Below are 52,266 nucleotides of genomic sequence, written 5' to 3' on the forward strand. Positions count from 1 at the left end.
CCACCCGGCCCCGCTGCGCGGCGTCCTCAGGCGCCGACGTCAGCAGGACGGACGGCACCAGCGGCCAGTCCGGCGGGCGCCGGCTGGAAGAGAACAGGCGTCTCAGCGCCAGCCCGGCGACGGCATCCATCTTCTGTCCGGCCGGCGTGGCGGCGCCGCCGAAAGGCCACCAGCCGCGGCGCGCCGATCTTGCCGGCAGCACGCCCACCACGGGCGCGTCGATGGCCGATTGCATCTGCGCGCTGGAAAGCACCGTCGGCGATGAATATTCCGCGATCAGCGCCAGGCCGATGCCCAGCCCCAGACCGCCGAAGAACGCGCCGAATACCAGCAGCAACAGCGGCGGCCAGCTCTTCTTCAGCGCCGGCATGGCGTCGGAAATGATGCGCGCATTGGTGCTGTCGACATTGACCTGCTCGCGCGTTTCCTGCGCCCGTTGCAGATAGGTTGCGTAGACGGAGCGCACCGCCTCGAGATCGCGCTGCAATTCGCGCAGCTTGACCGAGGCCTGGTCGGTATCGAGCGACTTGCTCTTCATGCCCGCGACCTTGGCCTCCAGCGCCTGCTGGTTGGCCAGCGCCCGCTCATAGTCGGTTTCGGCGGCGGCGACGATGCGGCCGAGTTCGCGCGCGATGAGCTGGCGCGTGTCGCGTAGCTGCTGCTGGGCCGCCATCATCGAGGGATGGCGCGGCCCGAGTTCCGTGCCGAGCTGCGAAACCTGGTCGACAAGCGTCGCCTCCTGCGCCCGCAGGCTCGAAATCACCGCCGAGCGCATCGCCTCCGAGGTCGCGTCCGGTGCGCCGCCGGACCGGCGCAACTGGTCGACCTGCGCCTTCAGCGTCGCGGTGCGGCTTTGCGCCGCCGCGAGCTGCGTGTTGATCTCGGTCAGTTCCTGGTCGCTGACCAGATTGCCCGCGGCCATCACCATGTTGTTGGCGGACTTGTAGGCCTCGACCGCATTCTCGGCCCGCTGGACGCGCTTGCGCTGCTCTTCCAGCCGCGCGGTGATGGAGTCGGAAGCATCCGTGGCCATCTTGGCGCGCGCGCTCGCCTGGTCGGCCAGGTACGCCTGCGCGATGGCATTGGCGAGCTTCGCCGCCTTGTCGGCGCTCTTGGCGGTGACGATGACGTCGAGGACCAGCACCTTGTCGGCCCGCTTGACCGCCAGCCGGCGGCGCAGCGCATCGAGCGTCTTGCCCGTCTTGTCGGTCTCGGCCGACCCCGAACCCAGCACGCCGCCGAGCAAATGGCTCAACAATCCGCCCTGCCCGTTGAATTCGGGATCCTCGGTCAGGTTGGTTGCCGCGATCGCCCTGAGCAGCACGCCGCTCGACTGGACGACGGCAACCTGGCTTTCCACCATGGTGATGCCGCCATCGGGCGGAACCCGGCTCGGATTGACGTCGTTGGTGACCACCTGCAGGTCTTGCGGATCGACGATGATTTCCGCCACCGAGCTGTAGAGCGCCGGCGTGAACAGTCCGTAGAGCAGCGCCCCAAGGGTCAGCAGCGCGGCGGTGGCGAGGATCAGGAAGCGGCGGCGCACCAATATGCGCTTCAGGTCACCCAGCTCGACGCTCGAGGATGGATAGGACGCGGCCGGTGGTGGCTCCGGCGCATATTGCATCACCTCCGGAGCGTGTTGTTGCGGCAACGAGAGCAGGGATGATTGCAAAGGTCGCTCCGACAACACTCCGTGTGCCCCAAAAGATTAAATTGCGGCTTCAGCCTAGCTATTACTCCAACTGTTAAAACACTGTTAATTATGTTGGGAGCTCTTCTGATTTCTGGCACGGAGTTTGCGTAGCAAAGACACGGGCCGTGTTGACAGGGCGCAAGCGAGCGGGAAACGAATGGAAATGGAGCGCCACCTGTCTCCAGTCCGACCGTTGCCCATCTCTCGTGCCCGAAAATCGAACACCGGCCAGTTTACCGACCATCAGAACTCTAGGGGTGCGACATGCAGGTGAGCCTGCGCCTGGACAGCGACTGCCTCCGTGCTTTTCACCTGCTGCTGCTGCAGCGCCTGGCGGCGCTCGCCAATGTCGAGGTCAGCGTCGACGCACGCCCGCGCGGAAGCGGCGTCCCAGGCAGCATAGCCGCGCTGTTCCAGCTCGAAACGGTCATCCATGGCTTGCCCGCCGACGGGTTGGCCAAGCGCCTGCCGCTGTCGGCGCTGGCACCATACCGCACCCAGCCTCGCGCCGCGCCGGACCTCGTGCTCGACCTGTGCGGCGACACGCGGCAGGAGGCAACGCGCGTCTGGCGTGTGACCTATGACGGCGTCGCCGGCGAAGCCGCCCTTTTGGCGTCGATCCTCAATGGCCGGACGCCGCTGGCCCGCATCGAGGAGAACGGCGCCGTCGTCGCCGAAGGGCGGCTCGGAACCGAATATGGCGGCATCGCGCTTGCCACCTTCCAGGACATGCTGGCGCGCACCGCGAGCCTGATCCTGGCGGCGGTGACGGGGGCTGCACGCGGCGCCCTGCCCGTCCTGCCCGAGCCGGCGGACGACAGGCCCGCGCCGTCGCTGCCCTCGGCCGGCAAGCTCGGCGTCAGGGCGGGCAAGGCGCTGGCGCGGCGCATCGTCCAGAAGATCTACCATCTCTGCTACAACGCCCCGCACTGGAAGGTCGGCTGGCGCGAGACGGACGGACGGGACCTGTTCGATCTGCGCGCCCATCCGGCATCGGGCTGGCAAGAGCTGCCCGACGACGGCAGCCGCTTCTACGCCGATCCGTTCCCGATCCTTTACCAGGGACAGGTAACCCTGTTCGTCGAGGATTATATCCACCGTCTGGGCCGCGCCATCATCTCGGCGGTGCCGTTCGGCCCGTCGGGGCCGATCGGCCGCCCGGAGCCGGTGCTCGACCTGCCCTACCACCTGTCCTACCCCTTCGTCTTCGAGCGTGACGGCGAGGTCTGGATGGTGCCCGAAAGCTGCGCCAACCGCACGGTCGATCTCTACCGCGCCACCGCCTTCCCCGGTGGATGGGTGAAGGAGGCGACCCTGCTGTCCGATATCGTCGCCAGCGACGCCACCCTGGTCGAGCATGGCGGCATGTGGTGGCTGTTCGCCACCGTCCGGGACGGTGAAGGCACCGCGAGGGACGGTGGCGGCGCGTTCTCCGATGAACTGCATCTGTGGTCGGCGCCGGACTTTCGCGGTCCCTGGACGCCGCATCCCAAAAATCCGGTGCTGATCGACATCGCCTCGGCGCGGCCGGCCGGACGCATGGTGGAACGCGATGGCCAGTTGCTGCGCCCGGTGCAGGACTGCCGCAGGAGCTACGGCGGCGCCCTTGGCATCGCACGCGTCACTCACCTTGATTTGAACGGCATGGACCAGCTTGTCGAGACCATCTTAACTCCTGGCGCGCTATGGAGTGGACGCAAGCTGCACACGCTCAACGAGGCGGGCGGCCTGGAATTCATCGATGGCTCGGCGATCGCGCCGCGCTGGAAACAGAAGAGGCGGCCGTAGTTAACCTAAACGTTTGTTGCTACCAGCCACCCGCGCTGGTTGCTTGAGGTTGATCAGGGTCCGGAAGATATATTCCACCACAGATTGTGGAGACAGAAGATGACGAGCATGAAGGGCAGCGAGATGACCACCGTCGAGGCTGTCCCGGCCGAAGTCGACGTGGCGATCGTTGGCGCCGGAATGGCGGGCACGACCCTGGCAATGGTTCTGGGAAAGTCCGGGCGCAAGGTAGCGCTGATCGACCCGCACCGCGTCCATCACGACGAGTTCAGGGCCGAGAAGATCGGCATGGATCAGATGCGGCTCTTCGCGAGGCTCGATCTCGAAGAGACGGTCATGCGCCACGTCACCTCGGTGACCGACGTCCACGTCTTTCGCCTGGGCCAGTTGTTCGCCCGCGAGCAGAAGTGGGAATACACATTTTCCTACGGCTCGATGATCAACGGCCTGCGCGACGCGCTGCCGCGCGAAGTGCCGATCACGATCGGCAAGGTCGCCGAGGTCTCGACCGGGCCGGACCGGCAGCGCCTGGTGCTGGCCGACGGCAGGGTCATCAATTCCCGCCTGCTGGTGGTGGCCACCGGTTACAGCGAAGCGGTGCGGCGCGCCATCGGCGTCGAGCGCGTCGAGCTGTCGAAGGCGCATTCGCTCTCGATGGGCTTCGACCTCGCCATTCCGCGGGACGAATGCGCCTTCCCGGCCGTCACCTGCTACGGCAAGCGGGCGGCGGACCGCGTTGCCTATCTCACCGTTTTTCCGCTCGGCGACAAGATGCGGGCCAACATGTTCGTCTATCACACCGTGGCCGACCAATGGACGAGGGATTTCCGGTCCGATCCGCAGAAGATGCTTTGTGAGTTGATGCCCGAAATATCGGCGCAATGCGGCAACTTCGCTGTCGCGAGTCCCGTCGAGGTCCGGCAGGTCAATCTGACCACGACGCAGGGCCATCGCCGCGATGGGGTCGTCTTCATTGGCGACGCGTTCTGTACGACATGCCCGACACCCGGCGTCGGCATCGGGCGGGTCATGGTCGACGTCGAGCGCCTCTCCTCGGTCCACATCCCCGCCTGGCTCGAAACACCAGGCATGGCGGCCGACAAGATCGCCACCTTCTATGACGACCCGGTCAAGGTGGCCTCCGACGAGGCCGGCATGCGTGTGAGCGTCTACGCCAAGCAGATCACCACCGAAACCGGACTGGAATGGCGCGCGCGGCGCCTGCGCAACAACACGGCACGCCGGCTGATGATCATTGGCCGCAAGGTGCGCCATTTGGGATTGCGGCGCGAGCCGGGGCTGGCCTGAGGGGCTTCCCACCCTTCATCGCCATCGAAGGCACTTCCCTGGTGCTATCCGGGGGACAGCGCCTCTTCCGTCCTCCCTCCCCGCGAGAGGAGGAAGCAGAAGGAAAGCGCCGGAGCGCTTCTCCAGCACAACGACATAGCGCTGAAAAAAGCAGATCCAACGCCGTTCAGTCGGAACCAGCGGCGCGCCGACAGGTTATGCCCGCAGGAGATCCTGTCATGGTCAAGAATATCGACCGCGCGTTGCAGGATGCTATTCTGGCGATGCGCATTCTTCGCAAATCCATCATTGATCATGGGCACATGGAAGCCATGGCCGAATTCGACGGCTTGATGAGCGTGACCATATCCGAGGCCGAGCGCGAACTGACCCGCTGGCAGGCCGGTCATCGCGCCAAGCGGTCAGGCCAGGCAAAATCCTGACGCGATCGCGCGCGGCTGGCATCCGCTGGAACCTTGCCGCACACGGTTGGTTTCAGGGAATGTGACATGCCGGCGGAGAACGAAGTGGCCCGATTGGTCGACAAGCAAAAGCTTGAGAGAGCGGATCGCGAGTCGCGGATTATCCTCGACGCCGAGCGGCAGGCCCGCGACGCAAAGACCGCCCGCCTTCGCAAGCAGCGGCTGTCCGCCGAGCCAAGCGAGGAGCAACAGAAGCCCGCACCGCCAAAGCGGCGCAGGTGACGGCGTGTTCTCGCCGCAAAAGCAAAAGGCGCGATCGACCGATCGCGCCTTTGTTTCGGCAGGCGAATGCCTTCAGGCTCGCCCGGCGGCTTCAGTCATTGCGGCGGCGGCAAATTTGAAGATCCAGCGAGCGCGGTGACGGCCGAAAGCCGTTCGCGCTTTTGCCAGGTTGGCTTCTCATATTTCTTCATTTGCTATTGCCCCTTTGTTGAATAGCGCAGAGAAGACCGGCTTCGCCGCGAATGTCAATTGCGTCAGGACGGCTGTCGCGATTTTGAGCGAAACGTTCCTGCACCGAGTAAATCGGTCTGCCGTGCTTTTAAATCCGCTGGTCCGGGATAGATTTAGGACCGAGAAAGCGCCACAAGCCGCTTCGGGAGGATCTTGCCATGTCAGACACCGCCTTGCCGCTGGTCATCAGCGCGCCCGAGCCGCGCACGCTCGAGCTGATCTTCACGCCGCCGCAGCTGGCGCGGCTCAGGGCGCATTACCGCATCGTCGAGACGACGCCGGACGGCGCGGCGCGACTGCCGGCCGGGGTGCTGGCCGAGGCCCGCTACATCGTCGGCCAACCGCCGATCTCGCCGCAGACGCTTGAAGCGATGCGGGCGCTGCGCTGTGTCTTCAACGTCGAGAGCAATCTCCTCGACAACATGCCCTATGAAACGCTGTTCGCACGCGGCATCCATGTCGTCACGACGGGCCTGGTTTTCGCCGAGCCGGTGGCGGAGCTGGGCCTGGCCATGGCGCTCAACCTTGCCCGCGGCATCGTCGACGCCGACCTCGCTTTCCGCCAGGGGCAGGAGCTGTGGGGCGGCGACGGCAACCGGACCGCGCGGCTGCTTTCGGGCGCCGATGTCGGCATCATCGGCTTCGGCGACCTCGGCCGCGCGCTCAACCGCCTGCTGTCGGGCTTCCGCACCCGCACCAAGGTGTTCGACCCCTGGCTGCCGCCATCGATCCTGAGGGAAAATGGCGTCGAGCCGGCTGCGCTGGACGAGGTGCTGTCGCAAAGCGACTTCGTCTTCGTCGTTGCCTCGGTGACCTCCGAAAACCAGGGATTTCTCGGCGCCGATGCTTTCGCCAGGATGCGCAAGGGCGCCGCCTTCATCCTGCTCAGCCGTGCCGGCGTCGTCGATTTCCCCGCCTTGATGGCTGCGGTGAAGAGCGGCCACATCCTTGCCGCCAGCGACGTCTTTCCCGAAGAGCCGCTGGCGGGCGACCATCCGGTGCGCACGCTCCCTGGCTTCCTGCGCTCCGCCCACCGCGCCGGCGCCCTCGACACCGCCTTCAAGCGCATGGGCGACATGGTGCTGGAAGACATGGACCTGATCGACCGCGGCCTGCCGCCGCTGCGCTCCAAACGCGCCGAGCGCGAGACGGTGTCGAGGATGCGCTCGAAGCCGTCCGACAGGAACTAGTCCCGGCCTATCCCCATGCCGGGACCGGCAGCCAGGCACGAGACAATCGCCGGGATTGTCGGCTTTCGCGTCTGTTATGCGTGATTTTGGCATCAGCAAGAGCTAAAACATCGACGATGCATGCTCCCTGGAGGTGAAACGTTTTGACTTCGCCCTTCCTTTTGCGTCAGATCCGACGGGCAAGCCTAGGCAAAGGGAACGAAAATGAAGAAAAGCTATGCCAAGCCGACACTTCTGAAGCGCCAGAAACTGTCCACGGTCACGGCGGTTTCCTGTCTTTCGCCGTGCAAGGCCGCTTGAATCGAGGGGATAGGGCCATGAAGAAAACCTACGCCAAGCCGACGCTCTTGAAGCGCGAGAAACTGTCGGCGGTTACCGCGGGTATCTGCACCTCGATTTGTATCTGAATCGAAGGCCTGAAACCTGAGGGATATGCGAGGTCTCGCGTCCTGGCGCGAGACGACTTCGACGATCCGCAAGGCGAGAGCCGTTTCCCCTGAGTTGCCAGGCTGAGTTGCCGGGCCTCCTGTTGTGATGGAACGATCGCGCCGCCGGCAGGTTTTGCAAATGGCCGGGCGGTAAGAAGCCCGGCGTACTCCAGAAGGCCCGTCACGAGTCGCGTCGGTGGCGGGCCTTTCCATGTCGGCCCGCAAGCAGCGATTTTTGCAGCGACATTGGCCGAAGGTCCCCTTTCGCGCCCGAGCGATGTTGTGCGAGATTGGCGCAATATCAGCAATTGCTTGAATAATGGTCCGGACGTCTTCGGGGGGACGGTGTCGTGCCAATTCGCAGGAATCTTGCCGCGAATCTCAAACGGCTTGTCAGCGGCCACGCGTCGGTGAGCGCCGTCTGCCGCGGATTGAACATGAACCGCTCGCAGTTCGAGCGCTACCTGCAAGGCAAGAGCTTGCCCAACAGGGCCACGGCGAGGCGGATCTGCGACTATTTCCGCATCGACGAGGATGAATTGTACCGCGCGCCGGAAGCCGAGGCGCAGCGACATGTCCTTCTGGCGCCCATACATGAAACGCTTTACGCCAACATGGTGCGCGGCCCCTGCCCCGCCATCGCCGGCGGCACCTATTTCACCTACTTCGCGGTTCCCGAGCGCCCGGATGTGTTGATGCGGTCGGTCACCTTCGTGCGGCGCGAGGCGGAGTTGGTGACGTTCCGGCGCGTGACCCGGTGGGCCGAGGGCAATCGCCAAGGCGGCGCGCGCGCGCTCGGCTGGCACTATGGCGTGGCGATCTCACGCCTGAACTGGATCTATTTCACCGCCATCAACCGCCGCCAGACCGGCGAGCCGTCGATCATGGCCGTGCAATGGGCGCCCTTCTCCGAACCGGTCCTGGTCGGCCGGGCCTTCGTCCTGACGGGAGCGGGGCCGGCCTGTCTGCCCGTCATCATGCGCCAGGAAGTTGGCAAGATCAGCCTGCGGCAGGCGATGCGGATGTCCGGCGTCGTCAGCCTCGACGACCCGCGCCTCGACCCGCTTGTGGCCAGCCTCGCGCGCGAAGGCTAGAGTGGTCACGGCCAATGATGATTTGGCCGGGGCCTACGAGAGACTCGCGATGCTCAACACGGCAGACTATGGCGGCAAGGAAGCCGATATCGTCCACGCGCTGGAGGAAGACATCATCTTCGGCCGGCTGGCGCCCGGCACGCGCCTGGTCGAGGACGTGCTGCTCGCCCGTTTCCCGGTCTCGCGCCACACCATCCGCCAGGCCCTCTACCAGCTGGAAAGGCTCGGCGTCGCCACGCGCGAGCGCAACAAGGGCGCCATGGTGCGCCGGCTCGCGCCCGAGGAAGTGCGCCAGATCTACGAGGTACGTGAGATGCTGCAGCGCCAGGCCGCGCTGATGATCCGCCTGCCGGCGAGCGACGCGCTGATCGCGGAATTGACCGAGATCCACCACGTCTACAGCGGCCATGTCGACGCCGGCTACCTCAGGGGCATCCACGAGGCCAATGACCGTTTCCATCTCACCATGTTCTCGGCCTGCGGCAATGCCTATCTGGTGTCGTCGATCGAGCACTATATGCGCCTCAGCCTGCCGGTGCGGGCGAATTCCCTGGCCGACCGGGACAAGCTCGACATCTCGCGCCAGCACCATCTGATGATGATCGAGGCGCTGAAACGCAGCGACAATTGGGTCTTGGCGCAGCTCTGCGTCGACCACCTGCAGCCGAGCAAGGCGTTCTACCTCCAGGAGATCGAGACCGGGCCGGCGCTCTAGCGAACCGGGCATCGCAGCGAATTGGGTCGTGCGGCTCCCGGCCGTCCTACCGGACCTTCACGACCACCTTGCCCTTGGCACGTCCCGTTTCGACATAGGCCAAGGCCTCGTTGGTCTGTTCGAACGCAAAGGTCCGGTCCATGACCGGGTGTATGATGCCGGCTTCGATGAGCGACGTGATCCGGCTCAGCTGGTCGCCCTGCGCCCACATGAACAGGAAGGAATAGTCGACACCGGCGCGTTTGGCCCTGCGGCGTATGCCGAGGCTGAGCAACCACACCACCAGCTTCAGCGCGACGCTCAGGCCTTGCTTCCTGGCGAACCCCGGATCCGGCGGACCGGAGATGGAAATCAGCTTCCCGCCCGGCTTCAACACGCGCAGCGATTTCTCGAGCGTCTTGGCATCCTGGCTGTTCACGACCACGTCATAGCCCTCCAGGACCTTCTCGAAATCGTCCTTCCGGTAGTCGACGACGACATCGGCGCCGAGCCTTTTCACCAGGTCCGTGCTCGCCGCGCCCGCCGTTGTCGCAACCGTCGCGCCGAGGTGCTTCGCCAGTTGGATGGCAAACGTGCCAACCCCGCCGGAGCCAGCCTGGATGAAGACCTTCTGGCCTTTCCTCAGCCCTGCCCTTTCGACCAGCACCTGCCAGGCGGTCAGGCCGACCAGCGGAATGGAGGCGGCCTCCTCCATGCTGAGGTTTTTCGGCTTCAGGGCCGCGTCGGCCTCCTCCACGGCGATGAATTCGGCGAATGTCCCGATCCGGCCATCGCGCGGCCGAGCATATACTTCGTCGCCGGCTTTGAACTTGCGGACCTTCGATCCGGCCCGCACGACGATGCCGGCCACGTCGTGGCCCAGGATGAAGGGCGGCCGATAAGGCACTATAAGTTTGAACTCCCCGTCCCGGAGCTTGGAATCCAGAAGGTTCACGCCGGCGGCGTGGACCTCGACCAGCACATCATTGTCCCGCAGTTCGGGTTCCGGCATGTCGGCGAGCCGCAGCGCGCCCTTCTTCTGATATTTGTCGACGACAAAGGCTTTCATCGTACTGGCTCTCTCGCGATTGCGGTCTTGCCGGAATGCGTTTTCATTTTGATGCTCCAGAACCCGTCGGGGCTAGCTTTCTTCCGTCGATTGAATTATGTTCGTAATATCAGATTATGCTCATAATGCAATAGAGCATGGAAAGGAAAGACATGCGTTACGAAAAGGGCCGCAAGGACGCATCGCGCGGCCGGATCATGGAGGTCGCCACGCAACGGTTCCGGAGCGACGGCATCGCCGCCTCCGGACTGGCAAGCATCATGAGCGACGCCGGACTGACCAACGGCGCCTTCTATCCCCACTTTCCCTCCAAGGCGGCACTTGTTCGGGAATGCGTGGCGGCGGCGCTGGAGGGCCAGTCAGGCCAGATCGCCGGGGTGTTGGCCTCCGGCGGCCTGGAGACGGCCATAGATGCCTATCTGTCGGCGCAGCACCGCGATAATCCGGGCATGGGCTGCGCTTCCGCCGCCCTGTTGCCGGAAATCGCGCGGGAGCAGCCGGAAACGCGACAGCTCTACACCGAACGCCTGATGACTTTGGTGCGGCAGGTGTCGGCCGCTCTCCCGCCGCATGCAAGCGATCCGGAGGCTGTGGCATTCGGCATCTTCGCGACGCTCATCGGCGCGCTTCAACTGGCCCGCGCGGTGGAGGGCGCGGAGTTGTCGGATCGCATCCTGGCGGCCGGGGCGGATGCGGCCCGTTCGCTGGCGCAGCCGCGCGGAGGCGACGCCGCGCCGTAGAGGATTGGACGGCAGACCTCCCGCTGGGCCAGGGCTGCCGGGCCGGAGCCGGCCGAGGCCAATGCAACCATGGCTGCAAAAACAGGCATGGAACGCTGAAACTTTCCGGCCGCCGTCCTCGTTGCTGCGCGATCGCCTCGCGGGCGATGACAAGACCCTCCACTCAATGCCCCGCCGGCTCGCCGGCGGGTTTTTTTTTGCGCCGCCGAACGGCCATGTCCGGGGCCTCCGGAACCATCCACCAATCGCGAAGTTTGTCCAAGCGACGGCAGGCCTGGCCAACTCCAGAGGCACGCCGCGATGGCGGCGGGAGAAATTTGGCCGATTCAAGCAAATTTCCGGAGCTGCGCTGGATTACCTTGGAATTTCGCAAGGCGTTCAAGATGCTCCTGAATATATTTTTACCAGTTTGGGGAATTTTTGCCTGAAAATCCGGAACTTCCAGGCAAAGTTTTTCGTTGAAAGCTTGATCGTTGCTTCGACGGTCACAAAGCAACAGGAAGGACCCAATCATGAACATCAAGATGATCTGTCTTGGCGTAATGGCGCTTTCAATGGCCACCGGTTCGGCTCTCGCAGGATCCAACAAGGGAACGTCCGCTCTCGATGATCCTGCCAAGATGAAGCCGTTCTACACGGATTCCGGCATGAAGACGATGGTTGGCAAGGACGCCTTCGTCACAGCCTGGAAGGCGCTGACGCCCGAAGACCAGATGGCTATGAAGACCGCCTGCGCCGACGAGGTCAAGAACGCCAGCCCGACCAACACGCATCCGGAATTCTGCAGCAGCGTGAAATTGAACGGCGGCAGCTGACAACGTGCCGCGGCCCTGGAGACAGCCCCGCTCGCGGGGCTGTTTTTTGTGAATGCCGCCGCTTTGCCTTGCCGCCCCTGCGCGCCCTCGCCGGGCTCGCCCCACCGAATGATGCTAACGTCGTCGAAGGCGAGCCGTTGCGATCGGTTCCGCCTGCGTTCAGTCTTACGCCGCGAGTTTGTTCCCGTCGATCGACACGACGCCTTTCCTTGTTCTGGCCATGTTGCACTGCGAAAGATTTGTTGCATTGCGATAGCGGCCCGTCCGGCCGAGATTGGCAAGAGCTGGACCTTGGGGGGCTGGGCTGCACCAAGGAGGCCTCGTGGCGGCATCGTTTCGGCCTGATATACAGGGCTTGCGCGCGCTGGCGGTCGGCGGCGTCGTCGCCTATCATTTCGGCCTCACGGCGCTGCCCGGCGGCTTCGCCGGCGTCGACATCTTCTTCGTCATTTCCGGCTGGCTGATTTCAACGCATCTGATGCAGGAGATCACCGAGACCGGCCGGCTCGACCTGTGGCGCTTTTATGCCAGGCGCGCCCGGCGCCTGCTGCCGGCCGCCATCTTCGTCATCCTGGCCACGCTCGCCGCCGGCGCCTTCATCCTGGCGCCGCAGGAACAGGCGCTCTATTCGCGCGGCGCCATGTATGCGGCGGCCTACACCATCAATCTGTGGCTGCTGCGCTGGTCGTTCGACTATTTCGCCGCCGATGCCTTGAGCAACCCCTTCATCCACTTCTGGTCGCTGTCGGTGGAGGAGCAGTTCTACCTTGTCTGGCCGGCACTGCTAGTCTTCGCCGCCTGGCTGCATCCGGGCCGGCGCATGGTGGTGGCCGTGATCGGCATCGTCGGCGTCGCCTCCTTCACCGCCTGCCTATGGCTCACCAGCCTCTCGCCGGCCTGGGCCTTCTACTTCTCGCCGCTGCGCGCCTGGGAATTCGCCGCCGGCGGCCTGGCGACGTTCGCCTCACCCGCTTTGTGGCGGCATCAGTCCTGGCTGCGGGCGGCACAGGGGTGGCTCGGCCTGGCACTGATCGCCGTCGCCTATCTCGCCTTGAGCGAAGACCTGCCCTTCCCCGGCTGGTACGCGCTGCTGCCGGTGGCCGGCACCGTGCTGGTGCTCCTGAGCGGTGCCGGCGAGCAGGGCGACGCTCCGGGCATCACCCGCTGGCAGGCCCTGGCGCCCGCCGCCATGCTCTCGCTGGCGCCCCTGCAATGGGTCGGCACACTCTCCTATTCGCTCTATCTCTGGCACTGGCCCATCATCGTCTATGCCGGCATGCTGGAGCCGGACCTCGGCGTGGCGCAGCGCCTCGGCTGCGCCGTGCTGGCGCTGGCGCTGTCGGCGGCTACCTACCGGCTGATCGAGAACCCGGCGCGGCGCGGCGACTGGCTGGCGGCCGCCGCACGCGCCTTTCGGTTCAACGCCGGCGCGGGCGCAAAACCGCTTCGGCTTTTTCCAGGGCTTGCCCTCGCCCCGGCCCTTGTGCTGACCGCCGCCGGCGTGGCGGCGGCCTACGCCAACGCGCATCTGGCGACGCGCAACATCGACCCCACCCAGCGCGGCATCGAGGAGGCGGCCGAACAGCCTTCCATCGCGCGCGCCGTCGACAAGAACTGCCTGCTCGACTTCCACACGGTGAAACCGAAACCTTGCACCTTCGGCTCGGCCGACGCCGCCCACACCATCGTGCTGTTCGGCGATTCGCATGCCGACCACTGGTCGACGCCGCTGGTCGCGGCGGCAAAACGCAACGACACCAAAGTCGTCACCTACCTCAAATCCTCGTGCCGCGCCTCGCGGCTGTCGACCTTCAACGCCGTGCTCAAGCGCGACTACACCGAATGCGACGCCTGGCGCGAACAGGCGATCTCAGACATCATCCGCCGCAAGCCGCGCCTGGTGGTGATCTCGGAATTCTCGATCGGCAATCTGACGCGCGACATGTCCGCCGCCAGCCGCCAGGCCGAGACCGCGCGCTGGCAGGCTGGCCTGCGCTCCACGCTGCAGGCCTTCAGCAAGGCTGGTGTCGAAACCGCCGTCATCCGCGACACGCCGATCGGCGGCAGCTTCGCGGACGCCTGCGTTGCCCGCGCGCTGTGGTGGCGCGAGGCGCCGTCGCTGTGCGACACGCCGAGGGCGCAGGCCGCCAATGACGGCGTCGCGGCGCAAGAGCGCGCCGTGGTGAAAAGCGTGCCCGGCACGCTCTATGTCGACCTGACCGACCGCTTCTGCGGCCCGACCGAATGCCACGTGTTCATCGGCGGCAAGCTCGCCTTCCGCGACCGCCATCATCTGGCGACGGCGTTTGCCGAGACGCTGGAAGGACCGCTGGAAAAGGCCCTGTTTTGATGGACTTGGCTCCCTTCTCCCCGTTCACGGGGAGGAGGTGCCGGCAGGCGCGGCGTTTGTCCTTTGCTCATTCAACCGGCCCGTGCCAAATCAGCCAGCCCCCACCAAATCAGCCACATATCGCTCCAGCGTCACCTTCCCGCGCTCCGGCCTGGTCGGCGGATCATAGGTGTCGTCGACCGTTACCTCCGTCATGCGCGCATAGGATTGCGCGGCTTCAGGCGAAAACCCCATGTCCTCGAACGCGTCCACCCAACGCTCGCGTGGCGCCGAGACCACGCTGACCTGCCTGCCGAGCGCCTCGCCAAAGGCCGCGGCGACATCCCTGGCCGTGTAACGCGACGGTCCTTCGACATGATGCAGGCCGTTCTTATCCGGCGGCTCCATCAACAAGCGCGCCGCCGCTTCGCCGAGGTCGCGTGGCGCCACCATCGGCAGTTCGAAATCCGCCGGGAGAAGCGTGTTGACCACGCCGTCACGCCTGGCGGTCTCCAGCGAGGCATCCCAGTTGCTCATGTAATAGGCGGCGCGGATAATGCTGGCCGCGATGGGCTGACGATGCAGCTTTTCTTCCAGCCCATGCAGGATGGTCAGGTCGCCGGTGCGTTCGCCGGCCCGTGCGCCATAGGTCGATTCCGCCACGACCTTCTCCAGCCCCGAACCGTCCAGCGCCGCGGCGATCGCAGCCACCGTCCTGCGCTCCTGGGCATCCGTGTCGGTCGAAGGATCGGCAGGCGGATTGAGCAGGAATGCCCTTGTGCCGCGCCTGAACACGCCACGCAGCGCCTCGACATCAAGCACGTCGGCCACTGCCACCTCGGCGCCGTGCGCGGCCAAAGCCGCCGCCTTGGCCTCGTCGCGCGTCACCACCGTGACCGGTTCGCCCAGCCGCAGGAGCGTCGCTGCCGTCGCCGAGCCGACACGCCCGGTACCGCCAAGAATGATATTCATGGTCCAATCTCCCTTCCTGGTTGCATATAGGGGAAATGGATAGTGGCGGCCGAGGTTCAAAATGTGCCTCACCATGCTGACAGGTGCGGCCAAGCTCCGCGAGAGGTGCTTCCGCCGCCACGACATAGGGTGCGAACCCATCGATCCACCGATTTATGGGAACAGGGTCGCGTCCCCGGCGTTTATTTAGACACACCTTACAGAGGAGGTTGTCATGAAAAAACTCTTGCTTGCATCGGTGATAGCAGTCGCTTCGGCGGGGGCGGTAATCGCTCCCGCCAATGCCTCCAGCATCACGCTCGGCATCGGGAACGGCTATGATGACGATTACTACGTTCCCAGACATCGCTACTATCGCGACTACTCCGACTATGGCCCGTATTACGGCCGCAACCACTACCGTTACAGCATGTATAACGACGGCTATCGGCCGCGTTACTACGGCATGTACCATCATCGTTGCCAAACCGAGTTGGTGAAGCATTGGCGGCATCACCACCGCGTGATTGAGCGAGTGCGCGTCTGCCGCTATTGACCGTTCAAACTGATCCGGCCGGCATCTGACCGGCCGGATAAACATTGCGAATTTGCCGGTACGCATCGCTGGCCGGGCGGTGCTAGCGCCCCATCATCATTCCATAGTGCACGGCCAGCAGATCCAGCCCCACCTTCAAGAGCTTCGTCACCACATCGCGTCCGTCGCCATCCTGCTCGGCCACGGTCTTCACTGGCTGCTCCAGGCACACGACCTTTTGCACGATTGCCGCGACGTCCCAATGGCCGAGCGCCCGCGTCGCGGCGGCGTGCGCGCGGCCGGCGTTGAGCACGCTGTCGGCGATGCCGCCACCAGTGCGGCCGCCGTCGACGCGCTCCGTCCAGCGCATCGGCTTGATGTCGGCCCGCTGGCTGCACCGGAAATGCTCGCGGTAGCGCAGGCCGGCCTCGCGCTGCTGGCGCGACAGCGAGGTGATGCCGAGAAGCGGATCGACATTGCGCACCCGCACGATGCCGCCGGTGGACGTGTGGCCGTCATTCGACACCTCGTAGACGCGACGCGCCTCCGCCGTGCCTGACGTCAGCCGCTTGCGACCGAAGGCATCGTCCCTCAGCGCGAAATCATGACCGACCTCGCGGCGGATGCGCACCTGCTCGGCCTCGCCCTTCGGCAGCTTCGGCGCCTGCGGTTTGGCGGCTTTGGTTTTCTTGGGCATGCGGTGGCTCCTTTTTGGGGGTCGGGGTGTGTTTTCCAAGAGAGGTCGCGATCCTTCGCGCCCCCCTCTGCCCTGCCGGGCATCTCCCTCTTGGGGGGAGATTGGCTGCGTCGTCGGTACCGCTTTTCCTGCTACGCCGGAGATCGGCGAAAGCAGTAGCGACATCCGATCTCCCCCCAAGAGGGAGATGGCCGGCAGGCCAGAGGGGGGCGCTGTCCCTCGGACCTGTCGGATATGATCATCCCGTCAACTGTTTTGCCGGCGCTTGCCCACCCCGCCGCGCCAGCAGCTCCCGCATCACCTTGCGCTCGCGCACTTCGATGCAGAGCTGCGCGCTCGAAGGACAGAACTGCGCGTTTCCGCTCCTCACCTCGCCGCGCACGAAGCGCTGGATGGCGGCCTGCAGATCGGCCAGCTCGGCATCCCTGACGGCGCCGAGATAGCCGCGCAGCTGCATCTCGACATCAGTCAGGGCGGATTGCGGGAAGCAGGAGAACAGTGCCGCCAGCGCCTTCGTCGCCTGCTGCAGTTCGGCCGTGGTCATATCCGCGGATCTCCTCGATGATGGCGTTGGCGGCGTCGCTGTGGGTTTTCGGCCTGATCCAGCCCTGCGGTTTTTTGCGCTGGCCCGGGCCGCGCGATCCCGAAGCCGCCTCACGGCCCCCGATCGAAATCCCCGGTCCTTCGCGCGCCCCGCGCGCTGAAAAAGCGGAAGCTTTTTCCATCTGGTTTCTGGACTCTGGAGAATGCCGCGCCAAAACATCGGCATTTGCCCTGGCATGCGCCTTTGTTTTCAAGGCGGTGGCGGCTCCGCCGCGCGCGCCGGCGGCCGCCCTCGCCTCGCTCTTCAGCCGCGCCTTGCGCAGCTCCTTCGTCAGCCTCCCGTGGCCGATCTCGCCACCCTCGCGCTCGAAGAAGGCCAGCAGCTCGGCGCTGATCGCCCGCCATCGTTTCAAAGACAGGCGCGCCACGCGCGCCAGCCTGGCGTCATCGTCGGGCAAGCTCCCGCCGGCATTCCACATTGCCATGAGAAGCAGCATGTAGGCGCCGATCTGCTCGGTCGAGAGTTGCAGCGTGTCGCCGACGAAATCGGAGACGTAGAGCTGCATGAAAGGCCGTTCGCTCATGCCGCGCTCCGTGCCGTGCTTCCAGTCGCGCTAATGGAACCAGCCCCCGGTCCGGACGTTATGACGCGTCCAAACCAAGGAGAGGACTGCCGATGACAGCCTTCATGCCGGTGACCCTGCGTTTCTGCGACAACAAGACCATGCTGGTCGGCTCGGTGGCCGACGCGGCGACCGCGCTTCGTCACCAATGGCCCGACAAGACCGCGCCGGACTATCTCGAGGCGGCACGGCTTGTCAGGCTCGCTGTCGAGGGCACTTGCTGTCCGCGCCCCGCCTTCGAAGCCTTCCGCGAGGCGGCCAGGCAACAGGGCATATTGGTGGCCAAGCCAAGAAGCCGCGCGCATGAGTGGCTCGACGCCGCTGCGAGCCCCTGAGACGGCGATGCAACCGCCTGCCAGCCTTGTGCGTTTATGAGCGTCGGCTTGAAAGCCGCGCCTGGACCGAAGGTGAACGCCGTGGGTACGATGAAAACCGGAGTGCCGCTCAAAGTGTCCCTGGACGGACATGTCGAGGAGATCGAGACCGTCAGCGACGCCGCCGATTTCCTGCAGCGCTGGCCGATTGAGCGGCGGGGCCATGTCTATCGCAGCGCGCTCAACGCCTGCAGCGCGGCCATCGCGGCGCAGATCTCGCAATCCGACGCGATCAAAGTGTTCACCGGCTTTGCCCGCGTTACCGGCATACTGGTTGCCGGAGGCGGCCCAGGGATGGTGCTGGAGCCGCGCACCGTACAGAGCCGCAAGCCCAAACAGGGCCGCCAAGTGCCGAAATAGCGGTGCCGCGCGATAGTTGTTCAAGGCAATTCTCCCAATATTTCGCGGAGCGTCCTTCTCCCCATGAACGGGGAGCATGCCCTGTAGGGCAATGACGGGCAGAGCCAGCGCTTCCACAGTTTGGCGTCCGCTGAAGCTCCAAATTGCGTTATGTCGCCGCTGCCCTCATCCGCCTGCTCGCACCTCCTCCCCGTGACCGGGAGAAGGGATCAACCCTTCAGCCGGCCTCGCAAACACGACGCTGGAAGCGTGCCTGATGGTAGGTGCAGTAGCTTTTCATCGCCCTGGTGCGCATGCCGCAGCACAGCATCTCCTGGCGAGGCCGTCCGCCGGGCGCATCATTTCGAGGATCGTCCTCCAGCGTCAGGTCGAGCGGCGCGCGGCAGCGGTTGAACAGGCAGTCGATGAAGCGCATGGCCACGCCATGCGGCTGCCGGCCGATGGCACCGCGTGGCGGCGCGGGTACCTTGAAACGGTAGGTTTGCCCATCGGCGATCAGCACGCCCGCCTCGCGCTGGAAAAGCCTCGGCCGGACGGGCGAAGGAGCCCGCTTCGGCCGCATGGCGGGTTTGGCCGGCTGCGGGGTGGCACCGGCACGGCTGGTTTCCGCCTTGGCGGCGCGGCTCGCCGCCTTGGCCATCGCCGTGCGCGCCGCCAGGCCCTTGCCATTAGCAAAGCCGATCGCGCCAAGCATGGCGTTGCGGTGGACGATGCCGATAATGGCGTTGCGCGATACGCGCGCGCCGCGCTGTACGCTGAACGCCGCCGCAATCCTCGAGGCCGAAAGCCCGTCCCTCAGCCAGCCGGCAATCGCCTGCAATTCGCTGTCGCTATAGCTTGCCATGTCGGTCTCCATTGCGCGGCCAGCGGCCGCCGCGAACGGCGCCGTCAGGCAAGCGTCGGGTTTGCCCACAGCCGCGATGGGACTGCCGGCCGTGGTCCGGCCTGTCGGCCGCAGGGATTGCTTGTGGAAGGGCTGCTTTCAGCCCAGCCGGTCGACGGGCGCGTCAAGGCGCCCAAGCCGCGCCCGCGCAGTGTCCCTGTCGGGGGCGGAAACCGCCCTGCCCGTCGTCGGCTCGTCGGCGATGACGGTGCGGTCCTGCGTGCGGATCAGGAAACACCCGGCGGCCGCGTCGAATGGGGGGCCGGAGCCGCGGGGAGCGGCGGCTCCGGCCGTTCCGGCCGCCGCTGAAGGGCGGACCGGACGCGAGGCCGATGCGTCAAGGCAATCGGCTTCGCGCTTCGCCCCGGCCGGGGAGGAGGACAGCCGGGACGGAAGGGAAAGGGCGGCGCCCGGCAAGGCCGGGCCGGAGGCGTTGTCGACTCTGAGGGGGTTGAGCTTTTGCATGAGGTGATATAAGCATAACTCAAAAATTGATGCAAGCCAATCTTTCATGGACGAAAGCAGGACTTGTCGGTCACATGAGGCCATGGTGAAAACGCAACTGTCGATCAGGGTCGGAGCCGCGATCCGCCAGGCACGCAAGCAGCGCGGCCTGGTCATGCGCCACATCGCCGAGCACAACGACACCGATGTCGCCGCCGTCGGCAACTGGGAAACCGGGCGCAACCTGCCCAAGACCGAGAACCTGTTGAAGACCGCCGCCTTCCTGCGTGTCGACCCCGTGGCGCTGGGCCAAGGGCAGGTCGTCTTCCTCGACGATGCCGGCCCGGTGGCGGACGCCGAGATCGTCACCGATGCCGGCCCCCTGCCGGCCGGAGCGATGGATATTCCGGTGCTGGGCGCCGCCGTCGGCGGCGATGACGGCGACTTCACCTTCAACGGCGAACCGGCAGGATACGTCCAGCGTCCGCCGGGAGTCCGCAACCTGCCGAAAGTGTTCGCGCTGCACGTGCTCTCGGATTCCATGGTGCCGCGTTATGAACCCGGCGACATGATCTATTGCGGCGGCCGCGACGCGGTGCCGGGCGACCATGTCGTGATCGAGACCTTTCCGGAAGAGAACGAGAAGAACGGCAAGGCCTTCATCAAGAAACTGGTCCGGCGCACGGCGGGCGAGCTGGTGGTCGAGCAGTACAATCCGCCCAAGACGCTGACCTTCAACCGCTACGCCATCAAACAGGTCTGGCGTGTCATCCCGCTGAAAGAACTGCTGGGGTATTAGGGGCGCACCTTCCTTCTCCCTTGTGGGAGAAGGAAGACCCCCCTCAAGCCCGCCTCGCCCCTTCCAGCTGCACGTCGCGGTCGCGCAGCATCCGCGCTTCCGAGCGCATGCGCTGGCGCTCGTCGATGAACGCTGCCTGGATCGAGATCGCCGTGCCCGGCAGTCCGTCGGCACGGCAGGCCGAGCAGACGATGCGCCCCGACAACGCGGCCAGCGGCGTGTTCCCGTTGACCCCGAAGCGCTTCAACTGATCGGGCCGCCACCAGCTGTTGCGGCCGCAATCGGCGCACTCGACCGACAGCGAGGCGACCTGCGCGATCACTGCTTCCCTGCCCGGCAACGCCATCATCCCCTGTCCTTTTGTTTCTGATTTGTTCCTATCTTCCCGTGTTTTGAAGCGGGAGTCGAGTCGCAGTTTCCAAACTCCTCCAAAAGTCTTTCTTCTATGCCTGTTTGAGTTATGCTTATATACACCTTGCATATGTGAGTCGGCGTGGAATGACCCGCGCCTGGATGCGGGAGCAAGAATGGATGCCGCCGATTTCGCCCGCGCCTGCGGTTACACCGGCGACAGTCCCGCTTTGCTCGAAGCCTTCGAGGCGATCCGCCGCAACGGCATCGCGCAAGCCCGTCTCGATCATTTCAGGCGCAAGGCCGTCATCGACGAAATGAAGCAGTCGGAGCCTCTGTTCCTGGCCGCGATCGGCCCGGCGCTGTCGGCGCATGAAGCCATCGAGGATGCCGGCCGTTTCATCGCCGGCTGGCGCAACATGCCGCGCTGGCGCCAGGAACGGCGCCTGCCCGATCTCGCCAGGGCGAAAGAGCAGCGTCTCGTCGCGCGCTTCTTCCGTCGCTACGGCCATCATCTCTGGGCGCTCGAAGCAGCCTGAGGCTCGGCACGGTTGGACCAGCCATTTGCGGGTTCCAATCCCTGCCTTTTCTTCCTAGATTGCGGGTGGGTGGCTGTTCGTTCGACGTGCATGGTTTGGAATGTTCAAGACCGCCCGCTCAAAAATTCAGACCTGGATAACGGCCGGCGCGGGAACCATCGCCGCCTTGTTTGTCGCCGGCGTGATGGGGGCGTTTGGCGCCCTGCCCGCCCATGGTCCACCACAATTGCCGCCAGACGCCGTCATCGACGCCGGACGCTGGCGCCTGCAGCCGGTGCGTGCCTATGTCAGCCATGCCGGGGTCCATGGCGTGCCGCTGAAGCCAGGCCAGAAGGCGCTGGTGCTGGAAGTCGACATGACCAACCGCACCGCGCAATCCGACAAGGGCTATTTCAACGTCTTCACGCCGGACGGCATTGTCCTGCCCGACTCCTCGCCGATGATCGTGTTGACACGCGATTCCACGATGACGCCGGAACTGCATCCTGGGATGACCGAGCGCATGGCCTATGTCTGGCCGCTTGCCGGCGACGCCGCCGTGCCGGCAAATCTCGCCTTCGGCGTCACCGCCGAGATCTTCAAGCCGCGCGACAATCTCCATGGCACGCCCGGCTGGTACAATCCCTACCGGCTCGGCACCGTCACCTTGCCGGTCACCGACCTGTCGGCGACTGGGCAGGCGGCGATCGGGCAGCCGGGGAGCGGCTCATGAGGTTACGCGTGCTTGGCAATCTGGCGGTCCTTTGCGCGACCGTGGCGCTGAGCTACGGCATGCAGGTGACGAAGCCGCATTATGCCGACCTCACCGCACCGGTTCCCATCGATGGCGCCATGCACGACACGGTGCGCGCGCGCAGCTTCGCTGTCAGGCTCGACAAGGTGATCTTCGCGCGCCAGCTCAAGGCCAGCCAGTTCGGCCAGGAAAAGCTTTTGACGACCAGCGGCCTGTGGGTGGTGGCGACGACAAACCTCACCGCGACCGGCGCTTCCACGGCGGTGGCCGACGGCACCTGGCAAGGCCCGACCGGGTTGCGCTATCACCAGACGGAGCGGCTGGGCTACCGCCAGGACATGCCGCCGCACGGCGTCGATCCGGGCCTGGACAAACGCGGCCTGTTCGTCTTCGAGGTGCCATCGGACCAGATCCGCGGCGCCAGGCTGCTGATCGCCGCGCGCCAGTTCGGCCCGCTCGACGCGCAGGCCCGCATCAGCCTCGATGCGCTGCCGACCGGCGCTGACGGCCAGCCGTCCGACATCCTGCCGGAATTCGACCTCGATGCCGCGGCGGGCCAGACACCGCAGGGCCAGACACCGCAGGGCAAGACATGAGCGCCGTTTCGACAGACACGGAACCGGCCACGAATCCACAGGCCGAGCGAAAATGGCGCCGGCGCGGCCTTGTCGCGCTCGCCGCCCTGCTGCCGCTGACGCTGGCCGAGACCAGTTATGACAGCGTGCGCGAATGGCTGCATGGCGAGGACCTCATCGCCAGGGATGTCGAGTTCGGCCAGTCCGTGCCGTTCGGCGGCAGCGGCTGGAAGCTGGCCGATTTGCGCGGCGGCAAGGCCGGCCGCCTGCCCGACCACGCCTTCGCCGTCATCGCCACCTTCACCGTGACCATCGGCGACCCGGACCTGCGTAAACAATGGCTGGGCTGCAAGCTGATGCTGACCGACGCCGCCGGCCGTCGCTGGCTGCCCGATTTCATCTCCGGCGTCAGCCTGCCGGAGGGCGCGATGAACTGCGCCCAGGCGATCTTCTCCGGCGCCAGAAAAGGCGACGTCATCACCGTCGGCGACACTTTCATCGTGCCCGAGGACGCGGTGAAAACCATCCGCCCGGCCGTCGGCCTGGGCAGCGAGCGGCCGTGGTACCTGCGTTTTCAAAGGCCGCCGAAATAGCTACTTTCTCCCGTCACTATACGGGGAGAGGAACGCACGCCTACGCCGCGGCTTCACTAACTCCATTCCCCGCCCCCTTCGACAGCGAGAACGCCGTCTCCAGCACGGCGGCGAGAAAACAGATCCTGATCGGCTCGATCAGGATGCCCGTCGAGGAATCCTGGAAGGGACTGCCGAACAGCAGCGTCACGCCGTGCGAAAAGATCTGCCAGACGTCGAGCTCGTGCGGGCCGATCAGCCTTGTCGCGCCAAGCCACAGCCAGGCAGCGCCCCAATCGAGCAGGCGGTAGCCGACGATCAGCGTGCACAGCAGCACCAGGCTGGAACTCACCGTCAGCCGCACGCCATTGGCGATCGGCAGGTAGCGCGAACGGTAGCCGGCGATGAAATGCTCGACGAAGTCGCGCAGGAATTTCGGCAGTCCGGCATAGCGCTGGCCGAACCGTTCGACGCGGCCGTTGACCCGCATCAGCGCCGCGTCGTCGCGCACCTCATAGCCGTAGATCAGCGCCGCCATGACCAGCCAGATCAGTGGCAAAAGCATGTAGAAGAACAGATTGACCGCCACCGTCGAGGCCGCGATCGAGGTGATCTCGACCGGCACCACTGGTGCGGCGCTCGCCGCCGTCACCACTGGTGCGGCGCTCGCCGCCGTCACCACTGGTGCGGCCGTCGAGACCGGAACCGGGCTCGCCAGCCCATCGATGGACGCCTGCAGCACGGACCAGAAATTGCGGCTCATCAGCCATTGCAGCGCACTGTCCTTCCAGCGGCTGATGACGTAGAGGCCGACGAAGATCCAGTTGGTCTCGCAGATCACCACGACGATCTGCCAGAACGACGTTGCTGTCGTCTTCGTCTGCATGAACTTGGCCAGCCGGCGGATCAGCCAGGAAACGGCGACCGAAATCAGCAGCCAGCGCGAATCGAGCACGTCGAGCACATTGCCGCTCTGGCCGAAACCGGCCTGGTCGAGCGAGGCGCGCGAATACTGCCGCACGATGTCGCCAAGAAATCCCCAGGCGGCGTAGTAGGCGAAGAACGGCAGCAGCGCGATGGTGATCATGCGCACCAGCCGCGTGCCGCGCCGGTCGGCATCGCTCGCCTCGTTGCCAGCGACTTTGCTCTCGGCGGCCTTGTCCGCGCCGCGCTGCGCGGCCAGCACATTAGGCAGGCCCGGCCGCAGCACATGGAACATCGCCACCGTCACCACCAGTTGCGCCAGCGCCACCAGGGTGAGCATGGCAAGCCCGGCGAAATGGTTGGCGAGCGCCACCTTGGCCGCCACTTGCATGAGGAGATCGCCGGTCAGCACCCCGGCCAGCACCAGCGCCACGAGCTGCGGCCAGAAGCGCCGCAGCAGCGAAAAACTCAAGCTGATCGGCCTGATGATGTCGGCAACCATGAGCATCCCTCATGACGCCACCCGCCCAAGCCTTTCTAGCAAGGCGCCGATGTTTTGCAACCGGGCCGGGAACTGGCCGCGCATCCGCTGCACGCGGCCATGGTGCCGCGCACCCCTACCGTCTCACCCGCGACTTCAGCCAGCGATCGAACGCCACCGCCAGGATCAGGATCAGCCCGATGACGATGCTTTGCGTGTAGGACGACACGTTGTTGAACTGCAGCCCGTTCTGCAGCACGCCGATCAGGGCAGCCCCCACCACCGTGCCGCCGACCGAGCCGATGCCGCCGAACAGCGAGGTGCCGCCGATGACGACGGCCGAGATCACCGTCAGCTCGTAGCCGATGCCGGCGACCGCTTCGGAAGAATTCAGCCTGGCCGACAGCACGAAGGCGGCGAGCCCGGCGAAGAAGCCGACGATGACATAGACCGAGACCAGGATGCGGTCGACGCGCAGGCCCGACAGCCGTGCCGCTTCGGCATTGCCGCCGACGGCGTAGACGGCACGGCCATAGCGGGTGTAGCGCAGCACGATGTGGCACAATATGGCGGCGATGGCGAAGATCAGCGCCGGCACCGGCACCGGGCCGATCAGCCCTGTGCCGAACCAGCGCATGGAGGCATCGAAGCCAGAGATCGGGCCGCCATTGGAGATGGTCAGCGTCAGCCCGCGAAACACCGTCAGCCCGCCCAGCGTGACGACGAAGGGCGGTACTTTCAGCCTCGTGATGGCGAACCCCTGCACGCCGCCGGCGAGAGCGCCGACCACGACGGCGGCCAGCAGCGCCGCGAACCAGCCATAGCCCTGCGTGCCTGATGTCGACAGCGACAGCGTATTGGCGGTGCCGCCCTTGGCGACCACGGCCGCCACCATGCCGCAGAAGGCGAGCAGCGAGCCGACCGAAAGATCGATGCCGGCGGTGAGGATGACGAAGGTCATGCCGAGCGCGATCAGCCCGGTGATCGAGATCTGGCGCGTGATGTTGAACAGGTTGATCGGGTCGATGAAGCTCGGCTTCAGCACGGTGAAGACGACGACGAGGGCGGCCAGGAACAGCAGCGGCCCGAAGCTCATCAAAAGCCGCGCGATCGTCACGCCGCCGCGCTGGTTCTGTTCCTCGGCGATGCTCATCGTGCCTGTCCCCCCGCGTCCTGTGCCGGCGTATCCTGCCTGTCGAGCGCCATCAATTCCATCAGTCTTTCCTCGTTTGCCTCGACGCCTGGCATCTGCCCGGTGATGCGGCCCTTGCGCATGGTGACGATGCGGTCCGACACCGCCAGCACCTCGGGCAGTTCGGACGAGATCATCATCACCGCGATGCCGCGCGCCGCCAGTTGCACCAGGATCTGGTGGACCTCCGCCTTGGCGCCGACATCGACGCCGCGCGTCGGCTCGTCGACGATCAGCACCTTCGGGTCGCGCGCCAGCCAGCGCGCCAGGATCACCTTCTGCTGGTTGCCGCCCGACAGGCCCTCGATCGCCTGCTCGGCCGAAGCCATGCGGATCGACAGCATTTTGCGGAAACCCGACAGCGCGTCGCGCTCGCGCCGCTCGGCCATGAAGCCGAAGCCGTTGCTGAAGCGCCCAAGCGAGGCGACGGAGAAATTCGGCAGGATGCCGAGCGCGGCGAAGATCGCCTGGTGTTTGCGGTCCTCCGGCACCAGGCCGATGCCGAGCTTGATGGCGTCGGCCGGCGATGCGGGTGCTATTTCCTTGCCGTCGAGCGTGATCGTGCCCGCCGCGATGCGGTCGGCGCCGAAAATGGCGCGGGCGAGCTCCGTGCGGCCCGAGCCGACGAGCCCGGCAACGCCGAGGATCTCGCCGGCCTTGAGGTCGATGTCGACGCCGTCGAGCACGATGGCATGCGGCGCCTCGGGGTCGCGCACGGTGCGCAAGCCCCGCACGGACAGCACCACATCGCCGGCCACCGCGCGTTGGGCGGGCCGCGCGTAAAGTTCGGAAGCGGCGCGGCCGACCATCTTCTCGATGATGGCGGGCAGCTTGATCGGCCCGCCCTGACGGTCGAGATGCCCCGCCAGCCTGCCGTCGCGCAGCACCGTCATGCGGTCGCAGATGGCGGATGCCTCCTCCAGCCGGTGGGTGACGAACATGATCGCGACCTTGTCCTTGCGCAGCCGGTCCATGATCGACAGCAGCCGCTGCACCTCGGTCTCGGTCAGCGCCGAGGTCGGTTCGTCCATGATGATCAGCCGGCTTTTCAGCGACAGTGCGCGGGCGATCTCGACCAGTTGCTGTTCGGCCACCGACAGCGCCGACACCGGCGTCATCGGGTCGATGGAAAGACCGACGCGGGCAATGATGGCGCGGGACTCCTGTTCCATCCTGCGCCAGCTCACCAGGCCAAGCGGCCCGGTCGGCGCGCGGCCGATGAAGATGTTCTCCGCCACGGTCAGCGTCGGGATCAGGCTGAGCTCCTGGTAGATGGTGACGATGCCCAGCCGCTTGGCGTCCTGCGGGCTCGCCGGCTGATAGTCGGCGCCGTCGAAGGTGATGCGGCCGCTGGACGGCGGCATGACGCCGGACAGGATTTTCAACAGTGTCGATTTTCCGGCCCCGTTCTCCCCGAGCAAGCCCAGGATTTCGCCGGGATGGACATCGAGCGAAACCTCGCTCAGCGCGGTGACGCCGGCGAAATGCTTGGTGACGCCTTCGATGGCAAGCAGGACGGGGGATGCGGCTTCAGCTGGCAAGGATGGCTCCCGGATTGCGGCAGGCAGCGGGGCACGCCCCCCTCTGTCCTACCGGACATCTCCCCCACGAGGGGGGAGATTGGATGTCGTGAAGGCTTTCGCCAATCTCAAACGTTGCAAGAGAGGCGCGGTCGAAAGAAGCTGCTGATCTCCCCCCTCGTGGGGGAGATGGCCGGCAGGCCAGAGGGGGGCGTGCCCCACCGGCCTGACCAATCCAGCCTACTTCGTCTCGTTCAGCCGCTCCGCCTTATCCAAATTGTCCTTGCCGATGACGATGGGCGTCAAAAGCACCAGCTTCTCCTTCGGCTCGGTCTTGTCCTTGGCGTAGGCGACCGCGATCTGCACGGCGGTGCGCGACTGCTTGCCGGGGAACTGTTCGACCGTGCCGGCGAGCTTGCCATCGCGCACGGCGACCAGCGCTTCGGGCAGCGCGTCGAAGCCGTAGATCTTGACGTCGCTGAAGTTGCGCGCGGCGCACGCTTCGAGCGCGCCCAGCGCCATGTCGTCATTGGCGCAGATGATGGCGTCCGGCTTGCCGTTGGCGGCAAGGCCGGCTTCCGTCACCGTCAGCGCCTCGGCGCGGGCGAAGTTGGCGGTCTGCTCATAGATGATCTGGTACTTGTCCTTCAGCGGATCGAGCACATTGTGCACGCCCTTGTTGCGGTCGATCGCGGGACCCGCGCCCGGCTGGCCCTGCAGGTGGAACAGCTTGGCGCCATTGGGGAATGCCGCCACCACGGCGCTCGCTTCCGCCTCGCCGCCCTTCACATTGTCGGCGCCGACATGGGCAAGGATGCCCTGGACACCGTCGACGCGGCGGTCGATCGTCACCACGGGAACGCCGGCCTTGACCGCTTCCTCGATGGCTGGCGCCAGCGCGTTGACGTCGAGCGGCGAGATGACGATGGCGTTGACCTTCTGCACCAGGGCTGCCTCGATGTCGGCGGTCTGCTTGGTGGCCGAGTTCTGGCCGTCGCTCTCGGTCAGGTTGACGCCTTGCGCCTGCGCTTCGGCCTTGATCTCGTTCAGCATGTGCACGAAGAACGGAAAGCCGAGACTGGGCACCGAGCCGAGAATGGTGAGTTTGTCCTCGGCGAAAGCCGAGCGTGCGGCCAGCATCATGGCGCCCGCGGCCACGGACGTCATCAGGAATTCGCGTCTGTTCATGGGTTCCTCCTCCACAGAAGCGCACTGTCCCTAAAAACCGGGACCGGTTTCAGGAAGGATCATGCGCCGGTTAAAGTGTTGGAGCATCCTCCTTGCGCCAAGAACGCATGCCGCTCCAGCTGACCGCCGCCAAAACTCCTCCGATCGGCGTCAACAAGAGGATGCTAACCCAGGGTCAACCGTTTGTGCAACATCGATATAACAGAGCCGGACAGCGACTTGTCGGAATTGTCTGAATTTTGGATTCTTGGGGCCTGAAGGCCCTTCTATGTCAGGAACGTCAAAGTGCGGCTCCAAAGCTGCGCGGCGGCCGTTCCATTATAGTCGGGCAGTGCCGGGTCGGAAAAATAGTGTCCCGAGTTTGGATAGCGGAAGACCTGCACATCCGCTCTCGCTGCCTCCGCGCTTTCCTGCCAGGCGCGGACATCCGGCTCGGGGAAAAGTGGATCGGTGTCCGCGACATGTAGTTGAACCGGCAGGCCCGGGCGCGTGTTCGCAGGCACGGTCGCCAAACCGTGCAACAGAAGGACACCCGCGGCCAGCGGACGCGACGCCCAGAATTCCGCCACCACGCCGGCGCCCATCGAGATGCCGGCCAGCACCGCATCGCCCGGCGTCGAGGCCAAAGCCTCCCGTGCCTTTAGGCAGATGGCATCCCAACCGATCCGTGCCTTGATCGCGAAACCTTCATCGAGATCGTCCGTCGCCGCACCCTGATAAAGGTCTGGCAGCGTGACGGCATGGCCGCTGGCGCGGAAGCGCTCGGCAAGATCACGTTCGATCTGGCGCAGGCCAAGAACCGAGTGAAACAGGATCATGTTCGCCATGCTCTGGTCCGGGTCGCTGAAATCCCGTCATGCTACCTGCCGGGGCTTGGAGCCTCAAGGCACGCCACGTCGGCTTCCATTTTTCCGACCCGGCATTACCTTTGGACTGGCCAAAGCCGACAAAGGGAGACACCCATATGAAGCCGCACATCATCTGCCATATGCTTGCCTCGCTCGACGGCGGCCTTCATCCGAGCCGCTATACCGAAAGCCCCGACGGCAGCCGGGCCGAATGGTCGGGCCTCTATGAACAGATCCACAACGACCTCGAAGGCGACGCCTGGATCGTCGGCCGCGTCACCATGGCCGAGATGAGCAAGGCCGGCGCGCACCCGCCTGCGCATGCTGGCAAGGTCGAGCGGCCGCATCATTTCGCGCGGCGCGACGCGGGCAGCTATGCCTTGGCGCTCGATGCCTCCGGCAAGCTGCATTTTGCCAAGCCCGACATCGGCGGCGATCATGTCGTCGTGCTGCTCGGGCGTGATGTCGAGGACAGCCACCTGGCCGAACTGGCAGCCGACGGCGTGTCCTATATCGTTTCGGAAACGGCCGACATCGATCTCGCCGCGATGCTCGACGTGCTCGGGCGCGAACTCGGCATCCGTCGGCTGCTGCTCGAAGGCGGCGCCGGCATCAACGGCTCCTTCTTCGCTGCGGGGCTGGTCGATGAGTTGAGCCTGCTGGTCGCCCCCGCGCTCGATGCGCGGGCGGCGAACCAGGGCGTTGTCGAGTTCGGCGAGGCCGGCCTGGCGGGCAAGATGCGGCTGTCTCTCAAAAGCTGCCAAACCCTGGCGCATGGCCTCGTCCAACTACGCTACGCCGTCAGCCCTGGCTGATCTCGTGCTTGCGTTTTGGACTGCATGCCTCCATCGTTTCGTCATCCACGGGCGGAGCAAGGAGCGTAGCGACGCAGCGCAGACCCGAGGATCCATGCCGGGACTCCTGAGCCCCGCCACAGTGAAGAATTCTGCTCCGCTGCGCTCTTCGGCCCAGGTCACGGAATGGATCCCAGGGTCTCCGCGACGGAGCTTCGCTCCTGCTGCGCCCTGGGATGACGAAGTTTAGAAGCCTCGGCCAATTCCGAACGTTGCTACCACCCATCAGTATCGCATGGCGTCGAGATCGGCGATCAGCGTCGGGCCGGTCGGATGCCAGCCGAGCCGCGCCTGGGTCAGCGCGCTGGAGGCCGGCAGGTCCATGGGGGCGAACATCGCCATCCAGCCGAAATGCTCCGCCGCCTTTTCCGGCGCGATCGAAACGACCGGCAGGTTCAGGCCCCGGCCAAGCGCCTCGGCGATCGCGCGCACCTCGACGCCTTCCTCGCCGACGGCGTGATAGCGCGCGCCGGGTTGGCGCTTTTCCACCGCCAGCCGGTAGAGGCGCGCGGCATCGAGCACATGGCCCGCCGAAAAGCGATTGCGGCCTTCGCCGACATAGGCCGAAACGCCCTTCTGGCGCGCGATCTCGATGAGCGGCGAGATGAGGCCTTGCTTCCTCGTGTCATGCACCTGCGGCAGGCGCAGTACCGAAAGATTGATGCCGGCCTCCAACAAGGCATTGCCGGCGAGTTCCGAGGCGATGCGGGGATTCGCGTGACCGGCGTTGAAGACATCCTCGACCGCCAGTTGGCCATGGCCGGGGCTGCCCATGCCGACGCCTGACGTGATCACCAGCGGCCGGTCGGAGCCGGCGAGCGCCTCGCCAAGCGCGGCGATGACATGGCTGTCCTTTTCGCAGTTCTCGACAAACCGCGAGAAATCATGGTCGAACGCGGTGTGGATCACCGCTTCCGCCTTGGCCGCGCCGTCGCGCAAGCCTTTCGGATCCTCGAGGGTCCCCCTATACACCTCGGCGCCGGCGGCTGCCAACGCCTGCGCGCCCGCCTCGGAACGGGTGACGCCGACCACCTGATGGCCGGCCTGAAGAAGTTCGGGAACGAGCGCCGAACCGATGAAGCCGGTCGCGCCGGTGAGAAAGATACGCATGCAAAATCTCCTGGGTTGCCTGCGTAATATCGCTGCTCTATTATTCCATTAAAGTAGTGATCTTATCATGGTATAATGGCTAACAGGATGCCCAACGCCTCCAACGGCTCGCTCGCTGCGTTCCTGAAAGACCGGCGCACCCGGCTCGACCCCTCGTCGTTCGGCTTCTCCGGACGCAGGCGCACGCCTGGGCTGCGCCGCGAAGAGGTCGCCCAGCGCGCCAACATCAGCCCGACCTGGTACACATGGCTGGAACAGGGCCGCGGCGGCGCACCCTCGGCCGACGTGCTGAACCGCATCGCCAAGGGCCTGCTGCTGACCGAGGCCGAGCGCGAACATCTTTTCATGCTGGGGCTGGGGCGCCCGCCCGAGGTCCGCTACCTCCGCGCCGACGGCGTCAGCCCCAGGCTGCAGCGCCTGATCGACACGCTCGAGGCAAGCCCTGCCCTGATCAAGACGGCGACCTGGGATGTCGTCGCCTGGAACAGCGCCGCGCAAGTCGTAATGACCGACTACAGCACCTTGCCCCACGGCCAGCGCAATATCCTGCGCTTCATGTTCCTGAGCCCCGCCATCCGCGCCAAACAGCACGATTGGGAGAACCTTGCCCGTTTCGTCGTCGGCGCGTTCCGGGCCGACGCGGCGCGCGCCGGCGCGGTGTCCGAGGTCGCCCAACTGGTGGAGGAATTGTGCGGCGCCAGCCCCGAATTCGCCGCCCTGTGGCGGGAGAACGACGTGCTCGCCCATGGCGACGGGACCAAGCGCCTGAAGCATCCCGATCTCGGCGACATCGAGCTCGAATATTCGGCCTTCGCGGTCGATGGCCGGCCGGACCTCAGCCTGACCGTCTACAACCCGGTGGACAGCAAGGTCGCCGACCGAATCCGCGACCTCGCCCGGCGCCGCAAAGAGCGAGACGCGACGGACCCGTCGATGAAGCCCACCACGCCTTAGAGCAATTCCAGGAAAAGTGTGAAACGGTTTTCCGTTCGGGATTGCGTAAAAACAAAGAGTTAGAGCCGTTCGGCGATTCCGTGAAATGCGGAACGGCTCTAGGGGCGTTCGCACATCGCCTTCAGGATCCGCAAGGTCGGCCCCCAGTAAAGATTGGCATGCGGACGGATCGACGGTTCGGCGAAGCCGCTCAGCGTCAAGGTCAGCAGCGTTCCCTGATCCGCCGGCGCGAGCGCGAAGCCGACCACCGTGTGGTTCTCGGGTACGTCAGCCAGGCGCGAGGCCGACAGCGTGCTCCAATAGCTGTAGGCGAAGCTCTTGTCCGGCTCGAAGGCCCGGACGGCGCCGTGGCTCTCGAACGGCATGCCATGCAGCACGCCGCGGATCACGATCGCGCCGCCGGCTTGAGCCTCGAGGCTGACATCCAGTTCTTCGTCGGACATCCATTGCGCGATCAGTGCCGGCGTCGTCAGCACCCGCCAGACCTTGGCCGGGTCGGCATCGATGGCGATGGCCTTGAAGATCGGCGTGGTGTCGAGGGAACCGGTCACGAATGCAGCGACATTGCGCCAGCGACGCGACCGGAACCACGCCGGGCAACATTATGGACCGGTCTTGCCGAACTTGCCCCGGCAGAATTGCACGCAAGGCCTGTTCGACGACCGATTTCCATCACAGGATACTTGTCGCCAGCCGGTCGAGGCGCGAATCCTCACGGTAGAGGACGCGGACGAGCACCGCAGCGGCAATGCCGGTCAAGGCACCGCCAAGCACATCCGTGACGTAATGGGTGCCCACAAACAGCCTCGACCAGCAGATCAGCACCGCCACGGCTCCGAAAATCATCGCGCGTCCGGGAAGCGCCTGCAGGGCGAATGCGGCAACGATGGCGAAAGCCGCCGTCGCGTGATCCGAGGGGAACGACCAGTCGGCGCTGGCGGGAATGATGAGATGGGTCACACCGGCGTCGTAGGGACGCACGCGATGCACGAAAAGCAGGCTGATCTGGTTGGCGCCAAGTCCGATCAGGAAAGACAACCCCGCCGCGATCGCGGCATGGCGGACGTGGGTCCGGTCCGTCCTGCTCCACCATTGCAGGACCACGCAGGCGATCAGGAGCGGGACACCGAATTTCGTCACCGAGATCATGATCAGATCCAGCGCCGGGCTTATTCCCGCCGCCGAATTGATCCAATGTGTAGTCGTCACGTCCATCAATTCACCTTACCGTCGAGCCGCCACACCAAATGGCAGGAGAGCCATGAACGAGCAGCGTGTCCACCAGATTTTCGAAGTCAGCCTGCTGCTTAAGGGCGCACATGCGCTCATCGAATGCGTCGGCGGCCTGCTGCTCGCCTTTGTCAGCACCAGCACCATCGTGTCGCTGGTGAACAGGCTGACGCAGGAAGAACTGGTCGAGGACCCGCATGATTTCATCGCCGGCCATCTGATGGACGCGGCGAACCATTTCTCCGTCGGCACGCAGCATTTCTACGCATTTTACCTTCTCAGCCATGGCCTCATCAAGATTGCCCTGGTGGCGGGGCTGCTGAGGGGGAAGCTGTGGGCCTATCCGGCCTCGCTGGTCGCCTTGCTGCTGTTTATCGTCTACCAGCTCTACCGCTTCAGCTATACCCGCTCCGCGGGGCTGATCGTGCTCACCATATTCGACCTCGTCGTCATCTGGCTGATCTGGCACGAATACCGCCTCGTTCTGCGCCACAAGGTGGCAAGCCGTTAGAGGGGCGTCGTCTGCCACGGCCCCTATTCCGGCGTGCCATGCGCCGAATGCCGGCAGGTGATCTGGGAGTTCTGCTGCGATGATCCCGAGGTCAGGATCATCGGCTCGACGCTCGACGGCGGGATCGAACTGATGACCATCGGCGAGATTTATCCAAGCCCTTATGGGCCGGGCACCAAGGGTATCGACCCGCGCAAGTTCTGATTGCGCGGGCAACCCGCTTTGCAGCCGGCCCGCCACCAGCCCGGCGGCGGGCCGGGCGTTGTTACTGGATGATCTTGATGATCTTGTGGGTGCCCGGATCCACGATCACCGTCTGGTTGTCGATCACGGTGTAGCGATATTTGACATTGGGGACTTCGTGAAGCTCGACCGTGTCGGGCAGAGCCGTGCCGAGGCTGAGTTCGACGCCGGGAACCTTCACCGAAGCCAGCGGCTGCTTCTTCACATATTCCTTGATCACCGTTTCCTGCTCGGGCTGGATGATGACGTCTTCGGCGGCGGCTGCGCCGACACCCGCGAGCAACAGAACCGCGGCCACGGCGGCAAGAGTCTTGTTCATGAATTCCTCCATTTGAAATCGGCACAGCACAGGATTGTCGCCGCGCTGAGGATCGAACTTCAGGCACGGATGAACGTTCCCCGGTCGGGCTTCGGTCGGGCCAACCTCGGACTTAGGTCCCATTCAAGAACGCAATGGTCCTGCCGCCGCTCCCGCCGGGAACGGTCGCCTTTCGCACTCGTTGTCGCTCCGTGATGGCAGGCAGCTGACTGATATCAGTAAGCAGCCCCATGTTTTTAGCGAATTGGCGCAGCTACGTCCCTTCCTGCGCCAATAGGGTTCGCTCACTGCGTCCAGTTGGTGAGCGAACCCTGAATTCCCCGGCATCGGGCCGAGACGGGAGGAGGTTGTGATGTTCGGCGACAAGGAAACCCGTCTTATCGAGATGGTGCTGCTGATGGCGGTCCCGTTATCGGCGTTGATCCCCGCATTGCTCGTCACCTTCACGTCGAGCTGGTAGCAGCCCGCTTCGAGAGGGACAGCCCCGCCTGCTTTGGCGGAGAGCTCGGCATCCGCTGGTGCCCGTTGCCGATTGTCGATGCGTGATTTGGAGGAGAGGGAAATGCAACTTGGTGACATCATCGCCAACACCTTGGCCATCCTCTTGCTGGTTTGTTTTCTCGCCAGCACCTTCTTCCTTTTCGGAAAGCCATTATGGCCGGAGCAGCACGCTCGCATGGTCATCATTGTGCCGGTTGACACGATGACGACAGCGTCGACCGGCCGCGGTGGCGCCCCTGTCCTCCCAGGCACTTTCGACACCAGCATTGCCCGTCCGAGGCCGTCCTGACGGGCATCATGGGCATGCGCGCCAGCGAATGCAGCCGCGCCCGAACAGCCCGGAACCAAACCAATCGGCAAGGGTTTCCCAGTGGAAGGGACCGCAACCACGGAAGCGGAGTAATGGAACTTCTGACCTTGGAACTGGCCCGGGCGAGGCAGCGCCTCAACCGAGCGGAACTTGCCCTGGAACGTGCAAACGCGATGCTGGACGAGGACTGTGGCGTCGGTATCAATCTGAGGCTTTGCGACAGGATACGATCCGCGCAACAACGCGTCGGCGAGGCGAAAGCTCGGCTTGTGAAGCTCGATCCCGCAAGCATGGATTCAGGCCACAGCGGTTGAAGCAGCTGAGAGAGAGACGCCCGCCGAATCCTCATTCAGGCAATCGCCAGTTCACCCTCGGATTCTACCCGGCAGCCCGGCCCTAGGCCCAGGAAGACTCAAGTCTTGCGCCGCGAACCGGTCGCGCGTTGGTCGCTGAGGTGAGGACGCCATCCATGCACTCGGTCCCGCCCCGCGGCCTTGGCGCCGTAGAGCGCCTCGTCCGCACGATTCAAAAGATCGGCGATCTCCATGGCGCCGCCGCCGGCATCGAAGGTGCCGACACCGATGCTGACGGTAACGATGCCTTTTTCGCTGCCGGCATGCCCAAGAGCGAGGTCGCGCACCTTGCTCCTGAGGTTTTCGGCGATGACGAAGGCGCCCCGCGCATCGGTCTCGGGCAGGATGAGCGCGAACTCCTCGCCGCCATAGCGGGCGGCGGCGTCCGCCGGCCGGCGGGCTGCCGCCTCGATGCAGCGGCTGACGACGCGCAGGCATTCATCGCCCGCCGGATGGCCGTAATAGTCGTTGAACCGCTTGAACCAATCGACGTCGATGATGAGCAGGCTGAGCGGCATTGCGTTGCGGCTGGCGCGGGCGAATTCGCGCGCCAGCGCTTCGTCGAAGGCGCGCCGCGTCAACAGTTCGGTCAGGCCGTCACGGTGCGCCAGAAGGTTCAGCTTCTCATTGGCGGCCATCAGTTCGGCCTCGACCTGCTTGGCCTCGGTGATGTCGGAAAACACGCTGAGGCTGCCGCCATCGCCGGTCGGCCGGGTGCGCACATCGAGCCAGCGCCCGTCGGCAAGCTGGACCTGGCGGTGACTGACGAGCTTCTGCGCGGCCATGATGCCGGCGATCCAGTCTTCGACCGCGTCCGGCGGCGTGGTCCCTTCGCCGCGCTCCGCCGAGGCGCGCAGGATGTCGCGGTAATCGGCACCCGGCACCCTCATGTCCGCCGTCTTCGGAAACATGGCGCGGTACCGGGCGTTGCACAGCACCAGCCTGCCGTCCGGATCGAACATCACCAGGCCGTCGGCCATGTGCGTCAGGGCGTCTCCGAGCCTTGCCTGGCTTTCCGCCAGCTCGTTCTCAAGCTGCTTGCGAACGGTGATATCGCGATTGTGCGTGATCAGGCCGATGATGGCTCCGCTCCGATCCCGAAAGGGCGCCTTCAAGGTCGCCAGCCAGCCATCGGTGCCGTCCTCGTGGTGAAGGCGCTGTTCGATGGTCGACGAAGCGCCCGAGGCCAGCACGGCAAGCTCGTCCTCGCGGAAGCCCTGCGCCGTCCCACGCGGAAAGAAGTCGAAATCCGTTTTGCCGATCAGTGCCTTGGCGTCGGTCGCATGCATCAGTTCCGCCGTCGCCGGATTGGCCGCGATGAACCGCCCGTCGAGATCCTTGACGTTGAGGCAATCGGGCAGCGTCTCCACCACGGCCTTGTAGATGCGCCGGGACTGCAGCGCTTCGAGGCGACGCCGCTCCTGGTAGAGCGTCAGCCCCGACAGCACCACCGAGACGAAGATGAGCAGGGAGGACGGCAGCGCCACCTTCGGCAGCACCATCTGCAGGACATCCCGCGGCAGCACGCTGAGGCCAAGCAGTGACGCCGCCGCGGCGGCCGCGCCAAGGATCATGATGTCGATCATGGTGGCGCGGCGGCCCTTCAGGGCAAGGTTGCCGGCAACGCCAACCAGCATGGCGGCCGCGATGCCCACGGCGCCGGCGAAGGCGCCGATGCCGCCCTCGAAAGTCCGGAAGGCACCGGCCATGACCCCGGCGACGATGCCGGCGACAGGGCCGCCGAAGAAGCCGGCAACGGCAATCATCGTCGCCCTGAGATCGGCGAACACGCCCGGCTGCAACTGCATGGGTGTCAGCATCAGGACGATGGCGCCGGCGCCCATCAGCAGGCCGAAGGCCGCTGCCTTCGCGGCGGCCGGCCAGCGATCCAGCCACACATGGGTGTGGATCCAGACTGAAACGAACATCGCGACGACCGCGAGATTGGCCAGCAATTCGGACCAGGGCGAACCCATTGCGCGCCTTTCCTTTCACCGGGCTTTCGCCGTATCGCCTCCTCGATAGGCCCTCAATGACAACAAAGTGTTACATCGGGGATTTGCCCTTTGGTCGAAAGCAAGCGCGGCGACACGCCGAAAAGGCCGGCGCAAACCTGCAGCGATTTCGGTACGGGATCAGTCCCACCGCATCCCAGCGACAAAGTCGATGAACGCGCGCAGCGGCGCCGGCGTCAGGCGGCGGCCGGGATAGTAGAGGTACGGGCCTGAAAATTCCTGCCACCAGGGCTCCAGCACCGGCTCCAGCCTGCCATCGTCGAAATAGGGATGCAGCCAGTCCTCGAACAGACTGACAATGCCGCCGCCGGCGACGGCCACCTCGAGCGCGAGCGCCATTGCGGTGCCGGTGCTGACCAGCAGCGGGCCGGTCGGCTCGACGCTCACCTCCTCGCCGTCGCGTTCGAACTCCCAGGGCGGCGTGAAGCCGCTGGCGAAGCGTCCGCGCAGGCAGGCGTGGTCGAGCAGGTCGCGCGGGTGCTCGGGCCGGCCGCGCCGGTCGAGATAGGCCGTCGCGGCGGCGGTGGCGAAGCGCTGGCGGCGCGGGCCGATCGGCACGGCGATCATGTCCTGCTCCAGCCGCTCGTCATAGCGGATGCCGGCATCGCAGCCGCTCGCCAGTATGTCGACGAAACTGTCCTCGGCGGTCACTTCCAGGCGAATGTCGGGATAGGCCGCGAGGAAGGGCGGCAACAGGCGCGGCAGCACCAGTTTCGCCGCGACGACAGGCACGTTGAGCCGCAACGTGCCGGCCGGCCGGCCGCGAAAACCGTTGACCACGTCGAGCGCTGCCTCTACCTCGCCGAGCGCCGGACCGAGCCGTTCGAGCAGGCGCGCGCCGGCCTCGGTCGGCGCCACGCTGCGCGTGGTGCGGTTGAGAAGCCGCACGCCGAGTTCGCTCTCCAGCCGCCGCACCGTCTCCGAGAGGCTGGAAGCGCTGACGCCGCCCACCCGGGCCGCCTCGCGAAAGCCGCCGGCGCGCGCCACCGCCATGAATGCCTGGAGGTCGCCGAGATTCGCCGCCATTGTTCGCCTTTCCGCACAGGCCGTGCCGATTGCACCATATTTATCGTGCAGGCGCGCCTTGTCTATATCTGGCTGATCCAATGGAGACGACACCATGACCGACATCAGCAAGGCCGGAAGCTTCAAGCTCGGCGACCGCACCGTGAAGCGCCTCGGCTACGGCGCCATGCAACTGGCTGGACCGGGCGTCTTCGGCCCGCCGAAGGACCGCGAGGCAGCCCTTGCCGTGCTGCGCGAGGCGATTGCCAGCAGCGTCGACCACATCGACACATCGGATTTCTACGGTCCGCACGTCACCAACCAGATCATCCGCGAGGCGCTGCACCCCTACCCCGCCAACCTCACCATCGTCACCAAGATCAGTGCCCGGCGCGGCGCGGATGCATCGTGGATCCCCGCAATGTCGCCTCAGGAGTTGACGCAGGCCGTGCACGACAATCTGCGTAATCTCGGACTGGATGTGATCGAGGTCGTGAACCTGCGCTCCATGCATGGCATCCACGGACCCGCCGAAGGGTCGCTCGAGCCGCAGCTCGACACGCTCGCCGACCTGCAGCGCCAGGGGCTTGTGCGCCATATCGGCCTGAGCAACGTCACCCGCAAACAGATCGCGCAGGGGCGCCGCATGGTCGACATCGTCTGCGTGCAGAACCAATACAACATCGCGCACCGCCAGGATGATGCGCTGATCGACGAGCTTGCCGCCGACGGCATCGCTTATGTGCCGTTCTTCCCGCTCGGCGGTTTCACGCCGCTGCAGTCGAGCACGCTTGCCGACGTCGCGCAAAAGCTCGGCGCGACTCCCATGCAGGTGGCGCTCGCCTGGCTGTTGCAGCGCGCGCCCAACATCCTGCTCATCCCCGGCACCTCGTCGGTCGGGCATCTCAGGGAGAACCTGGCAGCGGCCGAACTTAGGCTGCCGGCGGATGCGATCCAGATCCTGAACGGCATCGCGGCCGAAAAGGCAGCCGCCTGAGCTTCCAAAGCCACGCTTGCCGGGGTGGAAACGTTCTCCCCGGCGAGCGCGCCATCTCTCGCGGTTTCCGAAAGCTCGTTGACGAGGTAAGGCAAGCCGTTTATAGAACCAATTAGTTCTAGAACTGATTGGTTCCAAAAATGGCTGCTGAATTTTCCCTCGACCAAACATTCGCCGCGCTCGCCGATCCGACGCGGCGCGCGATCCTTGCCCGGCTGCTCGATGGCGAGGCCTCGGTCGCCGAGCTCGCGCAACCCTTCGCGCTCACCGTGCGGGCCGTCTCCAAACATGTCGGCGTGCTGGAGCAGGCCGGCCTCGTCACCCGCAGCCGGGCGGCGCAGAAACATCTGAGCCGCATCGAGCTCAAGCCGCTGCGCGACATCGACCGCTGGCTCGACGACTACCGAAAACTCTGGGAAGGCCGCTTCGACCGCATGGAGGATCTGCTGCGGCGCGACGCGGACAAGGCGCCATGAGCGAGAGCGTCCAAGATACCGCCGAGCGCAGCTTCGCCATCGAACGGGTGTTCCAGGCTCCGGTGGCACGCGTCTTTCGGCTGTGGACCGACCCCAGGCTGGTGGCGCAATGGTGGGGCATCAAGGATTGTACCATTCCTCACTGCGTGCTCGACGTGCGCGTCGGTGGCCGCTGGCGCATCGATATGCTGACCGCCAGCGGCACGCTCTACCGCAACCAGGGCAGCTATCTCGAAGTCGTCGAGAACGTCAGGCTGAGCTATTGCGACGAACCGGATCCGGAAATCCGCGAATGGGCCGGCAATCCGCCGGGCCGGAGCCGCCATACCGTGAGCTTTATGCCCGACGGCATGCGGACCCATGTCCATTTCGAGGTGACGCTGGCGAGCGCCGCCGACCGCGAGCGCCTGCTGGCGCTGGGCATGCGCGGCGGCTGGATGCAGAGCTTCGACCGGCTGGAGCAGCTGATAGACCGGGAAGCCAACCATGCCGGCTGAGAACGCGAAACCGTCCATTGAAGCCGTACTGTCGCGGGATGGGACGCCGATCGCCTGCGAGCGCCGCGGCCACGGCCACCCGCTCATTCTCGTTGACGGCGCGCTGTGCTCGCGCGCGATGGGACCGAGCGGTCCGCTGGCCAAGGCGCTCGCGGACAACTTCACCGTGTTCCGCTACGACCGTCGTGGCCGTGGCGGCAGCGGCGACACCGCGCCCTACGCGGTCGAGCGCGAGGTCGACGACATCGAGGCCGTGCTGCGGGCCGCCGGCGGCGAGGCCTATGTCTGGGGCATGTCGTCCGGCGCCATGCTGGCGCTGATGGCGGCAACCCGCCTGCCCGGCATCAAGAAGCTCGCGCTCTACGAAGCGCCGCTGATCGTCGACGACAGCCGCACCACCACGCAGGCCGATTGGGCGACGATCGAGACTGCCGTCGCCGAAGGCCGGCGCGGCGACGCCATAACCGCCTTCCTCAAATCGGTGGGCATGCCCCGCCTGCTCATCGTCTTCATGAAGCTCATGCCGATCTGGCGACGGCTCAAGGCGGTGGCGCATACCTTGCCGCATGATGGCGCCATCGTCGGCGGCGATCAGCTTGGCAGGCCGCTCGATCCCAGCCGCTGGGCTTCGCTGCGCGTGCCGGTATTGGTGAGCGACGGCGGCAAGAGCCCGCCATGGATGCGGCATGGCAACAAGGCCCTGGCCAAGGCATTGCCCAATGCAAGCTATCAGACGCTGCCCGGCCAGAACCACATGCTGAAGCCGGCCGCGCACGCCCCGGTGCTGACGGCGTTCTTCAACAGCCTGGATTAGGTACGGACGTCAACCCATGCGAATAAAAGGAAATCGACCATGCGGCTTCGCCATATCCTCATCAAGGTCGACGACCAGGACAAGGCGCTGGCCTTCTACACCTCGGTCATGGGTTTTGTGAAAAAGCATGATCACGACAGCGGTCCAATCCGCTGGCTGACGGTGGTGGCACCCGACGATGGCGGCACGGAACTGGTGCTCGAACCCAACAGCGCCCCGCCGGCGCGCGCCGCGCAGCAAGCGCTTTACGACGCCCGTTCCCGGCGGCGCTCATCACCGTCGGCGACATCCACGCCGAGTTCGACCGGCTCACCGCGCGCGGCGTGAAATTTCTCGGGCCTCCGGAACGCACAGGCCCGGTGACATCGGCCTTCTTCGACGACACCTGCGGCAATTCATCGTGATGGCCGAGCCATCCGCCTGAAGCGCTTGTTGCTGGGACAGGAAACAGACCGGCCGCGCCCGGCTTGCGGTGCCCGCCTCGCCCGTGGCATCTGTCCGCTGGAACGGATCACCGGCAACAGCATGGCAGCACGACCACCTCCGCCCGGCCGGCCGCCAGCCGGCAAGCCCCGCAGCGCCGGGTCTCCCGGCGTCAGCCTGAACCGCGCGATGTCAAAACTCGGCCTGTGCTCGCGCACGCAGGCCGAAGTGCTGATCGCGGCGGGTCGCGTGCGCGTAGGCGGCAAGGTCGTGCGTGACGCGGCGTTGCGCGTCGACATGAACCGCGACCGCATCGTCGTCGATGGCGATGCGGTCGTCGCCGAGCGCAAGGTCTATCTGATGCTGAACAAGCCGCGCGGGCTGGTCACCACCCGCGACGACCCGCAACAGCGCGACACCGTCTATGCCTGTCTCGAAGGGCTCGATTTGCCGTATGTCTCGCCGGTCGGCCGTCTCGACAAGGCCAGCGAAGGCCTGCTGCTGATGACCAACGACACCCGCTTCGCCAACCGGCTGATGGATCCGGCCTCGCATCTGCCCAAGACCTATCACGTGCAGGTCGCCACGGTGCCGGATGAAACGCTGCTGGACAGGTTGCGCGCCGGCGTCACCCTCGACGGCGAGACCCTGGCGGCAAACGCGATCGAACTTTTGCGCAGCGGCGGCCGCACCGCCTGGCTGGAGATCGTGCTCGACGAAGGCAAGAACCGCCACATCCGCCGCCTGCTCGCCGCCCACGGCATCGAGGTCAAGCGCCTCATCCGCATCGCCATCGGCAGCCTGCCGCTCGGCAACCTCGCCAAGGGCACGGCGCGGCATCTGACGGCGGAGGAACTGGCGTTGCTGGCTGAGTAAGCGACGCGTCGCCACCAGCCGAAAAACGAATCTGCTATTCGACGTTGATCCTGATGACCGTCCTTGACGCATATCCATAGAAGGTATGAAGGGACAAAGTCACCTCGTCTCGCCCTTTGAAACCGGGGGCCGACCGATACATGACCTTGATCCCGTCGACCTTGCGCGAATCGCATTTCGCACGCGCATCTTTCTTGGCGTAGTGCGCATAGGTCTTCCCGTTCATAATCATCAGCTTTCCATGACTTGGTCCGGAAATTGCTCTCAAATCATCCTTGCCGGCCTTCGAACAGTCGGGGTTGAGGGTCGATCCTCCGTAGAGAAAAATCTCCTGTCCGGAGAGTGCCGTTTTTTCATAGCTGAACGAGTGGGTATACGCGGCGGCTGGACAGACCGAAAACCCCAGAAGCGCAAGCACCGTCATGATACCCGTTGTGCGGCGGATCATATCAACTCCCCTCAGCCTTATGAATTAATTCACCCGCCGACAGTTTTAGGATGGCTTTCGAGCCAATCGCCAATCACGGGCGCAGTACTTCCAATCAATTCTTGGTTATCAGAATAGAGTTTTGCCGATGCGTTTTGCTTCTGGCAATGGATCGGCTCTGGCGTTGCTGCGCGCTCGAGCAAACGTCCCGCCCGCCAGGCCGAAAGCGACCTGGCCATTCATTGCGGCAGTGGCGACCGGATCGAACGGCTAGAGCAGTCGATCAGGCCTTGTTGGTGATCCACATGGTTGGCGCGCCGACCACGCCGGCGCTCGCCATCGCCTCTTTCAATTTTGGGTTTTTGATGAAGGCCTGCGCTTCGGCGGCACTGGCGAAATCATGCGTCACGGTGACGTCGTTGGGGTTGTCCGCCGCCTGATAGACGGCCTCCGCCTTCACGCCGTTGGCCTTTTGAACCGGGGCGAACCCGTCATAGACTTTGCGCCATGCCTTGTAGTCGGACACGGTATGTCTCACGAACAGCGTCGTCATCGTACATTCCTCCCAGGCTGTTGTTATTGGTGCGCCCAAGAGATCGGCGATGGGCCGTCCAGTTTATCGCCCCAATCATGTCCTTGGCAAACCGGCGAACGAATGAGAGCCGCCTGACAGGCGCCCCGGAAAGATTTTTGCCGACGTGCCGATGAATTCCACCCGCCTCGGCTGTCCTGATCATCAGGCGCCGGAATTCCTCCGGGCCGGAACAGCGAGGTGAACCATGGGATCGTTGCAAGGTCAAAATGTTGTCGTCGTCGGAGGCAGCCGGGGCGTCGGCCGCTCCATCGTGAAGGCTGCGCTGAGCGAGGGAGCAACCGTGCTCGCCGTCGCCCGGGGCGCGGACGCTTTGAAGGAACTCTCCTGGGAGGCGTCAGGCGTAAGGACGCTCGTGGCGGACGCCACGCAGGAGGTGGCACCCGATGCGGTCTTCGCCGCTCTCGAACCGGACGTGCTGGTGATCTGCGCCGGTGCCTTCGCCCCGTCGGCACCGATTCAGGACCAGGGCTGGGACGAATTCTCCGCCAATTGGGAAATGGACGTCAAGGCGTCCTTCCTGTTCTGCCAGGCGGCGCTGCGCGGCCGGCTGAAGCCCGGCAGCCGCGTGGTGCTGATCTCCAGCGGCGCTGCATTCAGCGGCGGCCCGCCCAATTCCGGCGGCTACTCCGGCGCCAAGCGCATGCAGTTGTTCCTCGCCGCCCACAGCCAGAAGGAAGCCGACCGGCTTGGCCTCGGCCTGCGTTTCATGGCGCTGGCGCCGATGCGCATCATGGCCGGCACCGGCGTCGGCCAGCGCGGCATATCGGGCGTTTCGGCCTATCTCGGCATCAGCCCGGCGGATTTCCTGGCCAGCATGACCGATATGCAGACGCCCGCCGATGTCGCCAGCGCCGTGGTGACGCTTGCCGGCGGCAAGATGCAGGGCACCGCCTTCACGGTGAGCGGCAGCGGCCTTGCGGCGGCGGCGTGAGGCGCGCAGGATGGCCCGAAATCGTTACAGTGGACTTGAAATGACGGATGCTCCTGGCGCTTCCGGGCCATCGGGCCGGCCGGTCCTCGACCGGCCGGCCTTCGAGCGCCTGACCACCACCCACCGCCGCGAACTCAAGCTGCACTGCTACCGGATGATGGGCTCGCTGCACGAGGCCGACGACCTCGTCCAGGACACGTTCCTGAAGGCATGGCGCGGCCGCGCGCAATTCGGCGGCCACGGCTCGCCGCGTGGCTGGCTCTACGCCATTGCCACCAACAATTGCCTCAACGCGATCAAGGCGAGGTCGTCGGCGCGCCGCATTCTCGAAGAGCCCGCACGGCCGTCGACCGAAGGCCGCGCCGCTGCCGGGCCGGCCGCCGAACTCGCCTGGCTGGAACCTTACCCGGACGCCGAGCTGCCCGATCTCGCCGATGGCGCACCCGGGCCGGACGCACGCTACGAAACCCGTGAGGCCGTCCGGCTGGCCTTCGTCGCGGCGATCCAGCTTCTGCCGCCCAGGCAGCGCGCCGTGCTTTTGCTGTGCGACGTGCTCGGCTGGTCGGCGCTGGAGGCGGCTCAATTGCTGGGCGGCTCGACGGCGTCGGTCAACAGTGCCTTGCAGCGGGCGCGCGCCACACTTGGCGAACGCTTTCCAAAGGGGCGGCCACTGCAGCGCGCGCGGCCAAGCCCCGACGAGGACCTGCTGCTCGAACGCTATATCAGGACCTGGGAGGCCGCCAATCTCGATGGCTTCGTCGAACTGCTGCGCGAAGACGCCACCTACCACATGCCGCCATGGCATGACTGGTATCAGGGGCGCCAGGCGATCCACGACTTCTTCAAGACCGTGTGGAACAATTACGCCGGCTATCGCGCGGTGGCGACAAGGGCCAACGGCCAGCCCGCGGTCGCGATCTACGCGCAGCGGTTTCACGACCCGGAATGGCGCGCGCAATCGCTGCACGTCATCGAGCCGGCCGAAGGCCGGATCACCGCGCTGACGGTCTATGTCGGCCCGCTCGGCCCCGATTTGTTCGCGGCTTTCGGCCTGCCGCCGGTCTGGACCGAACCCGAAGCGTAACCGTCACAACTCCTCTCCTGACAGAAAGCTGTCAGGAGGCCTGGTCTATGCATCGGCTGGGAAGCCCGCTCGCGGCTTCGAGATCAAGGAGCCAATGCGATGAATTTCGTCTCTGTCCGCATCATCACGTCAGATGTCCAGCGCCTCGTGCGCTTCTACGGTGAGATCACCGGCATGCCGGTGACCGTATACACGGAAGACTTCGCCGAACTGGCGACCCCGGCCTGCACGCTGGCAATCGGCAGCACGCGCACCCTGATGCTGTTCGGCGGCGACATCGCCCGCCCCGCCGACAACCACACCGCCATCCTCGAATTCCGCGTCGGCGACGTCGATGCCGAATTCGCCCGGCTGTCGGACCTCATCAAGAAGACGACCGTGCAGGAGCCGACCACCATGCCTTGGGGCAACCGCTCGCTGCTGTTCCGTGACCCCGACGGCAATCTGGTGAATTTCTTCCAGCCCATCACCGCCGAGGCGATCAGGAAGTTCGAGAGGTAGGAGGCGGGCGCGCGGTTTGAGTTGATTAGCGTCCAGCATCGGAATTAGCCAAAGCCACCCAACACGTCGTCATCCTAGGGCGAAGCAGGAGCGCAGCTCCGTCGCGGAGACCCTAGGATCCATGCCGGGACCTTTGCCGTGAAGCGCAGCGGAGCAGAATTCCGCACCGTGGCTGCGCCCCGAAGTCGCGGCATGGATCCTCGGGTCTGCGCCGCGTCGCTTCGCTCCTTGCTTCGCCCGTGGATGACGAAGACGATAGGCGTCACCGCATCTGGTTGATGTGGCCTGCCTACTTCCCGTTCCACTTGCGCACGACCGGCTCGGTCAGATCATGCTCATAACCCAGCACGCTGATGCTGGCCGTGTCGAGCACGAACAGCGCCCCGCCTTCCGGCGGCAGGCCGAGCCAGCGGGCGGCGAGCACGCGCAGGAAATGCGCGCTGGAAAAAATCAGTATGTCGGCATTGGCCTTGCGCAGGCGATCGATAATCCTGTCGGCGCGGGCGCCGACATCGGCCGCCGTCTCGCCTTGCGGGCAACCGTCGCGAAACACGTTCCAGCCCGGCCGCTCGGCCAGGATTTCCTTGGTCGTGCGCCCTTCATAGGCGCCGTAATCCCACTCCTGCAGATCGTCCAGCTTGAGGCTCGCGGCCCCAAAGCCGGCAAGCACGCTGGTGTTGTAGGCGCGCTGCGACGGGCTCGTCCAAACCTGCGAAAACGACAGGCCTTTCAAGCGGTCCGCCACACCGCGCGCCGCCGCTTCGCCGGCCGGCGTCAGCGGCATGTCGGTGCGGCCTGTATGCTGCCCCGAAAGGCTCCACGCGGTCTCGCCATGCCGGACCAGATGGATCTGTGGAAACGCGCTGCTCATGGAATGCCTTTCAAAGTTGCCGGCACCTTAGAGGACGATTTCGCGAAGGGGAATCCGGCTGGCGAAATTCATGCCTCTTCTCGATGCGCCGGCGCCGCTCCTCATCTGGCTGCCGCCATCTTCTCCCCGTAAACGGGAGAAGGACGCTGTCGCCGCTGGTTTCGCCAATCGGCAGCGTTGCAAGTGAGGCCGCGGCGTTGAGGCAGCTTCTTTCTCCCAGTTTACGGGGAGAAATGCCCGGCAGGGCAATGAGGGGCAGCGCCGACACCAACGATTGACCGCCCGGGACACCAAGCTCTGGATATCGAATCCCTGGCTGGCCCTGATCCCCGCCGCTTTGGCTCAATGAATGAGCGCGGAGGCATAACTATCTATGTTGGAGAGTAATCAGGCATCACAGGTCGGATCATCATGTACAAACATCTGCTCATCGCCACCGACGGCTCGGAACTGGCCGGCAAGGGCGTCGCCCAGGGCCTCATTTTGGCCAAGGACCTCGGCGCCGCCGTCACCTTCGTCACCGTTTCGGAACAATTCCCGATCTTCGCCTGGGGCGGCGCCATGGCCGGCTATGCCGCCGGCGATGAACTGGCCGTCTTCCAGGAAGAATCGCGCCGCTATGGCAGGGAAGTGCTCGACAAATGCAAGGCATCCGCAGATGCCGCCGGCGTCTCCGCCAAACTGGTCCATGTCGAGGACAAACGGCCCGCCGAAGCGATCCTGGAATTGTCCAAGGCGCAAGACTGCGACCTGATCGTCATGGCCTCGCATGGCCGCCGCGGGCTGGGCAGGCTGCTTCTGGGCAGCCAGACGGCGGAGGTGCTGTCCTACACCGAGATCCCGGTGCTGGTGGTGCGGTAGGTCCCGCACCTCACTTTTTAAAAAATGCCGCCGGTCAGGGCTGCTTGCCGGGTTCATTCGTCAGCGCATATTCAACCCGTGGCGGGTGCCCGAAGAGCTGTTTGTAGGCCCGGCTGAAGGCGGCTTCGGATTCGTAGCCGATGCGCAAGCCGATCTCGCCCACGCGCGCGTCCCGCCTGGCCAGCAGATCGCGGGCCAGGCCCAGGCGCCATTCATTCTGGTAGCGCAGCGGTGAACGCCCGACGAGCGCGGCGAAGCGCTCGCAGAAGCTCGAACGTGACATGCCGGCCTTGTCGGCCAGTTCATTGATGCTCCACCGCTGCAGCGGCCTTTCGTGGATGGCCTTCAGGGAACGGGCGATGCGGGCATCGGAAAGCCCGCCGAGCCAGCCCGTCGCGTGCCCTTCATGCACCCAGCTGCGCAAGGTGCGGATGACCATGAGATCGATGATGCGGGAAATCATCAAGGCAGCACCCGGCTGGGCGCCGCTGGTTTCGACCATCAGGAACGGCAGCATTCCATCGACCCACCCTGCCCCCTGGGCACGCTGGATGTGAATGCAGTGCGGCAAGGCGAAGATCATCCCCCGCAGGCTGTCCGGATCGAACCAGAAGCGGCAGACGACGATCGCCACGCGCGGATGCGACGCCACCAGCCGCGACGCGCCGGGACCGCGAGGCAGCAGCACGAGGTCGCCGGCCTCGATGACGGCGGCGGCCTGGTCCTCGCTCTCCATGCGCAGCGCGCCGGCGGTCACCACGACGATATGAGCCTGCCCCTCGTCGAGATCGAGTTGCTCCGCCTCCGCCAGCGTGCGTGAAAAGACCTCGTCGCCGGTAAGCCTGATCTGCGCCAGCACATGCGAGAGAAGGTCGCCGGAGACACCCGCACGCGGCCCTCCATCCGGAAGAATGGTCAAGTTTTCAGGCGATTCAATCATGGATATGGCCGACCGGTTCTCATACATTCCTTGGCAAGGATAGCGCCTTTCCCATTGATTATGCGCTGTTTTCGCCTTGGCGCAAAGCCATTCCCGCGCCGAGGGCGCGAGAATGGGCTGTTCCAATCATCCAACCCCGAGGGCGTGATCAAGCGGGTCAACCCGCCGCCTCTCAGCCTCGGGCCATCCAACAAGACAGGACGTTCCAATGAGCACTCAAACCATCCAGGCGCCCAGCGGCGTTGCCGCATCGCAGTGGCTGAAGTCATATTATTTCCTCCGCGCCGGCTTTTCGGTCGCGTGGGTGGCGGCGGCCTTCACCCTTGGCAAAAGCGCGCCGCCGGTCGCGGCGATACTGCTGGTCGCCTACCCGGCCTGGGACGCGATCGCCAATATTCTGGACGCGCAGCGCAGCGGCGGCCTGAAGGCCAATCCCAGCCAGGCGCTCAACGCGGCGGTCAGCACGATCACGGCGATCGCGGTCTTCATCGCCCTTGGACAGGGCCCGCATGCGGTCCTGGCGGTGTTCGGGGCATGGGCCATTCTCTCCGGCCTGTTCCAGCTTGCCACCGGCGTGCGCCGTTGGCGGGCAGGCGCGCAATGGGCGATGGTGCTGAGCGGTGCGCAGTCGGCGCTTGCCGGCGGCTTCTTCATCAAACAGGCGATCGGCGCCGCGACGCCCGGCATCATCGATATCGCGCCCTATGCCGCGTTCGGCGCCTTCTATTTTCTCGTCTCGGCCATATGGCTGAGCGTCATGCAGGCACGCAAGCGCACCGCTTGATCCTCCAAAATGCCGGGCCCCGCCGAAACACTCGAAAGAGGTTTTGGGGCCTGGCTTTTTTAGACTAGCCCTGCAGCGCAGCCTCCAACGCGAGATAGGCCCCGAGCGCCAGCAAGCCGGCGAAGAACACCGTGCGAAAAGTCTCGACGCTCATCCTTTGGCGCAGCGCCTGGCCGACGACCATGCCGGCCAGCGCCGGTGCCAGGGCCAGCACCGACCCCGTCAATTGCGCCGTCGGCGAGGCAAGCGCGCCGGCCCTGAACAGTCCGAAGCCGAGGGCCAAGGTCGATACGGTGAAGGAGAGGCCAAGCGCCTGGATCAGGGCTTCCCGGTCCAACCGCAACGATTGCAGATATGGCACCGCCGGAATGACGAAGACGCCGGTGGCGCCGGTGACCAGCCCGGTCGCCACGCCGACCAGCGGCGATATCCAGGCCTCGTGGCGCGCCGGCGTGGTGAAGCCGGCCTTGGCCAGGCCGACAAGCGCGTAGAGCATCAGCGCGGCGCCAAGCCCGGCCGAGGCGATCATCGTGTGCGCGCCGGTCAGCAGGCCGGCGCCGGTCACGGTGCCGACGACGACACCGGCCATCATCGTCCACAGCCGTTTGCACAAGCCGCCGAAGGACGGACCGGTGAACAACTGCCACAGATTGGTGACCAGCGACGGAATCAACAGCAAGGCGGCGGCCTCAACCGGCGGCATGGCCGCCGCCAGCAGGCCCATCGCCACGGTCGGCAGCCCCATGCCGACGACGCCCTTGACGAGGCCGGCGGCGAGAAACACGAAACCGATGAAGGCGACGGCGCCGATGCTTAGCATGGATGGACGTTCATTATGGATGGAACTCGAGCATGCCAATCCGGTCAATCATGCAACAACATGTCCGTCGCCTCGGCATCCGGGCTTGCCGGCACGGCATCGCGGCTGACGGAAGCCGCCGCCGCGGCGCATCCATGCGAACCAGGCTGCGCTTGCGCCATGGCAAGCGAGGCCACCGCGATCGCCAGCACGATCGCCGCGCTTTCAAGAATGCCTAGCCCTTGCCGGCCTGATGTTTTTTCACGCATCCCTTATCTCCGTCGCAAATGATTTGACGGACATGCGGGCCGCCCACAATGTGGAAGTTGCGCTGCCAGCCTTCGGCCTGAACGAAGGCTGATGCTGGCGCGGCACGATTTGCGGGAGCGAAAAATGCGTTTCGACCTCACCGATCTCCGGCTGTTCCTGCTGGTGGCCGAACGCGGCAGCATCACGCACGGCGCCGAACTCGCCGGCCTGGCGCTGGCCTCGGCCAGCGCGCGCATCAAGGGCATGGAGGAAAGCCTCGGCGCGCCGCTTCTGGAGCGGCGCCGGCGCGGCGTGGTGCCGACGGCGGCCGGACAGGCGCTGCTCCACCATGCGCGCGCGGTGCAGAACCAGATCGAGGCGATGGCCGGCGACCTCGGCGCCTATGCCACGGGCCTGCGCGCCCGCATACGGCTGATGGCCAACACGGCGGCGACCAGCGAACTCCTGCGCGACACGCTGCCGGCCTTCCTGGTCGCGCATCCCGGGATCGACATCGAGCTCGACGAACGCCCCAGCCATGAGATCGCCGAGGCGGTGGCGAACGGTGCCGCCGATCTTGGCATCGCCGCGACCTGGGCCGGCCTTTCGCATCTCGAGCAAAAACCGTTCTTCGTCGACCGCCTGGTGGTGATTACGGCGCGGAACAGGCCCGGCCTCGAAGGCCAGACCGCCAGCCTTGCCGACCTTCTCGGCGAAGCCTTCGTCGGCTTGAGCGCCGGCCATCCCTTGCAGGAGCACATCACCCGCCAGGCCGCCAGGCTCGGTGGCCACCTGCACTTCCGCATCCGCGTGCCCGGCCTCGACAATGTCTGCCGGCTGGTCTCGCAAGGCGCCGGCATCGCCATCGTGCCCGAAAGTGCGGCGCGCCGTTCGGCCCGCACGCTGCGCAGCCTGCGGCTCGGCGATGACTGGGCCACGCGCCAGCTCAATCTGTGCGCCCGCCGCTTCGAGGCGCTGACGCCGCAGGCGAAACTGCTGGCGGCGGCGTTGGCGTGAGGACAAGCCGCCCTGCCCTGCTCACACCACTTCGAGCACCTTGCCGGTGTCGTGCTGGCGCACGAAGTCGACGCGGCCGCCGTCCCAGTGGTAGCTGTAGTGGCGGCCCTGGACCGGGACACCGATGACGTCGGGCCAGAAGATGCCGATGCACGCTCCGTCCGGCATGCGCACGCTGTTCCACACCAGCCCGTCGCTTCCCGAGGCCCGCAGCGCCCGCCCTTCCGCCTGCGACGCCGTGTAGTCGTCGGGGTCGAGCACGCCGGGCACGGCGTTGACATCGTCGAGGTCGCGGTCGACGCTGCCGATCAGCACGCGGAAATCGGCCGTCCAGCCCGGCGCCTCGTTGGTGGCGCGCATGAATTTCTGGTGATGGTGGATGGTTTCGGCGAGCGCCACGTCCTCGCTGTCGCCGGCATAATAGATGCCGTAGCTGCCGTCGGAGAACCGGCCGGGCCGCAAGGTCGAGCAATGCACGAAAGGCGCCATGACGAAACTGGCGCCGGGACCCGAAACCCGCCT

65 protein-coding genes (2 of these 65 cut by a window edge) are annotated in these 52,266 nt (G+C 65.4%); 38 read left to right on the forward strand and 27 right to left on the reverse strand.

The annotated features are described in order from the left end of the window. Positions 1-1,627, reverse strand: partial view of a Wzz/FepE/Etk N-terminal domain-containing protein gene (locus EN845_RS11635; RefSeq protein ID WP_167531346.1) — the 5' portion only. 458 nt of this gene lie to the left of the window's left edge; only the first 1,627 of its 2,085 coding nucleotides appear in the window; the start codon lies at positions 1,625-1,627; its stop codon lies beyond the left edge, outside the window. A gap of 333 nt (positions 1,628-1,960) precedes the next feature. Here EN845_RS11635 and EN845_RS11640 point away from each other — a divergent pair, with 333 nt between their 5' ends. From EN845_RS11640 to EN845_RS11670, 8 genes are all read left to right on the forward strand, one after another. Continuing rightward, on the forward strand, positions 1,961-3,484 hold the full coding sequence (locus EN845_RS11640) for a formyl transferase (protein WP_127870230.1): 1,524 nt from the start codon (positions 1,961-1,963) through the stop codon (positions 3,482-3,484). Between the two features lie 99 nt (positions 3,485-3,583). Next, positions 3,584-4,792 (forward strand): NAD(P)/FAD-dependent oxidoreductase, encoded by a 1,209-nt coding sequence (locus EN845_RS11645; RefSeq protein WP_167531331.1) that lies wholly within the window; start codon positions 3,584-3,586, stop codon positions 4,790-4,792. Positions 4,793-5,010: 218 nt separating this feature from the next. Further along, positions 5,011-5,214: a hypothetical protein gene (locus EN845_RS11650; RefSeq protein ID WP_127870229.1), complete on the forward strand. Its 204-nt coding sequence runs from the start codon at positions 5,011-5,013 to the stop codon at positions 5,212-5,214. 66 nt (positions 5,215-5,280) lie between these two features. After that, a complete protein-coding gene (locus EN845_RS11655; RefSeq protein WP_127870228.1) occupies positions 5,281-5,475 on the forward strand; it encodes a hypothetical protein in 195 nt (64 codons plus the stop codon). Between the two features lie 389 nt (positions 5,476-5,864). Further along, complete coding sequence (locus tag EN845_RS11660) at positions 5,865-6,896, forward strand: hydroxyacid dehydrogenase (protein ID WP_127870227.1); 1,032 nt, start codon at positions 5,865-5,867, stop codon at positions 6,894-6,896. A gap of 317 nt (positions 6,897-7,213) precedes the next feature. Then, a complete protein-coding gene (locus EN845_RS35460) occupies positions 7,214-7,303 on the forward strand; it encodes a putative RiPP precursor (RefSeq protein ID WP_189343711.1) in 90 nt (29 codons plus the stop codon). Positions 7,304-7,674: 371 nt separating this feature from the next. Then, complete coding sequence (locus EN845_RS11665; RefSeq protein ID WP_127870226.1) at positions 7,675-8,418, forward strand: helix-turn-helix transcriptional regulator; 744 nt, start codon at positions 7,675-7,677, stop codon at positions 8,416-8,418. Positions 8,419-8,467: 49 nt separating this feature from the next. Beyond that, entirely contained in the window at positions 8,468-9,133 is a 666-nt protein-coding gene (locus EN845_RS11670; RefSeq protein ID WP_127870225.1) for a GntR family transcriptional regulator, read from the forward strand. A gap of 46 nt (positions 9,134-9,179) precedes the next feature. Here EN845_RS11670 and EN845_RS11675 read toward each other — a convergent pair whose 3' ends face one another. Beyond that, positions 9,180-10,181 carry an NADP-dependent oxidoreductase gene (locus tag EN845_RS11675; RefSeq protein WP_127870224.1) on the reverse strand — a complete coding sequence of 334 codons (1,002 nt, stop codon included), beginning with the start codon at positions 10,179-10,181 and terminating at the stop codon, positions 9,180-9,182. Positions 10,182-10,333: 152 nt separating this feature from the next. Here EN845_RS11675 and EN845_RS11680 point away from each other — a divergent pair, with 152 nt between their 5' ends. Beyond that, positions 10,334-10,921: a TetR/AcrR family transcriptional regulator gene (locus EN845_RS11680; protein WP_127870223.1), complete on the forward strand. Its 588-nt coding sequence runs from the start codon at positions 10,334-10,336 to the stop codon at positions 10,919-10,921. Positions 10,922-11,084: 163 nt separating this feature from the next. Here the strand turns inward: EN845_RS11680 and EN845_RS11685 are convergent, their stop codons facing one another. After that, positions 11,085-11,483 (reverse strand): hypothetical protein, encoded by a 399-nt coding sequence (locus tag EN845_RS11685; RefSeq protein WP_167531321.1) that lies wholly within the window; start codon positions 11,481-11,483, stop codon positions 11,085-11,087. Here EN845_RS11685 and EN845_RS11690 point away from each other — a divergent pair. Both EN845_RS11690 and EN845_RS11695 read left to right on the forward strand, forming a co-directional pair. Beyond that, positions 11,434-11,736 carry a hypothetical protein gene (locus EN845_RS11690; protein WP_127281324.1) on the forward strand — a complete coding sequence of 101 codons (303 nt, stop codon included), beginning with the start codon at positions 11,434-11,436 and terminating at the stop codon, positions 11,734-11,736. The genes EN845_RS11685 and EN845_RS11690 overlap by 50 nt on opposite strands. Positions 11,737-12,058: 322 nt before the next feature. Continuing rightward, on the forward strand, positions 12,059-14,086 hold the full coding sequence (locus EN845_RS11695) for an acyltransferase family protein (RefSeq protein WP_127870221.1): 2,028 nt from the start codon (positions 12,059-12,061) through the stop codon (positions 14,084-14,086). A gap of 90 nt (positions 14,087-14,176) precedes the next feature. On the opposite strand, the gene EN845_RS11700 is transcribed toward EN845_RS11695, so the two are convergent. Next, a complete protein-coding gene (locus EN845_RS11700) occupies positions 14,177-15,037 on the reverse strand; it encodes an NmrA family NAD(P)-binding protein (protein ID WP_127870220.1) in 861 nt (286 codons plus the stop codon). Between the two features lie 214 nt (positions 15,038-15,251). Here EN845_RS11700 and EN845_RS11705 point away from each other — a divergent pair, with 214 nt between their 5' ends. Further along, positions 15,252-15,572, forward strand: a complete 321-nt coding sequence (locus EN845_RS11705; RefSeq protein ID WP_127870219.1) for a hypothetical protein — start codon at positions 15,252-15,254, stop codon at positions 15,570-15,572. An 82-nt stretch (positions 15,573-15,654) separates the two neighbouring features. Here EN845_RS11705 and EN845_RS11710 read toward each other — a convergent pair whose 3' ends face one another. The 3 genes from EN845_RS11710 to EN845_RS11720 all read right to left on the reverse strand — a co-directional run bounded on the left by EN845_RS11710 (position 15,655) and on the right by EN845_RS11720 (position 17,375). Next, positions 15,655-16,248: a DUF6456 domain-containing protein gene (locus EN845_RS11710; RefSeq protein WP_127870218.1), complete on the reverse strand. Its 594-nt coding sequence runs from the start codon at positions 16,246-16,248 to the stop codon at positions 15,655-15,657. Between the two features lie 238 nt (positions 16,249-16,486). Then, complete coding sequence (locus EN845_RS11715; RefSeq protein WP_127280331.1) at positions 16,487-16,792, reverse strand: hypothetical protein; 306 nt, start codon at positions 16,790-16,792, stop codon at positions 16,487-16,489. Further along, a complete protein-coding gene (locus EN845_RS11720; RefSeq protein ID WP_127870217.1) occupies positions 16,713-17,375 on the reverse strand; it encodes a DUF1376 domain-containing protein in 663 nt (220 codons plus the stop codon). The genes EN845_RS11715 and EN845_RS11720 overlap by 80 nt, the downstream gene beginning before the upstream one ends. A 92-nt stretch (positions 17,376-17,467) precedes the next feature. Between EN845_RS11720 and EN845_RS11725 the strand changes: the two genes are divergently transcribed. Together EN845_RS11725 and EN845_RS11730 are read left to right on the forward strand one after the other, a co-directional pair. Then, positions 17,468-17,749, forward strand: coding sequence for a DUF982 domain-containing protein (locus EN845_RS11725; protein WP_127280333.1), 282 nt, complete (start codon positions 17,468-17,470; stop codon positions 17,747-17,749). Between the two features lie 36 nt (positions 17,750-17,785). Beyond that, positions 17,786-18,148: a DUF982 domain-containing protein gene (locus EN845_RS11730; protein ID WP_127870216.1), complete on the forward strand. Its 363-nt coding sequence runs from the start codon at positions 17,786-17,788 to the stop codon at positions 18,146-18,148. A gap of 217 nt (positions 18,149-18,365) precedes the next feature. Here EN845_RS11730 and EN845_RS11735 read toward each other — a convergent pair whose 3' ends face one another. Further along, the gene (locus EN845_RS11735) at positions 18,366-18,992 is read right to left on the reverse strand and encodes a GcrA family cell cycle regulator (protein ID WP_127870215.1); all 627 of its coding nucleotides are present in this window, start codon (positions 18,990-18,992) and stop codon (positions 18,366-18,368) included. Positions 18,993-19,578: 586 nt separating this feature from the next. Here EN845_RS11735 and EN845_RS11745 point away from each other — a divergent pair. Then, positions 19,579-20,274, forward strand: a complete 696-nt coding sequence (locus EN845_RS11745; protein ID WP_167531332.1) for a helix-turn-helix transcriptional regulator — start codon at positions 19,579-19,581, stop codon at positions 20,272-20,274. A 43-nt stretch (positions 20,275-20,317) separates the two neighbouring features. Here the strand turns inward: EN845_RS11745 and EN845_RS11750 are convergent, their stop codons facing one another. After that, positions 20,318-20,620 (reverse strand): hypothetical protein, encoded by a 303-nt coding sequence (locus tag EN845_RS11750; protein WP_127870411.1) that lies wholly within the window; start codon positions 20,618-20,620, stop codon positions 20,318-20,320. Positions 20,621-20,801: 181 nt separating this feature from the next. Here EN845_RS11750 and EN845_RS11755 point away from each other — a divergent pair, with 181 nt between their 5' ends. The 4 genes from EN845_RS11755 (at position 20,802) to EN845_RS11770 (ending at position 23,065) form a co-directional block, all read left to right on the forward strand. Next, entirely contained in the window at positions 20,802-21,164 is a 363-nt protein-coding gene (locus EN845_RS11755; protein WP_127870212.1) for a hypothetical protein, read from the forward strand. A 100-nt stretch (positions 21,165-21,264) separates the two neighbouring features. Continuing rightward, positions 21,265-21,876 carry a hypothetical protein gene (locus EN845_RS11760; RefSeq protein WP_127870211.1) on the forward strand — a complete coding sequence of 204 codons (612 nt, stop codon included), beginning with the start codon at positions 21,265-21,267 and terminating at the stop codon, positions 21,874-21,876. Next, positions 21,873-22,493: a hypothetical protein gene (locus EN845_RS11765; RefSeq protein WP_127870210.1), complete on the forward strand. Its 621-nt coding sequence runs from the start codon at positions 21,873-21,875 to the stop codon at positions 22,491-22,493. Before EN845_RS11760 ends, EN845_RS11765 begins: the two co-directional genes overlap by 4 nt. Further along, positions 22,490-23,065, forward strand: a complete 576-nt coding sequence (locus EN845_RS11770) for a hypothetical protein (protein ID WP_127870209.1) — start codon at positions 22,490-22,492, stop codon at positions 23,063-23,065. Before EN845_RS11765 ends, EN845_RS11770 begins: the two co-directional genes overlap by 4 nt. Positions 23,066-23,105: 40 nt before the next feature. Here EN845_RS11770 and EN845_RS11775 read toward each other — a convergent pair whose 3' ends face one another. From EN845_RS11775 to EN845_RS11800, 5 genes are all read right to left on the reverse strand, one after another. Continuing rightward, entirely contained in the window at positions 23,106-24,470 is a 1,365-nt protein-coding gene (locus EN845_RS11775) for a hypothetical protein (RefSeq protein ID WP_127870208.1), read from the reverse strand. A gap of 115 nt (positions 24,471-24,585) precedes the next feature. Then, complete coding sequence (locus tag EN845_RS11780) at positions 24,586-25,602, reverse strand: ABC transporter permease (protein ID WP_127278997.1); 1,017 nt, start codon at positions 25,600-25,602, stop codon at positions 24,586-24,588. Further along, positions 25,599-27,182, reverse strand: a complete 1,584-nt coding sequence (locus EN845_RS11785; RefSeq protein ID WP_127870207.1) for a sugar ABC transporter ATP-binding protein — start codon at positions 27,180-27,182, stop codon at positions 25,599-25,601. Before EN845_RS11785 ends, EN845_RS11780 begins: the two co-directional genes overlap by 4 nt. A gap of 219 nt (positions 27,183-27,401) precedes the next feature. Next, a complete protein-coding gene (locus tag EN845_RS11795) occupies positions 27,402-28,349 on the reverse strand; it encodes a substrate-binding domain-containing protein (RefSeq protein ID WP_127870206.1) in 948 nt (315 codons plus the stop codon). A gap of 266 nt (positions 28,350-28,615) precedes the next feature. Then, positions 28,616-29,176 carry a dienelactone hydrolase family protein gene (locus tag EN845_RS11800; protein ID WP_127870205.1) on the reverse strand — a complete coding sequence of 187 codons (561 nt, stop codon included), beginning with the start codon at positions 29,174-29,176 and terminating at the stop codon, positions 28,616-28,618. A gap of 137 nt (positions 29,177-29,313) precedes the next feature. On the opposite strand from EN845_RS11800, the gene EN845_RS11805 reads away from it, so the two are divergent. Continuing rightward, positions 29,314-30,012: a RibD family protein gene (locus EN845_RS11805; RefSeq protein WP_127870204.1), complete on the forward strand. Its 699-nt coding sequence runs from the start codon at positions 29,314-29,316 to the stop codon at positions 30,010-30,012. A gap of 264 nt (positions 30,013-30,276) precedes the next feature. On the opposite strand, the gene EN845_RS11810 is transcribed toward EN845_RS11805, so the two are convergent. After that, complete coding sequence (locus tag EN845_RS11810) at positions 30,277-31,161, reverse strand: SDR family oxidoreductase (protein WP_127870203.1); 885 nt, start codon at positions 31,159-31,161, stop codon at positions 30,277-30,279. A gap of 87 nt (positions 31,162-31,248) precedes the next feature. On the opposite strand from EN845_RS11810, the gene EN845_RS11815 reads away from it, so the two are divergent. After that, positions 31,249-32,115 carry a helix-turn-helix transcriptional regulator gene (locus tag EN845_RS11815; protein WP_245511719.1) on the forward strand — a complete coding sequence of 289 codons (867 nt, stop codon included), beginning with the start codon at positions 31,249-31,251 and terminating at the stop codon, positions 32,113-32,115. A 98-nt stretch (positions 32,116-32,213) separates the two neighbouring features. Here the strand turns inward: EN845_RS11815 and EN845_RS11820 are convergent, their stop codons facing one another. Next, positions 32,214-32,666: an SRPBCC domain-containing protein gene (locus EN845_RS11820; RefSeq protein ID WP_127870201.1), complete on the reverse strand. Its 453-nt coding sequence runs from the start codon at positions 32,664-32,666 to the stop codon at positions 32,214-32,216. Between the two features lie 121 nt (positions 32,667-32,787). Further along, a complete protein-coding gene (locus tag EN845_RS11825; RefSeq protein WP_127870200.1) occupies positions 32,788-33,330 on the reverse strand; it encodes a phosphatase PAP2 family protein in 543 nt (180 codons plus the stop codon). A 46-nt stretch (positions 33,331-33,376) separates the two neighbouring features. Here EN845_RS11825 and EN845_RS11830 point away from each other — a divergent pair, with 46 nt between their 5' ends. Both EN845_RS11830 and EN845_RS35465 read left to right on the forward strand, forming a co-directional pair. Then, a complete protein-coding gene (locus EN845_RS11830; protein WP_127278847.1) occupies positions 33,377-33,856 on the forward strand; it encodes a DUF2127 domain-containing protein in 480 nt (159 codons plus the stop codon). A 57-nt stretch (positions 33,857-33,913) separates the two neighbouring features. Continuing rightward, on the forward strand, positions 33,914-34,060 hold the full coding sequence (locus EN845_RS35465; protein ID WP_167531333.1) for a hypothetical protein: 147 nt from the start codon (positions 33,914-33,916) through the stop codon (positions 34,058-34,060). 61 nt (positions 34,061-34,121) lie between these two features. Here the strand turns inward: EN845_RS35465 and EN845_RS11835 are convergent, their stop codons facing one another. Beyond that, the gene (locus EN845_RS11835; RefSeq protein ID WP_127870199.1) at positions 34,122-34,418 is read right to left on the reverse strand and encodes a DUF1236 domain-containing protein; all 297 of its coding nucleotides are present in this window, start codon (positions 34,416-34,418) and stop codon (positions 34,122-34,124) included. Positions 34,419-34,956: 538 nt separating this feature from the next. Between EN845_RS11835 and EN845_RS11840 the strand changes: the two genes are divergently transcribed. After that, on the forward strand, positions 34,957-35,208 hold the full coding sequence (locus tag EN845_RS11840) for a polymerase (protein WP_245511720.1): 252 nt from the start codon (positions 34,957-34,959) through the stop codon (positions 35,206-35,208). A 113-nt stretch (positions 35,209-35,321) separates the two neighbouring features. Continuing rightward, on the forward strand, positions 35,322-35,543 hold the full coding sequence (locus EN845_RS11845; protein ID WP_127870198.1) for a hypothetical protein: 222 nt from the start codon (positions 35,322-35,324) through the stop codon (positions 35,541-35,543). A gap of 98 nt (positions 35,544-35,641) precedes the next feature. On the opposite strand, the gene EN845_RS11850 is transcribed toward EN845_RS11845, so the two are convergent. Further along, the gene (locus EN845_RS11850; RefSeq protein ID WP_127870197.1) at positions 35,642-37,558 is read right to left on the reverse strand and encodes a diguanylate cyclase; all 1,917 of its coding nucleotides are present in this window, start codon (positions 37,556-37,558) and stop codon (positions 35,642-35,644) included. A gap of 159 nt (positions 37,559-37,717) precedes the next feature. Further along, positions 37,718-38,623 (reverse strand): LysR family transcriptional regulator, encoded by a 906-nt coding sequence (locus EN845_RS11855; protein ID WP_127278836.1) that lies wholly within the window; start codon positions 38,621-38,623, stop codon positions 37,718-37,720. Between the two features lie 94 nt (positions 38,624-38,717). Between EN845_RS11855 and EN845_RS11860 the strand changes: the two genes are divergently transcribed. The 7 genes from EN845_RS11860 to EN845_RS11885 all read left to right on the forward strand — a co-directional run bounded on the left by EN845_RS11860 (position 38,718) and on the right by EN845_RS11885 (position 42,685). Next, positions 38,718-39,599 (forward strand): aldo/keto reductase family oxidoreductase, encoded by an 882-nt coding sequence (locus EN845_RS11860; RefSeq protein ID WP_127870196.1) that lies wholly within the window; start codon positions 38,718-38,720, stop codon positions 39,597-39,599. A gap of 140 nt (positions 39,600-39,739) precedes the next feature. Then, the gene (locus EN845_RS11865; RefSeq protein ID WP_127278838.1) at positions 39,740-40,075 is read left to right on the forward strand and encodes a metalloregulator ArsR/SmtB family transcription factor; all 336 of its coding nucleotides are present in this window, start codon (positions 39,740-39,742) and stop codon (positions 40,073-40,075) included. Continuing rightward, positions 40,072-40,572 carry an SRPBCC domain-containing protein gene (locus EN845_RS11870; protein ID WP_127870195.1) on the forward strand — a complete coding sequence of 167 codons (501 nt, stop codon included), beginning with the start codon at positions 40,072-40,074 and terminating at the stop codon, positions 40,570-40,572. The genes EN845_RS11865 and EN845_RS11870 overlap by 4 nt, the downstream gene beginning before the upstream one ends. Next, positions 40,562-41,386, forward strand: coding sequence for an alpha/beta hydrolase (locus EN845_RS11875; RefSeq protein ID WP_127870194.1), 825 nt, complete (start codon positions 40,562-40,564; stop codon positions 41,384-41,386). Before EN845_RS11870 ends, EN845_RS11875 begins: the two co-directional genes overlap by 11 nt. Positions 41,387-41,425: 39 nt before the next feature. After that, positions 41,426-41,713 carry a VOC family protein gene (locus EN845_RS11880; protein WP_281040957.1) on the forward strand — a complete coding sequence of 96 codons (288 nt, stop codon included), beginning with the start codon at positions 41,426-41,428 and terminating at the stop codon, positions 41,711-41,713. Next, a complete protein-coding gene (locus EN845_RS36635; protein ID WP_348631095.1) occupies positions 41,674-41,790 on the forward strand; it encodes a VOC family protein in 117 nt (38 codons plus the stop codon). Before EN845_RS11880 ends, EN845_RS36635 begins: the two co-directional genes overlap by 40 nt. A gap of 121 nt (positions 41,791-41,911) precedes the next feature. Further along, a complete protein-coding gene (locus EN845_RS11885) occupies positions 41,912-42,685 on the forward strand; it encodes a pseudouridine synthase (RefSeq protein ID WP_127870193.1) in 774 nt (257 codons plus the stop codon). Between the two features lie 34 nt (positions 42,686-42,719). On the opposite strand, the gene EN845_RS11890 is transcribed toward EN845_RS11885, so the two are convergent. Beyond that, the gene (locus EN845_RS11890; RefSeq protein ID WP_127280132.1) at positions 42,720-43,133 is read right to left on the reverse strand and encodes a hypothetical protein; all 414 of its coding nucleotides are present in this window, start codon (positions 43,131-43,133) and stop codon (positions 42,720-42,722) included. A 262-nt stretch (positions 43,134-43,395) separates the two neighbouring features. Next, the gene (locus EN845_RS11895) at positions 43,396-43,665 is read right to left on the reverse strand and encodes a cyclase (protein WP_127870192.1); all 270 of its coding nucleotides are present in this window, start codon (positions 43,663-43,665) and stop codon (positions 43,396-43,398) included. A 226-nt stretch (positions 43,666-43,891) separates the two neighbouring features. Between EN845_RS11895 and EN845_RS11900 the strand changes: the two genes are divergently transcribed. From EN845_RS11900 to EN845_RS11910, 3 genes are all read left to right on the forward strand, one after another. Continuing rightward, positions 43,892-44,638 (forward strand): SDR family NAD(P)-dependent oxidoreductase, encoded by a 747-nt coding sequence (locus EN845_RS11900; protein ID WP_127280130.1) that lies wholly within the window; start codon positions 43,892-43,894, stop codon positions 44,636-44,638. A 40-nt stretch (positions 44,639-44,678) separates the two neighbouring features. Next, the gene (locus EN845_RS11905; RefSeq protein ID WP_127870191.1) at positions 44,679-45,722 is read left to right on the forward strand and encodes an RNA polymerase subunit sigma-70; all 1,044 of its coding nucleotides are present in this window, start codon (positions 44,679-44,681) and stop codon (positions 45,720-45,722) included. A 99-nt stretch (positions 45,723-45,821) separates the two neighbouring features. Beyond that, the gene (locus EN845_RS11910) at positions 45,822-46,223 is read left to right on the forward strand and encodes a VOC family protein (protein ID WP_127280128.1); all 402 of its coding nucleotides are present in this window, start codon (positions 45,822-45,824) and stop codon (positions 46,221-46,223) included. A 289-nt stretch (positions 46,224-46,512) separates the two neighbouring features. On the opposite strand, the gene EN845_RS11915 is transcribed toward EN845_RS11910, so the two are convergent. Continuing rightward, complete coding sequence (locus EN845_RS11915; RefSeq protein ID WP_127280127.1) at positions 46,513-47,094, reverse strand: histidine phosphatase family protein; 582 nt, start codon at positions 47,092-47,094, stop codon at positions 46,513-46,515. Between the two features lie 411 nt (positions 47,095-47,505). Between EN845_RS11915 and EN845_RS11920 the strand changes: the two genes are divergently transcribed. Beyond that, on the forward strand, positions 47,506-47,955 hold the full coding sequence (locus EN845_RS11920) for a universal stress protein (RefSeq protein ID WP_127281313.1): 450 nt from the start codon (positions 47,506-47,508) through the stop codon (positions 47,953-47,955). A 34-nt stretch (positions 47,956-47,989) separates the two neighbouring features. On the opposite strand, the gene EN845_RS11925 is transcribed toward EN845_RS11920, so the two are convergent. Next, positions 47,990-48,895, reverse strand: a complete 906-nt coding sequence (locus EN845_RS11925; RefSeq protein ID WP_127870190.1) for an AraC family transcriptional regulator — start codon at positions 48,893-48,895, stop codon at positions 47,990-47,992. Between the two features lie 208 nt (positions 48,896-49,103). On the opposite strand from EN845_RS11925, the gene EN845_RS11930 reads away from it, so the two are divergent. Further along, positions 49,104-49,679 (forward strand): DUF308 domain-containing protein, encoded by a 576-nt coding sequence (locus EN845_RS11930; RefSeq protein ID WP_127278903.1) that lies wholly within the window; start codon positions 49,104-49,106, stop codon positions 49,677-49,679. A 64-nt stretch (positions 49,680-49,743) separates the two neighbouring features. Here the strand turns inward: EN845_RS11930 and EN845_RS11935 are convergent, their stop codons facing one another. Together EN845_RS11935 and EN845_RS11940 are read right to left on the reverse strand one after the other, a co-directional pair. Then, entirely contained in the window at positions 49,744-50,499 is a 756-nt protein-coding gene (locus tag EN845_RS11935) for a sulfite exporter TauE/SafE family protein (RefSeq protein WP_127870189.1), read from the reverse strand. A gap of 44 nt (positions 50,500-50,543) precedes the next feature. After that, positions 50,544-50,747, reverse strand: coding sequence for a hypothetical protein (locus EN845_RS11940; protein ID WP_127278904.1), 204 nt, complete (start codon positions 50,745-50,747; stop codon positions 50,544-50,546). Positions 50,748-50,871: 124 nt separating this feature from the next. Between EN845_RS11940 and EN845_RS11945 the strand changes: the two genes are divergently transcribed. Further along, positions 50,872-51,744, forward strand: a complete 873-nt coding sequence (locus EN845_RS11945; RefSeq protein WP_127278905.1) for a LysR substrate-binding domain-containing protein — start codon at positions 50,872-50,874, stop codon at positions 51,742-51,744. Between the two features lie 21 nt (positions 51,745-51,765). Here the strand turns inward: EN845_RS11945 and EN845_RS11950 are convergent, their stop codons facing one another. Further along, positions 51,766-52,266, reverse strand: the 3' portion of a protein-coding gene (locus EN845_RS11950) for an RES family NAD+ phosphorylase (RefSeq protein ID WP_127278906.1). Its footprint extends 198 nt past the window's final position; only the last 501 of its 699 coding nucleotides appear in the window; its start codon lies off the right edge, out of view; the stop codon is at positions 51,766-51,768.

The sequence above is a fragment of the Mesorhizobium sp. M8A.F.Ca.ET.202.01.1.1 genome, assembly GCF_004791595.1.
Lineage (GTDB): Bacteria > Pseudomonadota > Alphaproteobacteria > Rhizobiales > Rhizobiaceae > Mesorhizobium.

Coding starts and splice junctions, on each gene's coding strand:
- EN845_RS11935 (WP_127870189.1), bottom strand. CDS start 50,499: ATGCTAAGCATCGGCGCCGTCGCCTTCATCGGTTTCGTGTTTCTCGCC.
- EN845_RS11705 (WP_127870219.1), top strand. CDS start 15,252: ATGAAAAAACTCTTGCTTGCATCGGTGATAGCAGTCGCTTCGGCGGGG.
- EN845_RS11780 (WP_127278997.1), bottom strand. CDS start 25,602: ATGAGCATCGCCGAGGAACAGAACCAGCGCGGCGGCGTGACGATCGCG.
- EN845_RS11680 (WP_127870223.1), top strand. CDS start 10,334: ATGCGTTACGAAAAGGGCCGCAAGGACGCATCGCGCGGCCGGATCATG.
- EN845_RS11650 (WP_127870229.1), top strand. CDS start 5,011: ATGGTCAAGAATATCGACCGCGCGTTGCAGGATGCTATTCTGGCGATG.
- EN845_RS11805 (WP_127870204.1), top strand. CDS start 29,314: ATGAAGCCGCACATCATCTGCCATATGCTTGCCTCGCTCGACGGCGGC.
- EN845_RS11675 (WP_127870224.1), bottom strand. CDS start 10,181: ATGAAAGCCTTTGTCGTCGACAAATATCAGAAGAAGGGCGCGCTGCGG.
- EN845_RS11885 (WP_127870193.1), top strand. CDS start 41,912: ATGGCAGCACGACCACCTCCGCCCGGCCGGCCGCCAGCCGGCAAGCCC.
- EN845_RS11690 (WP_127281324.1), top strand. CDS start 11,434: ATGAACATCAAGATGATCTGTCTTGGCGTAATGGCGCTTTCAATGGCC.
- EN845_RS11700 (WP_127870220.1), bottom strand. CDS start 15,037: ATGAATATCATTCTTGGCGGTACCGGGCGTGTCGGCTCGGCGACGGCA.
- EN845_RS11845 (WP_127870198.1), top strand. CDS start 35,322: ATGGAACTTCTGACCTTGGAACTGGCCCGGGCGAGGCAGCGCCTCAAC.
- EN845_RS11860 (WP_127870196.1), top strand. CDS start 38,718: ATGACCGACATCAGCAAGGCCGGAAGCTTCAAGCTCGGCGACCGCACC.
- EN845_RS11800 (WP_127870205.1), bottom strand. CDS start 29,176: ATGGCGAACATGATCCTGTTTCACTCGGTTCTTGGCCTGCGCCAGATC.
- EN845_RS11730 (WP_127870216.1), top strand. CDS start 17,786: ATGAGCGTCGGCTTGAAAGCCGCGCCTGGACCGAAGGTGAACGCCGTG.
- EN845_RS11775 (WP_127870208.1), bottom strand. CDS start 24,470: ATGGTTGCCGACATCATCAGGCCGATCAGCTTGAGTTTTTCGCTGCTG.
- EN845_RS11895 (WP_127870192.1), bottom strand. CDS start 43,665: ATGACGACGCTGTTCGTGAGACATACCGTGTCCGACTACAAGGCATGG.
- EN845_RS11725 (WP_127280333.1), top strand. CDS start 17,468: ATGACAGCCTTCATGCCGGTGACCCTGCGTTTCTGCGACAACAAGACC.
- EN845_RS35460 (WP_189343711.1), top strand. CDS start 7,214: ATGAAGAAAACCTACGCCAAGCCGACGCTCTTGAAGCGCGAGAAACTG.
- EN845_RS11745 (WP_167531332.1), top strand. CDS start 19,579: ATGGTGAAAACGCAACTGTCGATCAGGGTCGGAGCCGCGATCCGCCAG.
- EN845_RS11910 (WP_127280128.1), top strand. CDS start 45,822: ATGAATTTCGTCTCTGTCCGCATCATCACGTCAGATGTCCAGCGCCTC.
- EN845_RS11830 (WP_127278847.1), top strand. CDS start 33,377: ATGAACGAGCAGCGTGTCCACCAGATTTTCGAAGTCAGCCTGCTGCTT.
- EN845_RS11930 (WP_127278903.1), top strand. CDS start 49,104: ATGAGCACTCAAACCATCCAGGCGCCCAGCGGCGTTGCCGCATCGCAG.
- EN845_RS11670 (WP_127870225.1), top strand. CDS start 8,468: ATGCTCAACACGGCAGACTATGGCGGCAAGGAAGCCGATATCGTCCAC.
- EN845_RS11875 (WP_127870194.1), top strand. CDS start 40,562: ATGCCGGCTGAGAACGCGAAACCGTCCATTGAAGCCGTACTGTCGCGG.
- EN845_RS11925 (WP_127870190.1), bottom strand. CDS start 48,895: ATGATTGAATCGCCTGAAAACTTGACCATTCTTCCGGATGGAGGGCCG.
- EN845_RS11795 (WP_127870206.1), bottom strand. CDS start 28,349: ATGAACAGACGCGAATTCCTGATGACGTCCGTGGCCGCGGGCGCCATG.
- EN845_RS11840 (WP_245511720.1), top strand. CDS start 34,957: ATGCGTGATTTGGAGGAGAGGGAAATGCAACTTGGTGACATCATCGCC.
- EN845_RS11640 (WP_127870230.1), top strand. CDS start 1,961: ATGCAGGTGAGCCTGCGCCTGGACAGCGACTGCCTCCGTGCTTTTCAC.
- EN845_RS11870 (WP_127870195.1), top strand. CDS start 40,072: ATGAGCGAGAGCGTCCAAGATACCGCCGAGCGCAGCTTCGCCATCGAA.
- EN845_RS11865 (WP_127278838.1), top strand. CDS start 39,740: ATGGCTGCTGAATTTTCCCTCGACCAAACATTCGCCGCGCTCGCCGAT.
- EN845_RS11715 (WP_127280331.1), bottom strand. CDS start 16,792: ATGACCACGGCCGAACTGCAGCAGGCGACGAAGGCGCTGGCGGCACTG.
- EN845_RS11940 (WP_127278904.1), bottom strand. CDS start 50,747: ATGCGTGAAAAAACATCAGGCCGGCAAGGGCTAGGCATTCTTGAAAGC.
- EN845_RS11945 (WP_127278905.1), top strand. CDS start 50,872: ATGCGTTTCGACCTCACCGATCTCCGGCTGTTCCTGCTGGTGGCCGAA.
- EN845_RS11735 (WP_127870215.1), bottom strand. CDS start 18,992: ATGGCAAGCTATAGCGACAGCGAATTGCAGGCGATTGCCGGCTGGCTG.
- EN845_RS11900 (WP_127280130.1), top strand. CDS start 43,892: ATGGGATCGTTGCAAGGTCAAAATGTTGTCGTCGTCGGAGGCAGCCGG.
- EN845_RS11850 (WP_127870197.1), bottom strand. CDS start 37,558: ATGGGTTCGCCCTGGTCCGAATTGCTGGCCAATCTCGCGGTCGTCGCG.
- EN845_RS11660 (WP_127870227.1), top strand. CDS start 5,865: ATGTCAGACACCGCCTTGCCGCTGGTCATCAGCGCGCCCGAGCCGCGC.
- EN845_RS11880 (WP_281040957.1), top strand. CDS start 41,426: ATGCGGCTTCGCCATATCCTCATCAAGGTCGACGACCAGGACAAGGCG.
- EN845_RS11825 (WP_127870200.1), bottom strand. CDS start 33,330: ATGGACGTGACGACTACACATTGGATCAATTCGGCGGCGGGAATAAGC.
- EN845_RS11655 (WP_127870228.1), top strand. CDS start 5,281: ATGCCGGCGGAGAACGAAGTGGCCCGATTGGTCGACAAGCAAAAGCTT.
- EN845_RS11905 (WP_127870191.1), top strand. CDS start 44,679: ATGACGGATGCTCCTGGCGCTTCCGGGCCATCGGGCCGGCCGGTCCTC.
- EN845_RS11750 (WP_127870411.1), bottom strand. CDS start 20,620: ATGGCGTTGCCGGGCAGGGAAGCAGTGATCGCGCAGGTCGCCTCGCTG.
- EN845_RS11710 (WP_127870218.1), bottom strand. CDS start 16,248: ATGCCCAAGAAAACCAAAGCCGCCAAACCGCAGGCGCCGAAGCTGCCG.
- EN845_RS11920 (WP_127281313.1), top strand. CDS start 47,506: ATGTACAAACATCTGCTCATCGCCACCGACGGCTCGGAACTGGCCGGC.
- EN845_RS11755 (WP_127870212.1), top strand. CDS start 20,802: ATGGATGCCGCCGATTTCGCCCGCGCCTGCGGTTACACCGGCGACAGT.
- EN845_RS11645 (WP_167531331.1), top strand. CDS start 3,584: ATGACGAGCATGAAGGGCAGCGAGATGACCACCGTCGAGGCTGTCCCG.
- EN845_RS11815 (WP_245511719.1), top strand. CDS start 31,249: ATGCCCAACGCCTCCAACGGCTCGCTCGCTGCGTTCCTGAAAGACCGG.
- EN845_RS11810 (WP_127870203.1), bottom strand. CDS start 31,161: ATGCGTATCTTTCTCACCGGCGCGACCGGCTTCATCGGTTCGGCGCTC.
- EN845_RS11770 (WP_127870209.1), top strand. CDS start 22,490: ATGAGCGCCGTTTCGACAGACACGGAACCGGCCACGAATCCACAGGCC.
- EN845_RS11760 (WP_127870211.1), top strand. CDS start 21,265: ATGTTCAAGACCGCCCGCTCAAAAATTCAGACCTGGATAACGGCCGGC.
- EN845_RS11890 (WP_127280132.1), bottom strand. CDS start 43,133: ATGATCCGCCGCACAACGGGTATCATGACGGTGCTTGCGCTTCTGGGG.
- EN845_RS11720 (WP_127870217.1), bottom strand. CDS start 17,375: ATGAGCGAACGGCCTTTCATGCAGCTCTACGTCTCCGATTTCGTCGGC.
- EN845_RS11915 (WP_127280127.1), bottom strand. CDS start 47,094: ATGAGCAGCGCGTTTCCACAGATCCATCTGGTCCGGCATGGCGAGACC.
- EN845_RS11855 (WP_127278836.1), bottom strand. CDS start 38,623: ATGGCGGCGAATCTCGGCGACCTCCAGGCATTCATGGCGGTGGCGCGC.
- EN845_RS11835 (WP_127870199.1), bottom strand. CDS start 34,418: ATGAACAAGACTCTTGCCGCCGTGGCCGCGGTTCTGTTGCTCGCGGGT.
- EN845_RS11765 (WP_127870210.1), top strand. CDS start 21,873: ATGAGGTTACGCGTGCTTGGCAATCTGGCGGTCCTTTGCGCGACCGTG.